48 protein-coding genes (2 of these 48 cut by a window edge) are annotated in these 57,318 nt (G+C 63.9%); 22 read left to right on the top strand and 26 right to left on the bottom strand.

Annotated features, from left to right (window positions below; genetic code table 11):
• Positions 1-1,268 carry the 3' portion of a glycolate oxidase subunit GlcF gene (gene glcF, locus ACT6QG_RS12460; RefSeq protein WP_444977900.1) on the top strand. The gene continues 31 nt to the left of window position 1, outside the view, so only the last 1,268 of its 1,299 coding nucleotides appear in the window; its start codon lies off the left edge, out of view; it ends in the stop codon at positions 1,266-1,268.
• 48 nt (positions 1,269-1,316) lie between these two features.
• Here the strand turns inward: glcF and ACT6QG_RS12455 are convergent, their stop codons facing one another.
• Together ACT6QG_RS12455 and ACT6QG_RS12450 are read right to left on the bottom strand one after the other, a co-directional pair.
• Positions 1,317-2,012, bottom strand: coding sequence for a glutathione S-transferase family protein (locus tag ACT6QG_RS12455; RefSeq protein WP_444977899.1), 696 nt, complete (start codon positions 2,010-2,012; stop codon positions 1,317-1,319).
• 149 nt (positions 2,013-2,161) lie between these two features.
• Positions 2,162-2,971: an IclR family transcriptional regulator gene (locus ACT6QG_RS12450; protein WP_444977898.1), complete on the bottom strand. Its 810-nt coding sequence runs from the start codon at positions 2,969-2,971 to the stop codon at positions 2,162-2,164.
• A 77-nt stretch (positions 2,972-3,048) separates the two neighbouring features.
• Here ACT6QG_RS12450 and ACT6QG_RS12445 point away from each other — a divergent pair, with 77 nt between their 5' ends.
• On the top strand, positions 3,049-5,196 hold the full coding sequence (locus tag ACT6QG_RS12445) for a malate synthase G (RefSeq protein ID WP_444977897.1): 2,148 nt from the start codon (positions 3,049-3,051) through the stop codon (positions 5,194-5,196).
• Between the two features lie 109 nt (positions 5,197-5,305).
• Positions 5,306-5,737, top strand: a complete 432-nt coding sequence (locus tag ACT6QG_RS12440) for a GlcG/HbpS family heme-binding protein (protein WP_444977896.1) — start codon at positions 5,306-5,308, stop codon at positions 5,735-5,737.
• A gap of 81 nt (positions 5,738-5,818) precedes the next feature.
• Here the strand turns inward: ACT6QG_RS12440 and ACT6QG_RS12435 are convergent, their stop codons facing one another.
• The 8 genes from ACT6QG_RS12435 to ACT6QG_RS12400 form a co-directional block, all read right to left on the bottom strand.
• On the bottom strand, positions 5,819-7,903 hold the full coding sequence (locus tag ACT6QG_RS12435; RefSeq protein ID WP_444977895.1) for an FUSC family protein: 2,085 nt from the start codon (positions 7,901-7,903) through the stop codon (positions 5,819-5,821).
• Between the two features lie 304 nt (positions 7,904-8,207).
• Positions 8,208-9,452 carry an MFS transporter gene (locus ACT6QG_RS12430; RefSeq protein WP_444977894.1) on the bottom strand — a complete coding sequence of 415 codons (1,245 nt, stop codon included), beginning with the start codon at positions 9,450-9,452 and terminating at the stop codon, positions 8,208-8,210.
• Between the two features lie 1,087 nt (positions 9,453-10,539).
• Positions 10,540-11,799, bottom strand: coding sequence for a TRAP transporter large permease (locus ACT6QG_RS12425; RefSeq protein WP_444977893.1), 1,260 nt, complete (start codon positions 11,797-11,799; stop codon positions 10,540-10,542).
• Positions 11,796-12,287, bottom strand: a complete 492-nt coding sequence (locus tag ACT6QG_RS12420; protein ID WP_444977892.1) for a TRAP transporter small permease — start codon at positions 12,285-12,287, stop codon at positions 11,796-11,798. The genes ACT6QG_RS12425 and ACT6QG_RS12420 overlap by 4 nt, the downstream gene beginning before the upstream one ends.
• Positions 12,288-12,358: 71 nt before the next feature.
• Entirely contained in the window at positions 12,359-13,333 is a 975-nt protein-coding gene (locus ACT6QG_RS12415) for a TRAP transporter substrate-binding protein (RefSeq protein ID WP_444977891.1), read from the bottom strand.
• Positions 13,334-13,618: 285 nt separating this feature from the next.
• Complete coding sequence (locus tag ACT6QG_RS12410; protein WP_444977890.1) at positions 13,619-14,278, bottom strand: GntR family transcriptional regulator; 660 nt, start codon at positions 14,276-14,278, stop codon at positions 13,619-13,621.
• Positions 14,279-14,307: 29 nt separating this feature from the next.
• The gene (locus ACT6QG_RS12405; RefSeq protein ID WP_444977889.1) at positions 14,308-15,429 is read right to left on the bottom strand and encodes an iron-containing alcohol dehydrogenase; all 1,122 of its coding nucleotides are present in this window, start codon (positions 15,427-15,429) and stop codon (positions 14,308-14,310) included.
• A complete protein-coding gene (locus ACT6QG_RS12400) occupies positions 15,426-16,838 on the bottom strand; it encodes an aldehyde dehydrogenase family protein (protein ID WP_444977888.1) in 1,413 nt (470 codons plus the stop codon). The genes ACT6QG_RS12405 and ACT6QG_RS12400 overlap by 4 nt, the downstream gene beginning before the upstream one ends.
• Before the next feature lie 219 nt (positions 16,839-17,057).
• On the opposite strand from ACT6QG_RS12400, the gene ACT6QG_RS12395 reads away from it, so the two are divergent.
• Positions 17,058-17,972 (top strand): hydroxymethylglutaryl-CoA lyase, encoded by a 915-nt coding sequence (locus tag ACT6QG_RS12395; RefSeq protein ID WP_444977887.1) that lies wholly within the window; start codon positions 17,058-17,060, stop codon positions 17,970-17,972.
• Positions 17,973-18,155: 183 nt separating this feature from the next.
• On the opposite strand, the gene gcvA is transcribed toward ACT6QG_RS12395, so the two are convergent.
• Positions 18,156-19,037 carry a transcriptional regulator GcvA gene (gene gcvA / locus ACT6QG_RS12390; RefSeq protein ID WP_444977886.1) on the bottom strand — a complete coding sequence of 294 codons (882 nt, stop codon included), beginning with the start codon at positions 19,035-19,037 and terminating at the stop codon, positions 18,156-18,158.
• 441 nt (positions 19,038-19,478) lie between these two features.
• On the opposite strand from gcvA, the gene ACT6QG_RS12385 reads away from it, so the two are divergent.
• From ACT6QG_RS12385 to ACT6QG_RS12360, 6 genes are all read left to right on the top strand, one after another.
• The gene (locus ACT6QG_RS12385) at positions 19,479-20,318 is read left to right on the top strand and encodes a transketolase (protein ID WP_444977885.1); all 840 of its coding nucleotides are present in this window, start codon (positions 19,479-19,481) and stop codon (positions 20,316-20,318) included.
• Positions 20,315-21,346, top strand: coding sequence for a transketolase family protein (locus ACT6QG_RS12380; protein ID WP_444977884.1), 1,032 nt, complete (start codon positions 20,315-20,317; stop codon positions 21,344-21,346). Before ACT6QG_RS12385 ends, ACT6QG_RS12380 begins: the two co-directional genes overlap by 4 nt.
• 230 nt (positions 21,347-21,576) lie before the next feature.
• Positions 21,577-22,329, top strand: a complete 753-nt coding sequence (locus tag ACT6QG_RS12375; protein WP_444977883.1) for an SDR family NAD(P)-dependent oxidoreductase — start codon at positions 21,577-21,579, stop codon at positions 22,327-22,329.
• 215 nt (positions 22,330-22,544) lie between these two features.
• Complete coding sequence (locus ACT6QG_RS12370) at positions 22,545-23,894, top strand: ABC transporter substrate-binding protein (protein ID WP_444977882.1); 1,350 nt, start codon at positions 22,545-22,547, stop codon at positions 23,892-23,894.
• On the top strand, positions 23,891-26,722 hold the full coding sequence (locus tag ACT6QG_RS12365) for a hybrid sensor histidine kinase/response regulator (protein WP_444977881.1): 2,832 nt from the start codon (positions 23,891-23,893) through the stop codon (positions 26,720-26,722). Before ACT6QG_RS12370 ends, ACT6QG_RS12365 begins: the two co-directional genes overlap by 4 nt.
• Positions 26,715-27,635, top strand: coding sequence for a diguanylate cyclase (locus ACT6QG_RS12360; protein WP_444977880.1), 921 nt, complete (start codon positions 26,715-26,717; stop codon positions 27,633-27,635). Before ACT6QG_RS12365 ends, ACT6QG_RS12360 begins: the two co-directional genes overlap by 8 nt.
• Before the next feature lie 124 nt (positions 27,636-27,759).
• Here ACT6QG_RS12360 and ACT6QG_RS12355 read toward each other — a convergent pair whose 3' ends face one another.
• Positions 27,760-28,899: a putative bifunctional lysylphosphatidylglycerol flippase/synthetase gene (locus ACT6QG_RS12355; RefSeq protein ID WP_444977879.1), complete on the bottom strand. Its 1,140-nt coding sequence runs from the start codon at positions 28,897-28,899 to the stop codon at positions 27,760-27,762.
• A gap of 558 nt (positions 28,900-29,457) precedes the next feature.
• Between ACT6QG_RS12355 and trmD the strand changes: the two genes are divergently transcribed.
• Positions 29,458-30,168, top strand: coding sequence for a tRNA (guanosine(37)-N1)-methyltransferase TrmD (gene trmD, locus ACT6QG_RS12350; protein ID WP_444977878.1), 711 nt, complete (start codon positions 29,458-29,460; stop codon positions 30,166-30,168).
• A gap of 7 nt (positions 30,169-30,175) precedes the next feature.
• Here the strand turns inward: trmD and ACT6QG_RS12345 are convergent, their stop codons facing one another.
• From ACT6QG_RS12345 to hemC, 6 genes are all read right to left on the bottom strand, one after another.
• The gene (locus ACT6QG_RS12345; protein ID WP_444977877.1) at positions 30,176-30,877 is read right to left on the bottom strand and encodes a class I SAM-dependent methyltransferase; all 702 of its coding nucleotides are present in this window, start codon (positions 30,875-30,877) and stop codon (positions 30,176-30,178) included.
• Positions 30,844-31,257 carry an EVE domain-containing protein gene (locus tag ACT6QG_RS12340; RefSeq protein ID WP_444977876.1) on the bottom strand — a complete coding sequence of 138 codons (414 nt, stop codon included), beginning with the start codon at positions 31,255-31,257 and terminating at the stop codon, positions 30,844-30,846. Before ACT6QG_RS12340 ends, ACT6QG_RS12345 begins: the two co-directional genes overlap by 34 nt.
• A 175-nt stretch (positions 31,258-31,432) precedes the next feature.
• The gene (locus ACT6QG_RS12335; RefSeq protein ID WP_444977875.1) at positions 31,433-33,007 is read right to left on the bottom strand and encodes a heme biosynthesis protein HemY; all 1,575 of its coding nucleotides are present in this window, start codon (positions 33,005-33,007) and stop codon (positions 31,433-31,435) included.
• Complete coding sequence (locus tag ACT6QG_RS12330) at positions 33,004-34,644, bottom strand: COG4223 family protein (protein WP_444977874.1); 1,641 nt, start codon at positions 34,642-34,644, stop codon at positions 33,004-33,006. Before ACT6QG_RS12330 ends, ACT6QG_RS12335 begins: the two co-directional genes overlap by 4 nt.
• Before the next feature lie 87 nt (positions 34,645-34,731).
• Positions 34,732-35,442, bottom strand: coding sequence for a uroporphyrinogen-III synthase (locus ACT6QG_RS12325; protein WP_444977873.1), 711 nt, complete (start codon positions 35,440-35,442; stop codon positions 34,732-34,734).
• A 131-nt stretch (positions 35,443-35,573) separates the two neighbouring features.
• A complete protein-coding gene (gene hemC / locus ACT6QG_RS12320; protein WP_444977872.1) occupies positions 35,574-36,587 on the bottom strand; it encodes a hydroxymethylbilane synthase in 1,014 nt (337 codons plus the stop codon).
• An 87-nt stretch (positions 36,588-36,674) separates the two neighbouring features.
• On the opposite strand from hemC, the gene tsaD reads away from it, so the two are divergent.
• Positions 36,675-37,745 carry a tRNA (adenosine(37)-N6)-threonylcarbamoyltransferase complex transferase subunit TsaD gene (gene tsaD, locus ACT6QG_RS12315; RefSeq protein ID WP_444977871.1) on the top strand — a complete coding sequence of 357 codons (1,071 nt, stop codon included), beginning with the start codon at positions 36,675-36,677 and terminating at the stop codon, positions 37,743-37,745.
• 4 nt (positions 37,746-37,749) lie between these two features.
• Positions 37,750-38,730: an NAD(P)H-dependent glycerol-3-phosphate dehydrogenase gene (locus tag ACT6QG_RS12310; protein WP_444977870.1), complete on the top strand. Its 981-nt coding sequence runs from the start codon at positions 37,750-37,752 to the stop codon at positions 38,728-38,730.
• Positions 38,731-38,890: 160 nt separating this feature from the next.
• Here ACT6QG_RS12310 and ACT6QG_RS12305 read toward each other — a convergent pair whose 3' ends face one another.
• Positions 38,891-39,652 (bottom strand): hypothetical protein, encoded by a 762-nt coding sequence (locus ACT6QG_RS12305; RefSeq protein ID WP_444977869.1) that lies wholly within the window; start codon positions 39,650-39,652, stop codon positions 38,891-38,893.
• Positions 39,653-40,059: 407 nt separating this feature from the next.
• Between ACT6QG_RS12305 and ACT6QG_RS12300 the strand changes: the two genes are divergently transcribed.
• Positions 40,060-41,025 carry a D-2-hydroxyacid dehydrogenase gene (locus ACT6QG_RS12300; RefSeq protein WP_444977868.1) on the top strand — a complete coding sequence of 322 codons (966 nt, stop codon included), beginning with the start codon at positions 40,060-40,062 and terminating at the stop codon, positions 41,023-41,025.
• A gap of 100 nt (positions 41,026-41,125) precedes the next feature.
• Here the strand turns inward: ACT6QG_RS12300 and purN are convergent, their stop codons facing one another.
• The 3 genes from purN to ACT6QG_RS12285 all read right to left on the bottom strand — a co-directional run bounded on the left by purN (position 41,126) and on the right by ACT6QG_RS12285 (position 43,210).
• On the bottom strand, positions 41,126-41,776 hold the full coding sequence (gene purN / locus ACT6QG_RS12295) for a phosphoribosylglycinamide formyltransferase (protein ID WP_444977867.1): 651 nt from the start codon (positions 41,774-41,776) through the stop codon (positions 41,126-41,128).
• Entirely contained in the window at positions 41,773-42,858 is a 1,086-nt protein-coding gene (purM, locus tag ACT6QG_RS12290) for a phosphoribosylformylglycinamidine cyclo-ligase (protein ID WP_444977866.1), read from the bottom strand. The genes purN and purM overlap by 4 nt, the downstream gene beginning before the upstream one ends.
• Positions 42,859-43,000: 142 nt before the next feature.
• Positions 43,001-43,210, bottom strand: coding sequence for a DUF1674 domain-containing protein (locus ACT6QG_RS12285; protein ID WP_444977865.1), 210 nt, complete (start codon positions 43,208-43,210; stop codon positions 43,001-43,003).
• Between the two features lie 142 nt (positions 43,211-43,352).
• Here ACT6QG_RS12285 and secB point away from each other — a divergent pair, with 142 nt between their 5' ends.
• Positions 43,353-43,838 (top strand): protein-export chaperone SecB, encoded by a 486-nt coding sequence (gene secB, locus ACT6QG_RS12280; protein ID WP_444977864.1) that lies wholly within the window; start codon positions 43,353-43,355, stop codon positions 43,836-43,838.
• 151 nt (positions 43,839-43,989) lie between these two features.
• On the opposite strand, the gene argH is transcribed toward secB, so the two are convergent.
• Entirely contained in the window at positions 43,990-45,378 is a 1,389-nt protein-coding gene (gene argH, locus ACT6QG_RS12275) for an argininosuccinate lyase (RefSeq protein ID WP_444977863.1), read from the bottom strand.
• A gap of 85 nt (positions 45,379-45,463) precedes the next feature.
• Here argH and tlpA point away from each other — a divergent pair, with 85 nt between their 5' ends.
• The 7 genes from tlpA to ACT6QG_RS12240 all read left to right on the top strand — a co-directional run bounded on the left by tlpA (position 45,464) and on the right by ACT6QG_RS12240 (position 53,524).
• Positions 45,464-46,201, top strand: coding sequence for a thiol:disulfide interchange protein TlpA (gene tlpA / locus ACT6QG_RS12270; protein WP_444977862.1), 738 nt, complete (start codon positions 45,464-45,466; stop codon positions 46,199-46,201).
• Between the two features lie 235 nt (positions 46,202-46,436).
• Positions 46,437-47,636, top strand: coding sequence for a non-hydrolyzing UDP-N-acetylglucosamine 2-epimerase (wecB, locus tag ACT6QG_RS12265; RefSeq protein WP_444977861.1), 1,200 nt, complete (start codon positions 46,437-46,439; stop codon positions 47,634-47,636).
• Between the two features lie 58 nt (positions 47,637-47,694).
• Positions 47,695-48,090: a hypothetical protein gene (locus ACT6QG_RS12260; RefSeq protein ID WP_444977860.1), complete on the top strand. Its 396-nt coding sequence runs from the start codon at positions 47,695-47,697 to the stop codon at positions 48,088-48,090.
• A 54-nt stretch (positions 48,091-48,144) separates the two neighbouring features.
• Positions 48,145-49,863: a cellulose biosynthesis cyclic di-GMP-binding regulatory protein BcsB gene (locus tag ACT6QG_RS12255; protein WP_444977859.1), complete on the top strand. Its 1,719-nt coding sequence runs from the start codon at positions 48,145-48,147 to the stop codon at positions 49,861-49,863.
• Positions 49,864-49,883: 20 nt separating this feature from the next.
• Positions 49,884-51,998: a glycosyl transferase family protein gene (locus ACT6QG_RS12250; RefSeq protein WP_444977858.1), complete on the top strand. Its 2,115-nt coding sequence runs from the start codon at positions 49,884-49,886 to the stop codon at positions 51,996-51,998.
• A gap of 116 nt (positions 51,999-52,114) precedes the next feature.
• The gene (locus tag ACT6QG_RS12245) at positions 52,115-53,005 is read left to right on the top strand and encodes an alpha-amylase family protein (protein ID WP_444977857.1); all 891 of its coding nucleotides are present in this window, start codon (positions 52,115-52,117) and stop codon (positions 53,003-53,005) included.
• Between the two features lie 93 nt (positions 53,006-53,098).
• The gene (locus ACT6QG_RS12240; protein ID WP_444977856.1) at positions 53,099-53,524 is read left to right on the top strand and encodes a hypothetical protein; all 426 of its coding nucleotides are present in this window, start codon (positions 53,099-53,101) and stop codon (positions 53,522-53,524) included.
• 120 nt (positions 53,525-53,644) lie between these two features.
• Here ACT6QG_RS12240 and ACT6QG_RS12235 read toward each other — a convergent pair whose 3' ends face one another.
• From ACT6QG_RS12235 to ACT6QG_RS12225, 3 genes are all read right to left on the bottom strand, one after another.
• Positions 53,645-54,934: an NAD(P)/FAD-dependent oxidoreductase gene (locus tag ACT6QG_RS12235; RefSeq protein ID WP_444977855.1), complete on the bottom strand. Its 1,290-nt coding sequence runs from the start codon at positions 54,932-54,934 to the stop codon at positions 53,645-53,647.
• Positions 54,935-55,133: 199 nt separating this feature from the next.
• Positions 55,134-56,537 (bottom strand): glutamine synthetase family protein, encoded by a 1,404-nt coding sequence (locus ACT6QG_RS12230; protein WP_444977854.1) that lies wholly within the window; start codon positions 56,535-56,537, stop codon positions 55,134-55,136.
• Positions 56,538-56,764: 227 nt separating this feature from the next.
• Positions 56,765-57,318, bottom strand: the 3' portion of a protein-coding gene (locus ACT6QG_RS12225; protein ID WP_444977853.1) for a DUF3108 domain-containing protein. Its footprint extends 337 nt past the window's final position; the window shows 554 of its 891 coding nt (coding positions 338-891); the start codon falls outside the window, past its right edge; the stop codon is at positions 56,765-56,767.

The raw sequence follows: 57,318 nt of genomic DNA, 5'->3' as shown, positions 1-57,318 counted from the left end.
CAGACCCTGCAACGCTGCGCGCGAACGAGATCCTGCGCTCCTGCGTGCATTGCGGCTTCTGCACCGCCACCTGCCCCACCTACAAGGTGCTGGGTGATGAGCTCGATAGCCCGCGCGGGCGCATCTATCTCATCAAGGACATGCTGGAGAACAACAAGGTGCCGGACCCGGCCACCGTCCGCCATGTCGATCGCTGCCTGGGCTGCCTGAGCTGCATGACGACCTGCCCCTCCGGCGTGCATTACATGCATCTGGTGGACCATGCGCGCGATTATATCGAGAAGCATTACCGGCGGGACTGGCGGGAGCGGACGCTGCGCTGGCTGCTGGCGCGGACCCTGCCATATCCCGGTCGTTTCCGGGCGGCGATGATGGCCGCCCGGCTGGCGCGGCCCTTCCGCAAGCTGATGCCGGATGCCCGCCTGCGCGCGATGCTGGACATGGCCCCCGCAAGCCTGCCCGCGCCCAGCGCGAATGACCGCCCGCAGAGCTTTCCGGCCGAGAGCGGCAAGACCATGCGCGTGGCCCTGCTGACGGGATGCGCCCAGCGCGCGCTCAATACCGACATCAATGATGCAACCATCCGCCTTCTGCGCCGGCATGGCTGCGAGGTGGTGATCCCGAAGAACATGGGCTGTTGCGGCGCGCTGCCCCACCATATGGGCAAGAGTGATGACAGCCACGCTTTGGCCGCCGCCAATATCCGCGCCATTACGGCGGAAATGGACGGGGCCGGGCTGGATGCGCTGGTCATCAACACCTCCGGCTGCGGCACCACGGTGAAGGACTATGGCCACATGTTCGCCAATACCCCGCTGGCCGCGGATGCGGCGCGCGTGGGCGCTCTGGCCAAAGACATCACCGAGGTGATGGAAGAGCTGGGCCTGCAGAACCCGTCCCATGCCGAGCCGCTGCGGGTGGCCTATCATTCGGCCTGTTCGCTGCAGCATGGCCAGCAGATCCGCTCCGCCCCGAAGGACCTGCTGAAGGCGGCCGGCTTTCAGGTGGTGGAGCCGAAGGACAGCCATATCTGCTGCGGCTCCGCCGGCACCTATAACCTGATGCAGCCGGAGATTTCCGGCCAGCTGAAAAGCCGCAAGGTCGCGACCCTTGAGGCCACGCGGCCGCAGGTGATCAGTGCCGGCAATATTGGCTGCATGATGCAGATCGGCTCCGGCACCGGCATTCCGGTGGCGCATACGGCCGAACTGCTGGACTGGGCGACCGGCGGCCCGCGCCCGCGCGCGCTGGAAAAGGCCTGCGCCTGAACAGGCCGGCACGGAAAAATCAGGCGTGGCGGGCATGGTGAACAGCCGTCACGCCTGTTCATCCGCACGGCTCTGGTGAGCCGCCTGCGTCTGGGCGAGGCCTTCCTGCCGGAAGGCCCGCTGCACGGCAGGGCGGCTGTGCACCTTGCCCATGAGGCGGGCCCAGTGCGGATGGTCGCCATCCATCTCAAGGCCGATGCGCTGGCCCCAGAGCCAGAACACCGCCAGATAGGCATCCGTCACCGTATAGTGGCCGGGCACCGCCCAGTCGCGGCCATCGGAGAGGATATGCTCGATATGGGCATTGGCGGCGCGGATATTCTCGCGCCCCCGGTCCTGAACGGCTTCATGCAGCGCCGGGTCGGCGATGAAGCGGTGCGGACGCCAGAGCTGGCCATAGCCGATGCCGTGCAGGTCGATGGAAATCCAGCTCAGCCATTCCATGCAGCGCGCCTCGCCGGCCGGGGTGGCGGGCAGAAGACGGGCATCGGGATGGGTGCGGGCGAGGAAGAGCAGGATCGCGACCGCCTCGGTCAACAGATTCGCGGCACCGCCCGCACCGCCGGGCACGCCACCCAGCGCCGGAACCCGGCCCTTGGGATTGAGCGCGAGATAGTCCTGTCTGGACGTGCCCTCGCTGTTTTTCGCCGAGCGGATCTCCGCCATATAGGGCGCGCCCGTCTCCTCCAGAACAATATGCACTGCAAGCGAGCAGGCACCCGGTGAATAATGGAAGTGATACATGCGGCATCCCTGTTTCAAGGCAGAAGCGCGGGCGGGAGCGGCGGTCTGTCCTTCAGGCAGGGTAAGCGCTCATGCGTCCTGGATATATTCACTGGTGAGTATACATTGCGGCGCCACCTCCGCCGCCCCCATGGGGATGGCCTCAAGCCTCATGTCTCGGGCTCGCTGCCGCCCATCACGCGGGTCAGTTCCTCGGCCTGCTGGCGCACCTTCACGCCAATCTTGTCCATGTCCCCGGCTGGCAGGCGGGCGGCAAGGGCGGAGATGGAGATGGCGCCAACGGGGTCTCCCGAAGGGGACCAGACCACCGCTGCCACGCAGCGCATGCCGAGGGTGAATTCCTCATTGTCGAACGCATAGCCGCGCGCGCGGATACGGGCCATGTCGGCGCGCACCTCATCCATGGTGCGCAGGCTGTGTTCGGTTGCCTGGCGCAGGCCATGGCGGGCCACCAGCGCTTCGATATCCTCATCCGGCCAGGTGGCGACGATGGCCTTGCCCATGCCCGAATTCATCACCGGCGCGCGTCCGCCCGGCGGGGCGATGGCGCGGATGATCTCGCGGCTTTCCACCTGTGCCACGGTGATGACCTCGCCATCTTCCAGCACCCCCAGATTGGCGGTCTCGCGGGAAAGGTCCCGCAGCTTGCGCAGGAAGGGGGTGGCGGCGGCGATGAAGCTTTGCCAGCGGGTGAAGGCAATGCCCACCGCAAAGGCCTTGCGCCCCACATACCAGCGCTGTGTTGCCACATCGAACTGGGTGAAGCCGCGCCGTTCCAGCGTCGTCAGCAGCCGGTGGGTGGTGGAGCGGGCAAGGCCGGCCTCCTGCGCAAGGGCGGTGAGGCGGGCCCCTTCGGGATGGGCGGCCACCTGCTCCAGCAGGCCGAGCGCGCGATCGACCGCCTGAACGGTTCCATTCTGTTCCATTTTCGGAAAGCTGTCCCACATCGTGGAAATCATCAGCCCTCCCTATAGCCCTGTTCAGGGCCGGCGGGCTAGTCTGGCCTCCAATGAAAAAACGCCTCAGGAGAGATGAAATGACCGAATATACCCAGCGCGCCGGGCTTCAGGTCGCGACCGTTCTGGCCGATTTTGTCGAGAACCGCGTGCTGCCGGGCCTGCCGGTCACGGCTGATGCGTTCTGGAGCGGCTATGCCGCCCTGCTGAAGGATCTCGCCCCCGAGAACCGCCGCCTGCTGCAGGTGCGCGACGAGATCCAGCAGAAGATCGATACCTGGCTGGCGGCGCGTCGCGGGCAGGAGTGGGACAATGCCGCCTGGCAGGATTTCCTGCGCGAGATCGGCTACATCCTGCCGGAAGGTGAAGCCTTCAAGGTGGAAACAGGCCCGGCGGATGACGAGATCGCCAGGGTGGCGGGCGCCCAGCTCGTGGTGCCGGTGATGAATGCCCGATTTGCCCTGAACGCCGCCAATGCGCGCTGGGGCTCGCTCTATGATGCGCTCTATGGCACCGATGCGCTGCCCGGCGCGCCGGAAGGCAAGGGCTATGATGCAAAGCGCGGTGCGCAGGCTGTGGCGAAGGCTGCCGAGTTCCTTGATGAAGCCCTGCCGCTGGCCTCCGGCAAGCATGCGGATGTGACCGCATGGCGGGTGGAGAATGGCAAGGCCATCGCCACCATTGCGGGCAGCGATGTCGAGCTGGCGGACCCGTCCGCCTTTGTTGGCCAGAGCGGTGAGGGCGAGAAGCGCTCCCTGCTGTTCCGCCACAATGGCCTGCATGTGGAACTGGTGTTCGATCCGGCTCATCCGGTCGGCGCGGCCAGCCCCTCGGGCCTGCGCGATGTGGTGCTGGAAGCAGCCCTCACCGCGATTCAGGACTGCGAGGACTCCATCGCCGCCGTGGATGCCGAGGACAAGGTGCTGGCCTATGGCAACTGGCTGGGCCTGATGAAGGGTGATCTTGAGGACACCTTCGAGAAGGGCGGCAAGACACAGACGCGCCGCCTGAACGCTGACCGCACCTTCACCGCGCCGGATGGCTCCAGCTTCACTTTGCCGGGCCGCGCCGTTCTGCTCATCCGCAATGTCGGCCATCTCATGACCACGGATGCGGTGCTGCTGGACGGACAGGAGACCCCCGAAGGCATGCTGGATGCCCTCGTCACGGTTGCCGCCGCCATGCACGATCTGCAGAAGACCTCCGGTCCGCGCAACTCGCGCGCCGGTTCGGTCTATATCGTGAAGCCGAAGATGCACGGGCCGGAAGAGGCCGCCTTCGCGGACCGCACCTATGCACGGGTGGAGGACATTCTGGGTCTGGCCCGCGGCACGGTGAAGCTCGGCCTGATGGACGAGGAGCGCCGCACCTCCGCCAATCTGCGCGAATGTATCCGCGCGCTGAAGGGGCGTATCGTCTTCATCAATACCGGCTTCCTCGACCGGACGGGCGATGAGATCCATACCGTGATGCAGGCCGGTCCGGTGCTGCCCAAGGCCGAGATGAAGGACGCGCCCTGGCTTGCCGCCTATGAGGATGGCAATGTGGATGCGGGCCTCGCCACCGGCCTGAATGGCAAGGGGCAGATCGGCAAGGGCATGTGGGCCAAGCCCGACGCCATGGCCGAGATGCTGGTGGTCAAGATCGGCCATCCGAAGGCCGGTGCGAACACCGCCTGGGTGCCCTCTCCCACCGCCGCCACGCTGCATGCCACCCATTATCACCAGGTGAATGTGGCCGAGCGGCAGAAGGAGCTGTCCAGCCGTGCACGCGCCAGCCTCGACAAGCTGATGACCCCGCCGCTGATGGGCAAGCGCAACCTCTCGCCCGAGCAGATCGCCCGCGAGATCGACCTCAACTGCCAGTCCATTCTGGGCTATGTGGTGCGCTGGGTGGATCAGGGTGTCGGCTGCTCCAAGGTGCCGGACATCGATGACGTGCCACTGATGGAAGACCGCGCGACCCTGCGCATCTCGTCCCAGTTCCTCGCCAACTGGCTGATGCATGGCATCATCACCGAGGCGCAGGTGGATGAGAGCCTGCGGCGCATGGCTGTTGCTGTGGACCGGCAGAATGCGGGCGATGCGGCCTACACGCCCATGGCGCCCGGCTTTGACGGCCCGGCCTTCAAGGCGGCGCGCGATCTCATCGTGAAGGGTGCCGAGCAGCCCTCCGGCTATACCGAGCCGCTGCTGCATGCCTGGCGGCGCGTGGCCAAGGCCGGCTGATCGCGAGATCCCGCCTGCGTTTTCCGGTCTGACCGGACATCCGACAACGGTGCATATACCGGCCTCGACAGGCCGGTATATGCACTTGCAGACCCCCGAGGAGACTGAGATGAAAACTGTAACCCGTCTGGATCTGGACGATGCGCGCGTGCTGATCGCCGGTGCGGCTGCCCATGCGGTGGAAATCGGTGTGCCCATGTGCATCGCCATCACCGATGAAAGCGGCCACCTCATCGCTTTCGAGCGCATGGAAGGCGGCAAGGTGACATCCACCACCATCGCCATCGACAAATCCTTCACCGCCTCCGGCGCGAAGAAGGCGACCCATGAATATGGCGCTTCCAGCCAGCCCGGCGCTCCGGCCTATGGCATCAATTCGGCCATTGGCGGGCGGCTGATGGTGGTGGGCGGCGGCCTGCCGGTGGTGTGGAATGGCGCCGTGGTCGGCGGCATCGGCGTGTCATCCGGCACTCCGGCGCAGGATCAGGCCGTGGCGCAGGCCGGCATTGATGCCTGGCTTGCACAGCAGGCCGCAAATTAGGGCCAGGCATTTCCATGAATGAAAAGGGCGCGGAAGCTGAAGGCTTCCGCGCCCTTTTCATATGGGGGCTGGGCGCGGGCCCTATTGGGCCGGAGCCGCCTCCGGCTTTTGCTGAAGCTGGGGCGCCTCCTCGCTGCGCTCATCCATCAGGGTCAGGCCGGAAAGACATTCCAGGGCATGCTCGATGATGCGGAAGGCGGCTGCGGCCTTGCAGGCCTTCCCGTCCGTATCCTCCGCGATGGCCGCTTCCGCCGAGACAATCCCCTGCGATGCAAGGCGGATCATTTCCTGAAGGTCACGGTGCCAGTTGGCCAGACCGAAACGGGCCATCCGCGCGCGCAGGGCCCTGACATCCTCGGCCCATGGCAGGTCCGGCGTCAGCCCGTCATAGAGCAGGATGAAGGCGGAGGCGGCAATGCCCGTGGCGTATCCGGCCTCCGTTTCCCGGAAGGGGTCGGGCTTCTGGCCCTGAAAGGTCGGGGCGATCTCGCTGGTGAGGAAGGTCAGGCGCATCTGCGAGCGCTGGGCCATGGCCGGACTGTTGACGGTGGCCTGCCGCAGGGTGCGGGCGGATGCGCGCTGCAGGCGCACGCGTTGCAGCCAGGGACCGGTCGGCATCACGATCTGAGTGATCACCGCACAGGCCGCGAAGGCCAGCAGCAGCGCCACGATGGAATTGAGCGCACCCGCGAAGTCATAGGTCATGACATTGTCGGGATCGAGCGGGATCAGGAACAGCAGCATCGTCTGGATGCCCACCATCTTGTACAGGCCATCCATGCCGATCAGCATGAAGCAGACCATCAGGAAGGGGGAGATGGCAAGGGCGAACAGCGGAAATGTCGTCAGGTGCGGCACGATCTGGAACGAGATCACCATGGCCGGGACGATGGCGATCACAACCCCCCAGATGATCATCCGGTAACCGGTGGGGGTGACCAGCAGCAGGGGATAGATGCTGGCGATGATGACGGCGCTCGAGCCGGCGGACCATTCCGTCGCCAGCCAGAAGACCGAGGTCACCACCACGGAAAGAACCGCGCGGATCGTCGCCACGCTCGCCATCACCGCATCACCGGCGGCAATATGGAACGGGCCGCTGACCGGTTTCGGCGTGATGGACGGGTTGTGCAGCGCCTGAAATCCCAGCAGGATCTGCTGGCAGAAGGCGGCAAAACTCAGCCAGGGCACGGCGGCATAGATGGGGGGCGGATTGCCTGCCGGGGCTGCCGGGCCTGAAGCCGGCCGGTCCGCGCCGTCATTGTCCGCGCGCGCGCCCTCATCCCTTGTCTGTCCGCTCGTGCCCGGGCCGGGAATGCGGGTGATTTCCTCCGTCAGCCGCTCCGCTGCCGCTTTCCACTGTTGCTGGGCCGCACGCGCGGCCTCCTCGCTGGTCAGGGCATCGGGCAGTTCCGCCGCAAGGCGCGACATCTCCTCATGGTGAAATTCGGGGCGCGAGAGGGCGCGGGTGATGAACAGGTTGCGCATCAGCCCGTGATTCAGGCTGCGTACCGCCAGCACGCGATGGTGCGCATTGGGCTGGCCGGAGATTTCGTGCTCGAACTTGTGCAGATTGACAAACAGGTTCGCCAGCTTGACCCGCGCGGCCGCTCCCTTCTGTCCGGGCGACAGGCAGGCGACCAGCATCTCGCCTGCATCGCGCATGTTTCCGGAGAGATTGAGATAGCCGAAGCGCGGCGTGATGACGACGGAAACGACCCAGGTCGCGGCAATGCCGATAAACACTTCCGAGGTGCGGCTGGCGGCGATGTCTGCCGCGGAGTTCGGGTCCAGCGCGCCGGGCACGCCCACAATGGCGGCGGTATAGCCGGACAGGGCGAAGATATAGGCCTCAAGGTCGCGGAACCACATGAGCATCCACTGGCACAGCCCCAGCCATATGCACAGGCCCAGCAGGAAGAGCACGCGCTGTTCGGCAAACAGGGCCGCCAGGGTCAGGCCCACCGTCGCCCCGACCAGCGTGCCGGCGGCACGGGCAAGGCTCTTGGCGGTGACCTGATCGGTATTGGCATTGGCCAGGCAGGCGACGGTGAGGACAGACCATTCCGGCTCGGGCAGGGAGGACCACAGCGAGATGCCGAGGGAGGCAATGGCGGCCAGCGTGAACTTCAGGCCCAGTAACAGCAGGTCAGAATTGATCCGCATGCCCGGTATGATTCCCATGTTCTTGCTCCAGCCCCGTTCCGGGGCATGGAGACCACAGACCGCACGGGTTCGGCAATCCCCCCGGCCGCATGGCTGTGGCCATGTGCGGGAGATGAGGTGCGCGCGGCCGTGTGATCTTGCGCCTGTCCCGCCCCGATGGCAGGTGATGATCGCCGTGACGACGGCCTGAACAGGGCCGGGCCGGCCCCATCCATATACCCCTTGTGTGTCCGGACGGACATCCTTCTATGGATATGCCCGCGACTGGTGTTCCGGCAGGGACTTTCCGGTCGCGGGCACGGATTTACTGTTTTGCGGCCCGCTCTTCCTCAAGCGGCGGCAGGAACCATGCCAGCAGACCGGCCAGAGGCAGGAAGGAGCAGAGCTGATAGACGGTCTCGATGCCATAGACATCGGCAAGGCTGCCCAGAATGGCCGCGGCGATGCCGCCGAGACCGAAATTCAGTCCGTAGAACAGCCCGCCGATCAGGCCAATGCGGTTCGGCAGAAGGTCCATGGCATAGATGAGGATGGAGGCGAAGGCGCTGGCCATGATGAGATTGATCATCACGGTCAGGATGCCGGTCCAGAACAGGTCCGCATAGGGCAGGATCAGGGTCAGCGGCAGCGGGCCGAGCACCGAGATCCAGATGATGCGGGAGCGCCCGATCCGGTCGCCGAGAATGCCGCCCAGCAGCACCCCCACGGCCGAGGCCATGAGGAAGATGAACAGCATCATCTGCGAGGCGGAGATCGACAGGTCGAACCGCTCCATCAGGTAGAAGATGTAGAAGGAGCGGAAGCTCTCGCCATAGGCGTTCTTGGAGAACATCAGCAAGGTGAGGATGACGAGGCCGCTGACGATGGTCGCCGGCATGTGGCGCGGGCGCTCGGCCGCGGCCTTGGAGGAGGTGGCGCGCAGGGCGGCGAACTGCCGGCGCAGCATGCCCTGCTGGCCGCCGGTCCACACCAGCAACATCATGGCGCAGATGGCGAGGGCCGCGAACCAGGACAGGCTGGACTGGCCCCACGGCACGATGATGAGGGCGGCGAAAATCGGCCCGAGAGCGCCGCCCGCCTGTCCGCCCACCTGAAAGATGCCCTGCGCCAGCCCCTGCTTGCCGCCCGAGGCATAGCGCGCCATGCGAGTGGCTTCCGGATGGAAGATGGAGGAGCCGATGCCGATGAGGGCGACAGAAACCAGAATCAGGGTGTAGCTGTTGGCATAGGCAAGGCTCACAAGGCCCGCCAGCGTGAAGCCCATGCCGATCGCCGGGGAATAGGGGGCAGGATGGCGGTCCGTGACATGGCCGATAACCGGCTGCAGCAGGGAGCCGGCAATCTGGAAGGTCAGCGTGATCATCCCGATCTGCACGAAATCGAGTGCGTAGGCATCCTTGATGATCGGATAGACGGCGGGGATCAGCGACTGCATGAGGTCGTTGAGCAGATGCGTCAGGCCAAGAACCAGAAGCACGGCCATATGGGGGCCGGTTCTGGTGATGGGAGAGGAAAGGCTGATGCTCATGGTGGTGGGTTTCGCGGTCATTCACGCCCTGGAAAAGGCGGTGGTGGGAGGCTGTGTGGAAAGATCAGACCAGAGTGAAGGCCACGGCAGATGAAGGAGGGCAGCAGCACCATGGACCGCGGGGCACGCGCCATGATGTCCCTGTCTGATAGGTGCCGCTCAGAACCTGCCTGGCGGGGATGGGATGATCCGGGCCAGTGAAGTTGCGAAGGGCATCTCTTTAAACATGCGCCAAGGTGCACAATGTCGCAAGACCAAATCCGCCCGGCGCAGGGCAGTCGTTGCACTGCCGCAAGGGAAGTTCAGCCGGCCGGCAGGACGCGCGGCGAGGGGCCTTGAGCGGTGTCGCGGCTGAAGGCCGGTCCGGTGGCCAGATTTCGTTGGGGTAGATTCCGTTGCGGCAGGTTTCCGGTGCCCGCAGCCGGATGATCAGGGTGTGAGGCGCAGCAGAGGCGGCCGGGGCTGGCATTCTCGATCAGCCAGACCGCGCGATCCGGGGCAATGGCGACATCGCGGCCGCCTGCCGACAATCGCGAGCAGAGCGTCGGCCGGCAAGGCATCACGGATGCCGGATCGCTCTGTCATCATCCATCAAAATCCATCAGGCGTGCGAAATTGATGCCTTGTGTTCCGGCTTCAGATTTTGGTGAACATGATGGGGGAGGGAGCGCGACACCCCATGTAATGGCAGACCACAGGGCGTTTCAAGCCGTCTGATGTGCTTGTCTCATGTCACGAGGTGTCGCGGCGCACGAAGCACCTGCAAGAAAACTGGCCCGCCTGCCGGCCTGTTCCGGCCATGCCGGGATATTTTCTGCCGTCTGTCGGCTGGGCTGACTTTGGGGCACCTTTGGTCTGCCTTTCCCGATACATGTTCCCTTGAGGAAATGCTTGAGAGTGCTGCCCACGCCCTGTTTCAGGAGGTTGCTCCTGCTGGCGATTGTCGTATCGGGCCTGCCACTGGCCACTCCGGTTCAATAAACCGGATCACTGTGATGCGCGTGAAGAGGCAGCTTCATGTCAGGGGGCATTTTGCGGTGCTATAATGGAGAATTCGCCGCAGGCCCATTGGCGCGGCGAATTCTGTTTTGCCTTGAAGGTGCGGGCGTCAGTATATCGTAAATGCCGGAAAGTAGGACATCAGCAGCAGAACGATGAAGGCGACCCCGTAAAACGGCCAGAGCTCCTTGACGACGACCCCGATTGGAACGCGCGCTATGGCTGCACCAATGAAAAGTGTCGTCCCGATTGGTGGCGTAAACAGGCCGATTGAGAGGTTGATGCAAATCATCACACCGAGCTGGATCGGATCCATGCCAATGGCTTGGCCGATGGCGACGAAGGTGGGGCCAAGCAGCAGAATGGCGGCAGGCAGATCCAGAAACATGCCGATGATCAGCATGATGATGTTCATCATCAGGATGATGAGGACGGGATCAGCAAGAACGGTCTGTGCCCATTGCGCCACAATGGTCGGAATCCGCTCCGTGATGAGCACATGCCCAACGAGGCTGGATGCGGTGATCACCAGCATGACCACGCCTGTCGTCACCACAGTATTGACCAGGGCGTGATAGGTGCGTTTGAGGGTCAGGTCGCGATACAGGAACAGGCTGACCATGAGCGCATAGAAGACGGCAATGACACTGACTTCCGTTGGTGTTGCAATGCCAACGCGCAGAAGGATGACGATAAAGATGGGCATCGCCAGTGCTGGAAGGGCGGAAATGAATGTCTGCCCGATGGTGCTGAGCTGGTCTTTTGCAGTCAGTCTTGGGAAGTTGCGCAACCTGCCCGAGAAATAACAGACGAGCATCATGCCCACGGCCAGCATCAGGCCCGGCAAAACCCCGGCTGAAAAGAGCGATGCAATCGAGGCGCTGGAAACTGTCGAATACAGAATGAGTGGGATGGATGGGGGGATCAGTCCGGCGATGGTCGATGATGAGGCGGTCACGGCCGCTGCAAAGCCTGGCGGATATCCCTCTTTCTTCTGCCAGGGAATAAGCATGGAGCCAAGTGCTGATGCTTCCGCAACAGCCGAGCCGGAGACCCCGCCAAAGATTGTGGAGCCCACAACCGTCACCTGCCCCATGCCGCCATGATAGCGGCCAACGAGAGCGGCGGCGAATTGCACCAGCTTCTTGCCCAGTGTGCCGGACATCATGAGTGAGCCGGAGAGAATGAAGAACGGAATGGCGAGCAGGGGGAAGCTTTGCGTCGGCTGGAAAAGCTTGACGACCGCCACAACGGTCGGTGTGCCGCCGGACCAGAGGATGGCTCCTCCGGCGGCAATGATGAGGGCATATCCGACAGGTACGGAGAGTACGAGCAGGATCGCGAAAAGACCTGTCATTATTGCGGTCATGTCAGATGCTCCTGCTCAGTCTGGTGGAGCGCACGCGGGTCATCACACAAGGTCACGCGGACGAGGTTGATCAGACACGAGAGAGCGATGCCGCCAAAGCCAAAGAGAAGGGCGCTATAGGCCCACGCCTGTCCAAGATTTGTGATGGGAAAGGTCTGCGACTTTGTAATCTCGATGACCTGAATGACAAGATAGGCAAGATAGGCAAAGGATACGGCAACAAGAATATTGATGCCCGCCATCAGGAAGCGCAGCTGCATGTCATTCAGGAAGGAGCGAAACGCTTCTGATGCGATATGCGCTCCGCGCTGTGCGCCAACAACGATGCCCCCCATCACAAGCCAGGGGAAAAGCAGGTTCGGAATTTCATTCGGCCAGCCAAGTCCCGCCGATGTGAAGTATCGCATGACCACTTCAGCCATGAGGGCCAGGAAAATCGCCACAATGGAGGCGATTGAGATCAAGAGCGCGCCCTTGTCGACCAGCATTCCTGCTGCATCGGCGACACGCAAGGCAGCAGGAGCTGCCTTGCGGACGGCCAGGGCATTGGAATGGCTCGTCATTGCGTGGCCGCGGCCTTGGAGGCTGCAACAATTTCCTCCACCAGTTCAGGGTACCTGACCTGCCACTTCTTGTAGACCGGCTGGGTGGCGGCAATGAAGGGGGCGGGGTCAACCTCATTGATCTTGACGCCGCTTGCCTCCAGATCTGCGCGCAGCTTTTCGCTCTGCTCGCGTACCATCTGGCGGTTCAGCTCGCCGGCTTCACGGGCGGCATCCCGGATGATCTTCTGATCCTCCGGGGAGAGGGCATCGAAGATCACCTTTGAGGCCAGGAATGGCGTGGACTCATATTTGTGATTGGTCATCGAAATATAGGGCTGAACTTCATAAAGCTTCGATGAGTGAATATTGATGAGCGGGTTCTCCTGCCCATCCACAACGCCTTGCTGAAGGGCGATATAGAGTTCAGAGAAGGGCATGGGGGTGGGAGATGCGCCGAGCGCCTCAAAGATATCGATTGTCATTGCATCTGGCGGAGTGCGGATCTTCATGCCCGCAAGGTCGGCCGGAACCTTGATTGGCCTTTTCGAGTTCGATGTTTCCCGAATGCCATTGTTCCACCAGGCCAGAATGAGAATCCCCTGCTTCTCAGCGGCGGCGGCAATCTTGTCGCCAACCGGGCCATCCATAACCGTTTCGGCCTGCTTCAGGTCCTGGAAGAGGAAGGGCAGGCCCAGAAGATTGATCTCCGGGACAACAGATGAGGTCGCCCCCTGTGCGTTGGCGGAGAAGGCGATCGTGCCAAGGCGGATATTGGTGACACTTTCGGCATCGTCACCAAACTGGGAGCTTGTTCCAACATCGACCTTGATGCGTCCATTCGTTCTTTCCGCAACAAGCTCCGCGAATTTCAGGGATGCGGTATCCTTCGGGTTTCCGGCTGCCGCGCTGTGTGAAATCTGGAAGTTCTGTGCAGCCACGGGGAGCGACCAAAGCAGGGCTGCTGCAATGGCAATATTTCGAAGCATCATATATTCCTCCCAATATTCGGATTGTTTTGTATTTGGGGCCTTCGCCCATATCTCCGGTTTCCGGAAATATTGTTCTGACTCTCAGGTCTCGGATCCGGTTTGAATCCTTTCCGCCTGATGTGTTCAGATGAACATGCTTTTCTTGTGAAGGATTTTTATGGGTAATATACCCGGAGTTACTTCACAAAAATTCTTTTATATCGGAGGTAATGTTGGCGCATTTTGCCGCCGATATTTTTGAAAACGTAATATTTACAGTGGGATTTTATCCTGCCTCCGATTGAATCAGCTCCCCGGGAGAAGCTTTTTCAGAATTTGCCGCACGAGTTCCCGGTGGTCCTGGCACACCTTTCGTGCCCGCTCGCTGTCTCCATCCATAAGGGCTGCAACAATCAGGCGATGCTCCCGCACTGAGTTTGACCGGTCCACATACATGGGGCTGACGAACGACAGCACGGACTTCATCTGGTTGCGCGCCGAATTGAAACTGTTCGCAATCAGGCTGTTTTCGCACATGTCGAAAATGGTCTGGTGGAACTGTCCATCCAGGGCAGCCCATTCGCGGACCTGTTCCAGGGACAGGCGCGCTTCCATCTGGTCGATAAGGGGGGAGAGCAGGCTATCGATTTCTGTTCTGTCGATAATGCCCGCACTGACCCGCTCGGCAACGAGATAACCCGCCATGCCCTCCAGTGCCTCGACAAGTTCATATCCACGGATCAGGTCCTGGATCGTGAAATGCCGGACAAAGGTGCCAGAGCGCGGAATGACCTCTACAAGGCCATCCGCCTCAAGTCTCTTGATCGCGTCGCGCACCGGCGTAACGCTCATTTCAAGCTCATTTGCAATCCGATGGATGTCCAGTGGTGTGGACGGCCTGAGGCCACCGCTGATCACGCGTTCCAGCAGAGTCTCATATGCCTTGTCCGAATAGTTCTTCGCCATCAGATATCCCTCGGGGTCGCGCGCCGGTATTACATGAGGCGGTTATATATCCCCGCAATGTCGAGGTTCGATAGCGGAACGTAATTGTTCACCAGCAGGCGCTGCTGGGTCTCGATCACCTTGTCCGCATAGTCATGTACATCGCCGGGTTTCATGCCGTATTCGGTCAGTCTTTTGGCGGGCACGACCTCGGCCAGCAGGCGTTCCAGCATTCCGAAGGGGCTCTCCCCCTGCGCGGGCTTGCCAAGAACGTCCTCGATCAGCGCGGCGATGTCCGCGATCTTTCCGCCGGCCTGCTTCTCGAAATAGACCTCGAAAACCGCAGGCAGGAAGAGGCGCGTTGCCTCTCCATGCGGCACATGATGGGCGCTGCCAAAATGCATGGCGATGGCATGTACGCCACCCGCCAGAACATTGGCCAGAGCCATTCCGGCCATGTTGCTTGCCGTCAGGTAGGATTTCGCATCCTGCTGGATGACGCCCCGGCCATGCTCGATAATCCGCTTGTATCCTTGCAGGATCAGGCGGGCTGCGTTGATGCACAAAATGTCGGTATAGGGATTGGCGCGCGGTGCAAGATAGATTTCCAACGCGTGGACAAGGGCATCCGCCGAGGAGGTGGCGAATACGGGGTAGGGGATAGTTGCAAGAAGTTCATCGATCAGGATTGCAGTGTCTGCAAAGCCGGCCTCGAACCCTTTGCCGATTTTGCTGCCGATGCCGGGGAAGTCCAGAACGGCAACACAGGTGACCTCGCAGCCCGTGCCGCATGTTGTGGGAATGAGCAGCAGGCCGGCTTTTCGTTCCGGTTGAACACCGGGGGCGAAAAGCTCCGCCACATTCTGCTGTGAGTCCAGCACAAGCACTTTCGCGCAATCGAGAATGGAGCCGCCGCCGATTGCGATCAGACGATTGAACCCAAGCCCGCGGATGGCCGCAAGCATTTCATCCACGGCGATATCTGTTGGCTCACCGCCGCAGAAGTCATCATAGAAAAGTGTCTGGGCCGTCGTTTCCTGCATGAAGGAATCGTACAGAAAACGCTGTGTGAAGATGAGGTCCTGCGGCCCGACTTCATGGGCCTGGATGAAGTCGGAGAATTTGTCATAGCCATGGATCTGGGGGCGGACGGAGAATTTAAAGGTATTCATGCCACGCCCTCGATCTGGACAGCCGAGATTTTTTCAAAGAGTGGGCCGTAAATCGTTGCTTCATCCGGTGCGGAGCGGTCGAGCGGGGTGGCGATGCGCGTTGTATTGTAATAATGCTTCTGGGTGACGTTTTCGGAGACCGAGTTTCCGCCCCAGCTGCCGCATCCGAGCGAGAAGGTCTTGGCCAGACCATTGGTCCAGCTCCCTGAATTGGCCACGCCATGGGACTGGCGGACGATGACGCGCGATGTGTTGGTTTCAAGCGCGAGCCGCAAAATGCGTTCATCGCTGGTGGAGTGAATGCCGCAGGAATGCCCCGAACCCGAATAGTCCGTGATCGCATTCACCAGGGCGATGGCCTCATTGAAGTCGGCATATTTGTAGGCCGTGAGAACCAGGCTGAGCTTTTCACCCGAAAACGGATGTTGTGGACCCGTGCCGGTTTCCTCAACGACAATAAATTTGCGATCTGCAGGAATGCTCAGGCCGGCCAGCGCCGCGATTTCAGAAACAGGGCGGGCCACGACCTTTCGGGAGATATGTCCGTCTTCCCAGATGACGGCCTGAAGTTTCGCCTTTTCTGCGTCATTCGCGATATAGGCGCCTGCAGCTTTCAGTTCATCCATGAAGGCCTCATAGATTGAGGCCTGAACAATGATCGAATTCTCCGCAGAGCAGCCGGATGCATTGTCGCCGGTCTTGCCGATGCAGATCTTGTCAGCGGTCTCCGCCAGGTTCACGGTCTCGTCGATGATCACGGCGGCATTGCCAACGCCGACCCCATAAGCGGGCTTTCCGGAGGAGTAGGCAGCTTTCACCATGTCGCCAGAGCCTGTGGCCATGGCCACATCACACTGCGCCATCAGTTCTGCGGCCAGGGTTCTGGAGGGAGTGGCGATGCATTGCACAATATCTTCCGGCGCATCCAGTGCGCGCAGAACCTTGCGGATGATATCGACGACGAACAGGGTGGTCTTCCTGCTGGCCGGATGCGGTGCGCAGATCACGGCATTTCGTGCCCGGATGCCCAAGGTCGCCTTGAAAATCGGGGTTGCCTCGCAATTCGTGCTCGGGATCAGGGCCGCGATCACGCCATATGGCTTGGCGATGGTGACAATGCCGTTTTCAGCGTCAGTTTCGATTACACCGACAGTCTTTTCTTTCCGGATGTCGTGAAAAATGGCCGGCATTTTGTGGGTCAGCTTGGCGCGCTTGCTTTCCGCCAGACCCATATTGGTTTCTTCATATGCCATATTGGCAATCTGTGTTGCCAGTTCCGGACGCGACAGCGTGTAGACAATGGCGCCAGCCAGAATATCGACCTGCTCTTGCGTGTAGGTATTGAGAACGGCCTGGGCAATACGTGCTTTTGCGACGAGCCCGGCAATATGGGTGCTCTCTGCGGACACTGGCGTTTTCTCCATGGCATGACCGTTGGGGTCATTTTGTTGCGAAACTGAAATATCAGTTATCGTGTCTCAAAAAATATGAATGGAGTTCCGGTGTCCGTCAAGGCTGATTTTTCTGTTGATATATCAGATAACATTTTTATTGATGTATGAATCTGCCCGCGCTGAAGGCGCACATGCGCTCTGTGCGGTTGCAATAATAAAGGGAGGAGAATGCAGATGTCCGCGGAGACTGGTTCTGTTGAAATTAATGAGGTTGTTCTGAGGGATGGTTTTCAGAATGAACCATGCTTCGTGCCTACTGCAGAAAAGATCAGATTGGCGAACAGGATATCTAAAACCGGAGTGAGGCGGATAGAGGTTTCGGCTTTTGTCTCGCCCAAGGCGATACCAAACCTTAGGGATGCCGAAGAGGTTTTTCGCGGTCTGGTGCGTGAGCCGGGTGTTATCTATACGGCTCTCATTCCAAACGAGAGGGGCGTTCAGCGCGCGATAGAGTGCGGGGTTGATGAGGTCAATCTCGTGATGTCGATCGGGGAGAAGCACAATCTGCGGAATTTGCGCATGACCTGTGCGCAATCGCTGGAGCAGTTCAAGGGTATCATGAAGGCGCTGTCCGGCACCGGAATTGCGGTCAATGGCACTATCGCCACAACATTTGGCTGCCCCTTCGAAGGGGCTCAGCCTGTCGAGCGCATATTATGGTGCATTGATACATACCGGGCACTTGGCATAACTGCGGTTACGATTGCGGACACAATTGGTGTTGCCAATCCGCGTCAGGTGTCACGTCTGACATCCCTCATTCGCAAGCACCATGAAGACCTGCCGCTGACGCTGCATCTTCACAATACGCGCGATATGGCGCTGGCCAATGCCATGGCGGCAGTTGATGAGGGCGTCCGCAGCTTCGATGCCTCCATCGGCGGTATCGGTGGCTGTCCCTATGCGCCGGGTGCCACAGGCAATATCTGCACCGAGGATCTGGTGCACATGTTGCATCAGTGCGGCATCTCAACCGGCGTCAATCTCGATGCGCTTCTCGATTTGTCCGCAGAGTTGCCCGGTCTGCTGGGCCATGAACTGCCGGGATATGTTGTGAAGGCGGGTACGAGCGAACGCCTTTACGCCTGATATGGCGGTTTAAGTCATGCCCTTTAGCCTATGGCGTTCTGGGTGGCAGAAGTGCCATAGGCTCTATCGATGCCAGGATCTGCCCGAGACCAGAATGGGCATCGGATCGCCATGCAATATGACGGATTTTGCGTCATATTTATATTGGTTCCTATATAGATAAGAGTCGTTCGTTTGATGAAATCAGCTTTGTGAAAACTCTCTGAAGAGCCATGTCTGGAACAGGTTTATCTTCGGAAGTTGCCTGCGTGACTTCATGAACATCAGGCAGTGCCCGCTGATGGTCGGCCCTTCAAGCCCGAAGGGGGCGACGAGTTGGCCGGAAGCCAGTTCCCGCTGCACCAGCATGTGGCTTTCCAGACAAACGCCCGCACTGTCCACGGCCGCACTGATGGACATGAAAGAGCGATCGAAGCGTGGGCCGCGTGTCAGGTCAATGCTGGGTGCGCCGGCCCATTTCAGCCATTCGCGCCAGGTGATGAGGTTCACTTCGGAATGGATGAGTGTGTGGTGGCGCAGGTCTGCCGGGGTTCGGATGGGGTAATCGCCATGGATGAGTTCCGGCGAGCAGAGCGGCAGCACTATTTCTTCAGGAAAGGGAACCACTTCCACACCGGCTGTGGGGAATACCGTCCCATAGCGAATAGCCAGGTCTGCCTCGCCGCTGGCCAGATCCACCACTGAGGTTGAGGCGTTCACACGTACATCCACATCCGGATTCTGGGCGCTGAAGCGCGCGAGACGGGGCATGAGCCATTGCGCCGCAAAGCTCGGCACCACATGGATGGTGAGAATATCGCTTTTTGTTGAACGGGAGATGCTGCGGGTGGCCGTTTCCAGCGCACCGAAAGCCTCGGCGACATGTTTTGCGTAGCGCTGGCCGGCATCGGTCAGCAGGATGGAGCGGTGCACCCGGTGAAACAGCGTTACCCCCAGCTCGCGCTCCAGCGCGCGCACCTGGTGGCTGACAGCCGACGGCGTGACCAGAAGCTCTTCTGCCGCTGTCACAAATGAGCCGAGTCGGGAGGCGGCTTCGAAAGCCTGAAGCGCTTTCAGAGAGGGCAAGTTTCGCACCGCACCATTCCCGCAAATTCAATTCATCTATTGGCTATGTTTATTCGTTTGTCCCCAGCCCTTCAACTTCCTAGCATCAGCTTCACAAAAGGCTGCCCCCAAGAAGGCTGTCCCCAAGGGAGAAGCGGCTGGCACAGGGAGATTCACATGCCCATGGAATGCGGACGCATCCTCGCGGATGCCGGGCTGGCGCGCGTGCGTCATGTCCACAACAGATCTGTTTGATCCTATTTCGCTGCGCCGGAATCGGCTGCACATGTCACGGCCCAATCCGGTCATGAGCCTGGAGTTGCGTGCAGCTCTGGTTCTGTCCGGCATCTTCCGGCACGTGGCGCGCGCATAACACCTTCACCACAGTGAGATACCGCCGGGTAGCCTGCCCTCGGCACATGCCGGATGCTGCCTGACGGAAGGGAGGAGCTTATCTCTCACATGAGCCAGACTGGTCATAATGAACAGCTCGCCGAACGGGCCTACAATATTCGTCGCAATGCGCTGCGGATGGGTGAGGTTCAGGGGCAGGGCTATATCGCGCAGGCGCTCGGTATTTCCGATGTGCTGGCCGTGTCCTATTTCCACGCGATGACCTATCGCCCTGATGATCCGGAATGGGAGGGGCGCGACCGCTTTCTGCTCTCGATCGGACATTATGCCATCGCGCTGTATGCCGCGCTGATCGAGGCGGGTGTTATCCCGCGGGACGAGCTGGAAACATACGGCACCGATGACAGCCGCCTGCCCATGTCCGGCATGGCTGCCTACACGCCCGGCATGGAAATCACAGGCGGTTCTCTGGGCCACGGGCTCGGTATCGCGGTGGGCATGGCTCTGGGCCTGCGCCACAAGGGTAACCCGGCCTTTGTCTATACTCTTTTTTCCGATGGCGAGCTGGATGAAGGCTCGACCTGGGAGGCGGCCATGTCTGCCGGCAGCCACAGGCTGGGCAATCTCATCGGCATTGTCGATGTGAACCAGATGCAGGCCGATGGCCCCTCCATGAGCGTGCTGAACTTCGAGCCGCTGGCGCCCAAGTTCGAGGCATTCAACTGGTTCACCCAGCGCGTGGATGGCAATGACATTGGCGCGCTTGTGAAGGCATTCGATGTCGCCCGCAACCATCCGGGCCCGGAGCCGCGGGTGATCATCTGCGATACCAGGATGGCCAGGGGCGTTCCCTTCCTGGAAGAGCGCGAGCGCAACCACTTCCTGCGTGTGGAGCCCGAGGAGTGGACCCGGGCGCTTGAAATTCTGGATGCCGGGAGGAAGGCATGAAGCGGAACAAGTACCAGCGGCCCGCTTTTCTGGATAACCCGGAGCAGGGTGGCGCGCGGCTGACCACCTCGGCGATGATCGCCTCCATCGCCGGCCCGGACCAGCGCACCATCGCGGCCCCCTTCGGCCATGCGCTGGTGGAGCTGGCGAAGGACCGCCCCGAGATTGTCGGGCTTTCCGCCGATCTGTCGAAATATACCGATCTGCACATTTTCGCCAAAGCCTATCCCGAGCGCTTTTTCCAGATGGGTATGGCCGAGCAGCTCCTGATGCTGGCTGCTGCCGGCATGGCCCGCGAGGGCTTTACCCCCTTCGCCACCACCTATGCCGTGTTCGCCTCCCGTCGTGCCTATGACTTCATCTGCATGGCGATTGCGGAAGAGAACCTGAATGTGAAGATCGTCTGCGCCCTTCCGGGCCTGACGACGGGTTATGGTCCCTCCCATCAGGCGACCGAAGATATCGCCATCTTCCGCGGCATGCCGAACATGACCATCGTTGATCCGTGCGATGCCTGCGAGATCGAGCAGGCTGTGCCGGCGATCACCGATCACAAGGGGCCGGTCTATATGCGCCTGCTGCGCGGCAATGTGCCGACGGTGCTGGACGAATACAATTACAAGTTCGAGCTGGGTAAGGCCAGGATGCTGCGAGATGGCGCGGATGTTCTGGTCATCTCCTCCGGTCTCATGACCATGCGGGCGCTGGAACTGGCGGACCAGATGCGGGCCGACAAGGTTGATGTGGCTGTGCTCCATGTGCCCACCATCAAGCCGCTGGATGAGGCGACCATTCTGAAGGAGGCCGCGCGCACCGGACGTCCGGTGATTGTTGCTGAAAACCACACCCGGATCGGTGGTCTGGGTGAGGCTGTCGCGGGTGCATTGCTGCGCAATGGCGTTTTTCCGCGCTTCCGGCAAATTGCCCTGCCGGATGAGTTCCTTGATGCGGGCGCATTGCCCACGCTCCATGACCGTTACGGCATCTCCACCATGGCAATGGCGCAGACGCTCAAGTCCTGGCTGTGAGTTCTGTGTCCGCCCGGCCGGTTCGGGCGGACACGTCCAGCGCAGGTCGTTGCTCGGGAAAATATTCAGGAACAGCCGGGGGAAATGTGCCCCGGAAGAAGGCGTGCGTGTGTTGCCCGCACTCTTGCGTGAAGTCAGGCTTCATCCATGAGCCGGCCTGAAGCCTGTCCGTTTGGCGTCGCGAATGCAGTATTCGTTTTGTAAAAAGCTCTGACAGGGGAGGCCGGTCCATGGGACTGCTGGAAGGAAAATTTGCCGTCATCACCGGTGCGGCCTCTCCGCGCGGCCTCGGCAAATCCATGGCGCAGATGTTTGCAGCGCAGGGCGCAACAGTTGCCATTCTGGATCTTGATCCGGCAGCGGCGCGCGCGGCTGCGGCCGATATCGGCCCCGGCCATATTGGACTGGCCTGTAATGTGGTGGACAAGGAAGCGTGCGACAAGGCTGTCGCGACCCTTGTCGAAAGCTGGGGACGTGTGGACATTCTGGTCAACAATGCCGGCATCACCCAGCCGCTGAAGATCATGGACATCGCCCCTGCAAATTATGATGCGGTTCTCGATGTCAACCTGCGTGGCACGCTCTATATGAGCCAGGCGCTCATTCCGCACATGCGCGCGAACAAATCTGGCTCGATTGTCAATATTTCCTCGGTTTCCGCACAGCGCGGCGGCGGCATCTTCGGCGGTCCGCACTATTCCGCCGCGAAGGCGGGTGTGCTCGGCCTCACAAAGGCCATGGCACGAGAGCTGGCGCCCGATAATGTCCGCGTGAATGCTGTTTGCCCCGGCTTTATCGCCACCGACATCACCGCCGGAAAACTCACCCCCGAAATGCATGCCAGCGTGCTCGCCGGGATTCCCATGGGCCGTGCGGGTGAGGCCAGCGATGTGGCCGGGTGCGCGCTGTTTCTGGCTTCCTCGCTCTCGGCATATGTCACGGGCTCGGAAGTCGATGTGAATGGCGGCTCGCTCATTCACTGAGCGACTTCCGAGCCCGTGAGGCGCTGGACTGGCCCCATGCGCCGTTCGAGATCCCGGAAGATATCCGGGCGGCATGGCAGGCGGCAGCACGCGTAAGCCCGTGCCGCAGCGGCGCGGATTGTCGGGGTACAGGGGCGGGCCGCCATGCTATGCTGCTGCACCGGCAGGCCCTGGAATGCCGGAAAGGCCGCCTTGCCCGGGAATCCAGAAGACACATGTTCCAGTGGTCCGTTCATGTCCTGAAGAGCACGGCGTTCCCGCTTCGTGGCGGATCTGCCCGTATCGGCGATCCGGCCCGCGTTTTTGCCCCTGCTCTCATGTCTGTCCTTGCCCTTTTTCATGCCCTGCCGGCACAGGCGCAGGAGCCCCCCCGCCCTGTGGCCGATGTGATGCACTGGTGGGTTTCGGACGGGGAGCGGGCCGGTATCGATGTGGTCCGCCGCTATATGGAGGCACAGGGGCTGGAATTGCGCGAGCAGGGGGTGGCCGGCAGCGGCACCAGCCGGTTTGGAGATGTGCTGCGTGAGCGGGTGGAGGCCGGGCGCACCCCCATGGCCTCGCAGGTGATCGGCTATGACATCCACCAGTGGGCCCGCGAGGGAAAGCTGGCCAGCCTGGATGATGTCGCCGCCGCCGGAGAGTGGCGGGAGGTTGTGCCCTATGGCATCCAGAACCTGTCGAAATTCGAGGGGCACTGGGTTGCCGCTCCCATCAATGCCCATTCCACCAACTGGATGTGGCTGAACCATGCGGCCTTCGCCCGCCTTGACCTGCCGCCGCCCGATACTTGGGATGATCTGGTGCGGATGCTGGACAAGGCCCGCGCGCAGGGGCTCATTCCCCTGGCTGTCGGCCATGAGGCGTGGGAGCACACCCTTCTGTTTGAATCCGTCGCGGCCGGGGCAGGCGGGGCGGAGTTCTATCGCCGCGCCTTTCTGGAGCTGGACCCGAAGGCTCTCGATGGTCCGGTTCTGGAAACCGTGTTTGAGCGCATGAGCATCTTGCGCGGCTATCTCGATGCCGATTTCACGACACGTTCATGGGATGATGCCACCAAGCTGGTGCGCAGCGGACAGGCGCTGATGCAGGTGCAGGGCAGCTGGGTGAATGGCGAGTTCCACAGTTATGGCATGGTGCCGGGCAAGGATTATGAGTGTTTCCGCTTTCCCGATACCCAGGGCATCTATCTGTTCAATGCCGACCAGTACATGTTCTTCAGGGATGGGGCGGGCAGCCCGCAGACCCGCAAGCTGTTCGCGGAAACGCTGATGCGGATCGATCTCCAGCGTGATCTGGCCATTGCCACCGGCGCGGCCCCGGCGCGGGTGGATGTGCCGCGCGATGCGTTCAATGCCTGCGGAAAACAGGCCATCAGCGATTTGCGCGGAGCCAATATGCGACGCACCCTCATGGGTTCCATCGCCATGGGCAATGCCAATATCGCCGGGGTCAAGACCGGGATCTACACCATCGTGAGCGACCATTTTCTCGGGCGTATCAGTGACGGGGAGGCGGCGCGCCGCATGCGCCAGCTCATCGCCACCGCAGCAGTGCCTGCCCCATGAAGGCATTGCTCAGGCTCTATGGCCACTTCAAGCTGACCAGCAAGATCGTCACTCTGGTGGTGCTTCTGGGGGCGCTCGCGGTGGGCATCACCCTCTATTCCACCATCAGCCTCCATGCGGTGGACCGTGACTACCGCTCCCTGATCGACAGGGATGCGCAGGCCTCCGTGCTGGTGGGCGCGGCCATGCTGGATCTCAGCGATGCCAGCCGTCTGGTGTTTGCCGTGCTGACGGAGCAGGAGGAGGCACGCATGCGCGCGGCCCAGCATGTGCTGGACCGTCAGCAGGACAGCTTCCGCAACAAGATCACCCAGATCCGCCCCTTGCTCGATCATGCCGATGCGCAGCTCGACAAGATCTTGCAGCAGCAGAAGCGATTGTTCGAGCTGGCGGCCACGATCGTGGATTCCGCCGCGCGCTGGCGGGGCGACCGGGCGCTGAACATCATCTATACGGAGTTCGACCCCACCCTGAATGGCCTGCGCGCGGAGATGGATCTGCTGCGCGCGGACATCACCTTCCATTTCGAGGCGGCCTCCACCCGGCTCAACGCCACCACCCGCGCCACCCTGCGCAATACGGCTCTGGCTTTCGGGCTGGCGCTGGCCACCATCATCTCCCTTTCGGCCTGGCTGTCCGTCACCCAGATCTCCCGGCCCATCAATGCCCTGACGCGCGCCATGAGCCGCCTGAGCACGCGCGACTACAACTATCCCATCGCCTATACCGAGCGGCGTGACGAGGTGGGTCGCATGGCGCAGGCGCTGGAGGTGTTCCGCGACAACATGCAGCGCGCCGACCGGCTGGAACTGGAGGCCGCCGCCAGCGCGGAGGCCCGCCGCCTCTCCCAGCAGCTCGTGGACCTGACGGACGCCATGCCCGGGGCGGTGTTCCAGCTTCTGGTCCGCAAGGGGGGCGAGGCGCAGTTCATCTTTCTCAGCGGCAAGGCGGAGCGCTTCATCGGGGAGGTGAGCGTGGGGCCGACCGATTCCGGCCTGCGTCTCGACAATGTACGCACCCACCGCACGGCGGAGGGGGATGCGGCGCTGGCGGCGGCCATTGCCCACAGCATCGCCACGCTGGAGCCGCTGGATATCGACATGCAGGTGTCCACCCGCGAGCGCGTCTTCTGGCTCAAGACGCTGGCGACCGCGCGCCGGCAGGAGGATGGCGCGACCCTGTTCAATGGTGTCTGGCTGGATATCAGTGACATCAAGGCCCAGTCCCGCGCGCTGGAGGCGGCCAAGGAGCAGGCGGAGCTGGCGGCCAAGGCCAAATCCGCCTTTCTGGCGACCATGAGCCATGAGATCCGCACCCCGATGAATGCGGTGATCGGCCTCACCCAGCTCGCCCTGCGCCATCCCCTTGCCCCGGACCAGCAGGACCGGGTGGAAAAGATTCTGCGCGCCAGCCGTCATCTGCTGGGAATCATCAATGATATTCTCGACTTCTCCAAGATCGACAGCGGCAGCCTGAGCCCGGAGGCCATTGTCTTCTCGCCGCAGCAGATTCTCGATGATGTCTGGGAGATGCTGGAGGGCAAGGCCGCCGACAAGGGGCTCACCCTCAACATGGCGCCGGCGGACCGGTTGCCCCTGCTGGTGGGGGACCCGCTGCGGATCAGCCAGATCCTGCTCAACTATATCAACAATGCCATCAAGTTCAGCGAGGCCGGCAGTGTCACCGTGCGGCTGGAGCTGGAGGAGCTGGATGGCGTGCTGCATCTGCACGGGGCGGTGCGCGATGAGGGGATCGGGCTGGAGGAGGGCCAGATCCAGCGTCTGTTCCAGCCGTTCCAGCAGGCGGATTCCTCCATTACCCGCCGTTTCGGGGGCACCGGACTGGGGCTGGCGATCTCGCGCAATCTGGCCGAGCTGCTGGGCGGCTCGGTGGGAGTGTCCAGCGCGCCGGGCAGGGGCAGCACCTTCTGGTTCCGCGTGCGGGTGGAGCCGGCGCGCATGGATGCGACACTGCCCGCCCCGCCGCCGGTCGAGGCATCGCCGGAAGCCTTGCGCGGCCTGCGCCTGCTGCTGGTGGACGACAATGAGCTGAACCGGCTGGTGGCCAGTGAGCTGCTCAAGGATGCAGGCATGGAGGTGGACCAGGCCCATGATGGCCGCCATGCCATCTCCATTCTGGAAGAGGCACCGGACGGCACCTATGACGGCGTGCTGATGGACATGATGATGCCGGAGCTGGACGGGCTGAGCGCCACGCGCCTGCTGCGGCAGAACCCGCGTTTCCTCGAATTGCCGATCATCGCCATGACCGCCAATGCCAGCCGTGAGGATGTGGAGCTGTGCCTTGCCGCGGGCATGGATGCGCATCTGGCGAAACCGATCGACGAGCACCGGCTCTGGCAGGCTCTGGCCCGCTTCTGCCGGTCCGGCGGGGGTGAGGCTGAAGGACGCGCGCAGGCCCCCGCCCCGGATGATGCCCGCAGTGCCCCGGCGCTGGATCTTCAGCCGCTGGCGCATTTCCAGGGGCGCCTTGAGCCGGAGCGATTCGCGGCCATGATCCTGATGGTGCGTCAGGATTGCCTTGTGCGGGCGGAAAAGATCCGGGCGCAGGCCAGCCGGTCTGACCCCGACATGCTCATCAAGCTGGCCCATGATCTGGTTGCAACCGCCGGGCAGAGCGGCTTCCGCCAGCTTGAGGGGCTGGGCCATGCCCTGCGCCGGGCGATACGGGAAAGGGACGGGGAGGCGATCGACCGGCTGATCGAGAATATTGACGCCGCGACACTTCAGGCCATAAAGGCGCTGGAATTGAGCTTCGCCGACGCCGGGGAGGCGGGCGCACCTCATGGAGCCGATGGGCGTGACTGAAAACAGGGATGTGCCGCAAGCCCGGCAGAAAGTGCTGATTGTCGACGATCAGCCCCTCAATCTGGTCTTTGCCGCCACGGAACTGGAAAGTGTCTGCCAGCCCCTGCGCGCCCGCAGCGGCGAGGAGGCGCTGGAGCTGGCGCGCCGGGAGAAGCCGGACCTGATCTTGCTGGATGTGCGCATGTCCGGCATGGATGGTTTCGATGTGTGCCGCCGCCTGAAGACAGCGCCCGAAACGGCGGATACGCCGGTGATTTTCCTGACCGTTCTCGATGAGGAGACGGACGAGGAATATGGCCTCAATCTGGGGGCGATCGACTATATCAACAAGCCGTTCAACCCGGCCCTGTTGCGCGCGCGCGTGCGCAATCACCTGCTGATGCAGCATCAGCGCCGGCAGCTTGAGCGGGTCGCCCAGATCGACGGCACCACCGGCATCGCCAATCGCCGGGGGTTCGACCGCAATCTGGATGTGCAGTGGCAGCGCCACCAGACCAGCCGCCGGCCGCTGGCCCTGTTGCTGATCGATATCGATTTCTTCAAGGAACTGAATGACCGCTGCGGCCATCAGTATGGGGATGACACGCTGAAGGCCGTGGCGGAGGCCATTGCCGGGCAAATGCGCAGTGAAGACAGCCTCGCCACCCGATATGGGGGCGACGAGTTCGCCTGCATTCTGCCCATGACCGATGCCCATGAGGCCCAGCAGATTGCCGAACAGATCCGCGAGGCTGTTCTGGAGCGCCGCCTGTCGCATCCCGGTTCACCCGTATCACCCTGGGTGACGGTCAGTATCGGGGTCAGCAGCTTCATTCCCGATCCGGGCGAAAGCAGCGTGACCCTGGTGACGCTGACGGACCAGAGCCTGTATCAGGCCAAGGCCAATGGGCGGAACAAGGTCTCCGTCTTCTGACGGGAGCGCGCCTCGGGCGTGCACCCGCATCTTCCCGGAACAGTGGATTTGCGGCCGGCACCCTGTGATGCCCGGCCTGTGATGCCGGGCCCCTGCCTGTGGCAGGGCTGTTCGCCCCGGTCTGTCAGGGCGCGCCGGCAGCCTTGGTGGGGCGGGCGGAGAGGGGAGTCCGGTTGGCGGCGGCGGCCGGGCGGCCAGCCGCATCCATCTCCACGGGCGAGGCGGTGCTGCCGGTCGCTGCCGGTTCATCCTGCATGGCCGGCGCATCCTCTCCCGCCACCGCCTTGCGGCGGCCAAAGGTGCCAAGGCGCAGTTCGCGAATGCCCAGAATGGACAGGGAGATCGCGAAGGGAACGATATAGTAGAACAGCCGGAAGATGAGCAGCGCGCCCACCATCTCGCCCATGTCGAACTGGGAGAGGGCCACCAGCATGGCGGCATCGAACACGCCCAGCCCGCCCGGCGCATGGCTGGCAAAGCCCAGCAAGGTGGCCGTGACGAAGATGACCGCCAGCGAGATCGGGTCAATATAGGGCTGTGCCGGCATGAGCATGTACATGGCGCCGGCGCACAAAGTGAGATCCAGAATGCCGATGCCGATCTGGATCAGGGTGGAGCGGCCATGGGGCAGGCGCACATACCAGCTCGACTTGCCGATCTCGCGCGGGGCGATGGAGACCCAGATCACATAGCCCACAAGGCCGATCAGCGCGGCAATGCCGATGATGCGGTTGATATAGGGCGGCAGATGGTCCACGGCCGAGGCCGCTTCCGGGTGAATGGTGATGCCGAGCCCCAGAACGGCGATATTGCCCAGCCAGAAGGTCAGGCCGGCAATGAAGCAGACCTTGGCGACATCAATCGCCCCGAGCCCCCAGGCCGAATAGATGCGATAGCGCACCGAACCGCCGGTAAAGACGGTGAAGCCCACATTGTGCCCCACCGAATAGGAGCAGAACCCGGCCATGGCGGCGATGCGATAGGGCACGTCCTTCTTGTCGATGGCGCGCAGGGCGAACCAGTCATACAGGGTCAGGGTGGCATAGGCGCAGGCCACCATGAAAAAGGCGATGGCCACATGCACCGGGTCCTTCGCCGCGAGCGCCTTGGTCACATCCGTCCAGGAGAGATCCTGAAGCATGTGATAGAGCACCCAGCCCGCAAAGCCGATGATGATGAGGGTGAGAACGAAACCGAGGCCATGAAGGCCAACCCGATCGCGCAGGAACGCCCAGACCTTTGAGACACCCGACCGAAAAGCCATACCGTTTCGTTTCCCCCGATCGAGACATGTCCCGTCTCACGGCAGCACGCGGTTCACCGGATGTGAACGCACGCCGCAATACTGCCCGGGACCGTGCCGACGCGAACTTGCGCGATTACTCATAAACGCAGGGTGAGGTCATCTCCACCTGCTTTCGTCGCCTCTGTTACATAAATGTTCGTATCCACCGCAGATCATGGTTTCCCGGCACCGGCATGGGGCCATGCCGGATGATTGCCGGGAACGCTGATGGCCCCACAGCGCCACCATCCCGGTCCGCAGGCGCGGGGCAGGATGAACTGGCCGGACCCTCATCGTCCCGCATGATCGATTCATGAGCGACTCCTTGCGTCTCTCATGACAGCGGGGCACGACAAAAAGATGGCATGACGTTAGGGCAAACACAAAGGATTGAAAACCCTCGACCGGGAGCTTTTCATCCGGCCGGTGAAGGGGCGCGGCCCCTCATGCCCCGGCCTGCGGGGAACATGCGGAAAAGGCAGGCGGAAGGCGCAGACAGGGTTTGACCTTGCGCCCGTCCTCCCGCATCACCGGGGCATGACTGAATCCCTGCCGCAGAGCGCCCCGTTTCGCGCCACCGTTCTCACCCTGTACCCGGAGATGTTCCCCGGCCCGCTTGGCCATGCCCTTGCCGGCAAGGCGCTGGAGCGGGGCCTGTGGGAGATGGAGGCGGTGCAGATTCGCGATTCCGCGACGGACAGGCACCGTTCCGTCGATGACACGCCGGCCGGTGGCGGGCCGGGCATGGTGATGCGGGCGGATGTTCTGGCCCGGGCCATGGATGCGGTTTCCCCGGCTGACGATCCCCGCCCGCGCCTTCTGATGACCCCGCGCGGGCGCCCGCTCACCCAGGCGCGGGTGCGCGAACTGGCGCAGGGGCCGGGCGCGGTGATTTTGTGCGGACGATTCGAGGGAGTGGATGAGCGCATCATCGCGGCGCGCGGGCTGGAAGAGATCTGCGTGGGGGATGTGGTGCTCTCGGGCGGGGAGAGCGCCGCCCTGCTGCTGCTGGATGCCTGTGTGCGCCTCATTCCCGGGGTGATGGGCAAGAGCGAGAGCGGAACGGAGGAGAGCTTCTCCTCCAACCTGCTGGAATATCCGCAATATACCCGCCCACAGCTTTTCGAGGGCGCGCCCATTCCTCCCGTGCTGACAAGCGGGGACCATGCCCGCATTGCCCGCTGGCGTCAGGAACAGGCCGAGGCAATCACCAGAGAGCGCCGCCCGGATCTGCTGAAGGAGGAGTAGCCTGCGCTCAGGCCCGGCTCTGGCGTGCGCGCGGGCGCCAGACGCAGGTGCGCTTGATCTCCATGTCCTCCAGCTCCCGCGTGACGGGGACATGATATTCACTGAGCTGTTCCAGCTCGTCTTTCGGCAGATAGGAGCGGCCGGGGTCGCCGATCAGCACTGCCGCGCCCCGCCGGCTCAGGGCGAGAAGCCAGAGAAAGACCCGTTCAGCCAAGTCCTTCTCATAGCAGATATCACCGGCCAGAATGATGTCCCAGCCCTCATCCTGGCCGATCAGGTCGTTGCCGCGCACGCGGAGGGATACATCATTGGCCGCGCCATTCAGCGCGATGGCATGCCCGGCGAAAGGGTCGATATCGGCGCAGTCCACCTGCGCGGCCCCCGCCTTCATGGCGGCAATGCCCACAAGGCCGGAGCCGGAGGCAAAATCCAGCACCCGTTTGCCGCGGACCATGGCGGCATGATCCAGCACATGGCGCGCCAGTGCCTGCCCGCCGGCCCAGGCAAAGGCCCAGAAGGGAGGCGGCAGGCCCATCTGGCCCAGCTCCTCCTCGGTGCGATGCCAGATCGGCACCGCCTCATCGGCCACATGCAGGCTGATTTCCGGCACCAGCGGCACCGGGCGCAGGCGCGTTTCCGCGCGGATGAAGGCGACCGGGTCGCGGATGGGCGTGATCAAACCCCGCCCATCCCGCACACGATATTCCATTCCTCATCGGTCACCGGCTGCACGGAAAGGCGGGAATATTTCACCAGCGCCATCTCCTGAAGGCGCGGATCGGCCTTGATGGTGGCCAGGGAAACCGGGGTTCTGAACGGCTTCACCGCCTTCACATCCACCATCACAAACTTGCCGGTGGGGTCGGAGGGGTCTGGCACCGCCTCCTTGATGACCTCGACAATGCCGACAATCTCCCGCCCCTGGTTGGAGTGGTAGAAGAAGCCGGTGTCTCCCAGCTTCATGGCCAGCATGTTGTTCTTGGCGGCATGGTTGCGCACGCCATCCCAGTGGGTGCCCTTTTCTGCCGCCTTCACCTGATCCTCCCAGGACCAGGTGTCGGGTTCCGATTTGTAGAGCCAGTGGGCCATGGCACTCTCGTTTCAGGCGGTTGGGCTGTTCCCGCGGGCAGGGGCCCGCACGGGAAAGGCATCATTATGCTGCCGGGTTTGCCGCGGGGCGCGGCAATTGGCAAGGCGCGGATGAAGTCTCCCCGCTTTGCGGCTGGCAGCGCCATGCCGCAAAGCGGGGGATTGAGAGGTCACATCACAGTCCGAAGATGCGACGCTTGTCATCCGGCCCGGCCGGGTCCTGCGGTTCCGGCCCCGGATCATCCGGCAAGGGCGGCATGGCGACGATCGCCTCCGCCGGAGCCGGCCTTGGCGAAGCCGGGCCGGCTGGCGGGGCATCCTCCGCCTCCGCCGCGCCCGCCGGCGCATCATCCGCGGCTGTCGGGGACGGGGAGACGGCATGCACGGCGGCGGCGGCCACCGCTTCCGGCGGCACGGCTGCAATCGCCGCCTTCACCCGCTCGGCCTCCTGCTCCAGAATGGGGGTTGCGGCGACGCCGGGCGGCACGGCCCACACAAAGGCGTCCAGCTTGCCGGTGACCGGGGAAAGCGCCGACCAGCGGTCCGAGACCACGCCATCGGCGATCCAGGCCGGGTCCCGCGGCGCATTGACCGCGCGGGTGGTCCATTCACGGGCCTTGCCGATATCGCCATGCTCGGCGGCTTCCAGCTCGGCCATCAGCAGGCACACACGCTGGGTCGGGGCATCCAGAAGGGGTTCCAGCACGGCGCGCGCCTGAATGAAGTCCTGCGCATCAAGGGCCGCATGGGCCAGCGCAATGGCGCTTTCACGGTGGTTGGGCGCCTTCAGGAACAGGTCCCGCACCCGTTGCAGGCGCTGCTGGGCGGAATCGCCGGGGCGCAGATGGGCTTCCACATCCGCCAGCTCGGGATGTGGGTTGGCGATGAAGGCGGCTTCCACGATCTTGGCGGCCTTGCGCAACTGCCCGGCAGCGCCCAGCAGGCGGCCGGCAACGGCGGCGGCGGGCACCAGAGTGGGCGCGAGGCGCACGGCCTCCAGCGCCCGTTCGCGGGCAATATCGGGCTGCTCATGCTCCAGCGCCAGCGCTTCCGCGGTGAGCAGAACGGCGCGACGGCGGCGATACTGGGCCTTGTCGATCCCCTTCTTGGCCATCTGCCGTTCCAGCATGGCCCGAGCGCCGGCATAGTCATGGGCGATGCAGCGCGCCTCGATGACCGCATCACTGGCCCAGGCCAATGTGGGGGCGGCTTCGGCAGCCTGTTCGGCGAAGGCGGCGGCGGCATCCAGATTGCCGGCCTTGCGCGCCTCGATATGCAGGCCGCGCAGGCCGAGCAGCCGTGTTTCGGGCTTTTCCGCCATGGCCTGGAAGGTGAGAACGGCCAGTTCATGCTCACCCTCGAACTGGGCTTCCTGTGCGGTGAGCAGATGGGTCAGCGGCTCATCCGGCAGCAGCCGCACCGCTTCCGCGCGGGCTTTCCGGGCGGTGACGCCATCGCCCGTACCGATCGCCAGCAGCCCGCGCGTGACCGCCGCCCAGCCCTTCTCGCGCTTGCGGCGGCGGGTGAGGTGGGACACATAGCCGGGAATGTCGATGAGCAGCATCAGCAGCCGCCACACCAGCAGCAGCACACCGGCAACCAGCGCAATGATGACCAGTGCCACCGGCACCGTGGTTTCGATGCGCCAGCCCTGCCACACCATGGATATTTCGCCCGGCCTGTCTGCAAGCCAGGAGGCGCCGAAAGCGATGGCGGCGAGAATGATGAGGAAGAGGACCAGTCTGATCACGGCGTCTTCCCTGAAATGGCGGCGAGGGATTGCTGATAGAGCGTTTCGGCGAGCTGCACCGCCTGGCGCCGCGCCTCGATCTCGGCGGTGATGGGCAGCAGCCTGTCCGCCACCTGGGGCGGCAGCTGGCGCACTTCACCAAGGGCATGGACCAGATTGCCGCCGCGCACCTGCGCCACGGCCCGGGTCAGCACGCCGCGCGCTCCGGTGGGGTCGGGGCTGTCAGCCGGGCGGATGCTCACGAGGGATTCCGCGCTGGAGAGCAGCCGCGCGACCAGCGTATCCCCGGCAGGGGCGACAGGCGGCGGCGCCAGATCGGCAATGGCGGCACTGCCCTCCTTTTCCAGCCGGTCAGCCAGAACATTGCGCGGCGCATATCCCTTCGCCGCCATGGCCGCCAGAGGCTCCAGCACCTGCGCCTGCGGCCCCAGAAGGGTGCGGGCGGCAGAAAGCTCGATGCTGAAGGGGCGACCCTCCTCCACGGCATTCTTCAGGTCTGCCAGCACGACCATGCTGGCGGATGCGCGACTGAAGGCATCCAGCGCGCCCATGCGCGTATCAAGGCTTGTGCTGCGATTGTCGAGGGCGGCGATGCGCGGGGCGAGAGCGCCGGCCTCCCGGCGCACTTCAGCAAGGCTGGTGTCCAGCAGGCCCACGCGCGGGGCAAGGGCTTCCGCCTGCCGGGCTGCGGCTGCGGCGGCATCGGTGGCCTGTGTGAGGGAATCGAAGCGCTGGGCGAAGCCGCTCACCTGCTCGCGCGCCTCTCCCGCCGTCCTGATCGCATCCGCCACCTGTCCGGCAATTGCGCCGGCTGTCGTCGTGGCTTCCGTGGCCTGGCGCAGCGCGTCTTCCACCTGTGTGGATGTCGTCTCAAGCTGGGCCTTGAGGGCAGACTGCTCCTGGCCCAGACGGGTGATGTCCTCCCGGGTCTGGCTCAGGGCGGCCAGTGTCTGTTCCGAGGTTTCCTGAAGCCCGGCGAGGGCCTGCCCCGTTTCGGGAGACGTGGAAGCCTCCTGCGGCGCGCCTGTGCTGTCGGGCTGCCGGGCAAGATCGGTGACGCTGCGGGCGAGATCGGCAATGCGCGAATCCGCCGCATCCAGCTTCTGGCCCAGATCGGTGACAGACTGGGCGGTGGCGACAGGGCGGCTTTCCAGCGCGGCCAGCCGCTCATTGAGGGGCGTGGTATCGACGGGCGGCGGGAACAGGGCCCCGCTATGGGCGGCATAATAGACAACGCCGCCACCCGCGGCGCCACCCGCCAGGGCACCGACAATGAGCGCGGCGGCCAGCCCGCCAAGGCCAAGCCCCGTTTTCCCGGGGGTGACCGGCGGTGGTGGCGGTGGTGTTTCGGGCTGATTGCCGGCATCGGCATGTGTGGCAGGGGCGGCGGCTTCCGGGGCCTGCGTCTCATCCGCCACCGGTGTTTCCGGCGGGGTCGCCTGCTCTGGCCTGTCCGCGGGCGCGGGCTGGCCTGTCAGCCGGCCCGCTTTTGATGTGCTTCCAGAGGTTGCATCGGCGGGGGCTGGCGAACTGGTGCTTTCATCCACGCGCACCTCTTCGGCCTTCAGGTCGAGGGTAGGGGGCTGGCGTCCCTTGCGGGACGAAAAGCCTGTCGCGTTCGTGTCTTCGCTCGCCATGGGCCTCCTCACAGGGTCAGCGCCGCCTTGATCCTCCGGGATAGACCGGCGGGCGGTTCTCTGCAACCATTGCACATGATGCGCACTTTACAGAAGTGCGAAAAGAGCCTCCTCATTCGGGGCGTCGGCGAGTTCCACCGCCAGGCCCCGCTCCACCAGCGGTCCGGCCACCTGCGCGGCAAGGCACAGATGCCGGGGGCCGCAGAGGGCATTCTCCAGCCCCGCCTTCGCCACGCAGGCCAGAAAGGCCAGAACCGTGCGGCGGGAAAAATGCAGGATGCAGGCCACACGTCCTTCGGCCAGCGCCGCACGGGTCTGCGTCGAAAGGGCATCCACCCCCTCGGCGGCATAGACAACGGCAATATCCACCACCATGCCGGCGGGGGCGAGCGCTGCGGGAAGATCCGCCGCGCGATGCTCTCCCGCCGGATAGAGAATGCGGGTGCCGGCCGGCAGCTCCGCCTTCATCCGCGCGGTCAGGTCTCGGGCATCGCCATCACAGTCGATCACATGGTCAAAGCCCGTCTGCCGGGCCTCCTCCGCCGTGCGGGGGCCGACGGTATAGACAGGCAGCGTGCGCAGGCGCGGCCACATGGCGCTGATGTTCTGCTGCGCCATGAAGCCCTGCACCCCGTTTATGGAGGTGAAGGTGAGGGCCTGAAAGGGGCCTTCCGGCAGCCTTGTGGCGCGGGGGCGGATTTCGAGCATCGGATCAAACAGCACATCGTGCCCCAGCGCCGCAAGACGCGCCAGGGTGCGCGCTGCGGCCGGTTCCGGCCGGGTGACGAGGGTGAGCATGATGGATGGCCCTCCGGGCATGTGGCGGGGCAAACAGGGAAAGCCTGTGCGGAAGAACCGGCCGTTCGCGCCGCACAGGGGCAGGGTGCAAGGAACGGATACCGCCCGCGGGCAGGCGGTATCCCTGCCCGTTATCCGTTGGCGCGCAGGGCGCGGGCGGGGCTGGTTTCGCGCAGCTTGGCGCCACAGGCCGCGCCAAGCTCGGCCGCCTGTTTCAGCTCCTGCCCGGGGGCAAGGGTCGCGCGCTCGTCAAGGGATGCGGCATCGGTCCCGTCCGGGGTCAGCACCACGCCCTGAAGGCGCAGGCTCTGGCCTTCCACACGGGCCAGCCCGGCAATGGGGGTGCGGCAGGAACCATCCAGTGCGGCGAGGAAGGCGCGCTCCGCTGTCACCGCAATGCCGGTTTCCGGGCAGGTGATGGCGGCCAGCGCCGCATTGGTGGCTTCATCCGCGATCCGGCATTCAATGGCGACCGCACCCTGACCCACGGCCGGCAGAACCTCATCCACCTCCAGCACGGCGCTGGCCACCTGCGGCATGCCCAGGCGCGTGAGGCCGGCAAAGGCCAGCAGTGTGGCATCGAACACGCCGTCCTCCACCTTGGAGAGCCGGGTGTGGACATTGCCGCGCAGGAGCGAGACCTGAAGGTCCGGCCGCAGGCGGCGCAGCTGCGCTTCCCGGCGCAGGGAGGCCGTGCCCACCTTCGCGCCCTGCGGCAGGTCGGCAAGGCTTGTGCCATTCTTCATGATGAGGGCGTCGCGCACATCCGCGCGCGGCAGATAGCCGGCCAGATGCAGCCCTTCCGGCAGCACGGTGGCCACATCCTTGGCCGAATGCACGGCCAGATCGATGCGCCCTTCCAGCAGCGCATCCTCGATTTCCTTGGTGAACAGGCCCTTTCCGCCGGCCAGCGCAAGGGCGCGATCGACAATCATGTCTCCCGAGGTGCGGATGACCTCGATCTCGATGCTCTCAGGGTTCCGCCCCTGCGCCTGCGCCAGTGCATCGCGCACCGCATGGGCCTGCCAGAGGGCCAGCGGGCTGCCGCGCGTGCCGATGCGCAGGCGCGCAGATGTGGCCTTTGAATCAGCGTGGGAGGAATTGTGGGGTGCGTTGGACGCTTGGTTGTTCGTTTCCGGGCTCATGGGCGCTAAGAATGAAGGTGGGAATCAAAATAAGATAGAGCGGCGTTGCGGCGCAGTCTGCGTCTCAGGCCGAAAAGGCAGGGCGGTTTGGCCGAACTTCTCGTTCTCGGCATCGAGAGCACATGTGATGAAACCTCTGCTGCGGTGGTGTCGCGCAATGCTTCGGGCGTGGGCAGGATCCTCTCGAACGTGGTGCGCTCGCAGGTTGAAATTCATTCGCCCTATGGCGGCGTGGTACCCGAAATCGCGGCCCGTGCCCATGTGGAAATCCTCGATCATGTGATCAGCGAGGCCATGCGGCAGGCGAATGTCTCGTTTTCGGAGCTTTCCGCCGTGGCGGCGGCGGCCGGTCCGGGGCTGATCGGCGGGGTCATTGTGGGCCTCACCACCGCCAAGTCCATCGCCCTTGCCGCGCGCAAGCCGCTGGTGGCGGTGAACCATCTGGAGGCGCACGCGCTCACCGCCCGCCTGACGGACGGAATCTCCTTCCCCTATCTGCTGCTGCTGGTTTCCGGTGGGCATACCCAGTTGCTCGCGGTCGAGGATGTGGGCCGCTATACCCGCCTTGGCACCACGCTGGATGATGCGGTGGGGGAAGCCTTCGACAAGGTGGCCAAGATGCTCAGCCTGCCTTATCCCGGCGGGCCGCAGGTGGAATTGCAGGCGCGTCAGGGCAATGCCCGGCGCTTCAGCTTTCCCCGTCCGCTGGCCGGGCGGCGGGAGCCGGACTTCTCCCTCTCCGGCCTGAAAACCGCCGTGCGGCTGGAGGCCCAGCGCAATGCCCCGCTGAGCGAGCAGGATGTGGCCGATCTGTGCGCCAGTTTCCAGGCCGCGGTGGTGGATGTCATCGCCGACCGGGTGAAGGTTGGCGCCCGCGCCTTCCGCGACCGGCTGGGCCGGGGGGCGACAGCGCTGGTGGTGGCCGGAGGCGTGGCCGCCAATACCGAGATTCGCGAGGCGCTGGTGCGGGTGGCGTCCGATCTTGGCACCCGTATCGCCTTGCCTGCCCCGGAGCTGTGCACCGATAACGGGGCGATGATCGCATGGGCGGGGATCGAACGGTTTGCCCGCGGTTTCATGGATGACCTGACCGTGAGCCCGCGCGCGCGCTGGCCGCTGGACCCGGCCGCCGCCGCTTCCGCAACAGCACGGGCCTGAACCGATGGCGGGTTTTGCACGAATTGGCGTTGTGGGCGCAGGGGCCTGGGGCACGGCGCTTGCCAATGCGGCCGCACGCGGGGGCAGCACTGTCATTCTCCACGGGCGTGATGCGGCGCAGATGGCCGATATGGCCGCGCGGCGCGAGAATGCCGCCGCCCTGCCGGGCATTGCGCTGGCGCAGGCGGTGGAGCCGGTGACGGATCTGGCGCGCATCGGCATTTGTGATGCCGTGCTGCTGGTGGTGCCGGCACAGGCGTGCCGGGGTGTGCTGGAACAGCTTTCGCCACATCTTGCCGCCGGAACGCCGGTGATCTCCTGCGCCAAGGGCATTGAGCGCGGCACCCATGCCTTCATGACAGAGGTGATCGGGCAGAGCGCGCCGCAGGCCGTACCGGCTGTTCTTTCCGGCCCGAGCTTTGCCTCCGATGTCGCCGCCGGCCTGCCGACAGCCGTGACGCTGGCCGCGAAGGATGAGGGGCTGGCGCAGGCGCTGGCGCAAACGCTCGGCTCATCCAGCCTGCGCCTTTATTATTCCACCGATGTGCGCGGTGTGGAGATTGGCGGGGCCACCAAGAATGTGCTGGCCATTGCCGCCGGCATCGTGGCCGGACGCAGGCTGGGGGCAAGCGCCCGGGCCGCGCTTGTCTCGCGCGGCTTTGCCGAACTGATGCGTTTTGCCCTTGCATGGGGTGCGCGGCCTGAAACGGTGACGGGGCTTTCCGGCCTAGGCGATCTCATCCTCACCACCTCCGGCCCGCAATCGCGAAACTTCGCCTTTGGCGCGGCGCTGGGGTCGGGAGACGAGGTGGGCGACAAGCTGGCCGAAGGCGCCTTCACCGCCTCCGTGCTGATGGAGATGGCGCGCGAGAAGGGGATCGACATGCCGGTGAGCGCGGCCGTGGCCGAGGTGCTTTCAGGCCGCATGTCGATTGATGCCGCCATCGAGGCGCTGATGGCCCGCCCGCAGAAGGCGGAAGGCTAGGGAACACCTGTGCCACATACGGGCGCGCCGATCAGCGCATTGCGCGCCCGCCACATCTGTCAGGCGGATTTTCGGCAGGCTGCGGAGGGTGTGCTGCCGAGGGTTTGTGGCGGATGCCCCGTTCCGCCGCCTGAACCGGCCAAGCCCGCAGAATAAGCCCTCAGAACTGGAAATTGACCCCTCCGAAGAGGTTCCATTCCTGTTGCCCGATGCCACGGGTTGCAACCGCATATTGCGGCTCAAGAAAAACATTGATGATGGCTGCTTGTGTTTTGATCACCTTGCCGAGCCCGAAACCGACCGGCATGGTGTATCCATTATTCTCGAAATTGTAGATCCAGATGCCGCTGGAGCGCAGATACCAGCCCTTTCCAAGCTGATAAATCACAAAAGGCTGGAATGCGCCCATATTGACATCCGCAGCCCCGCTCTTTCCGGCAAAGCTTGCCTGCCATGTCAGCAGATAGCCCCACTGAATCCTTGAGCTTGATGCATTGAACAGCACATTGGCAAAGCCGGCAGACCATTTCTGCCTGCCGCTCAAGTCATGACTGGCTGTTGGCGCGGTGATCTGCGGGCCAAGCCCGAAGCTGATGCCGGGATGTCCCGTGTCAAACAGATAGGCCGCGAATGCATTGAAGTCTCCCAGCCCGATGGTGTAGCCACTCGCGAACGGGTTTGCGGCATCGCCCGGCACGGTGCTCACCGGCATGGTCGCGCGCATCACCCAGCGCCCGCCAAAGGCGGAGAAGGGCTGGGCATATCTCACCATGAACTGGTTGGTCGCAACGTCCAGCCCACTCAGGCTTCCGGTATAGAGATTCTGGAAGTTGAGGGCGGTGATATTGGCCAGAGGGTTATTGGCCTGCGCCTGAATATCCTCTTCTGCCCGTGCAACGGATGCTGCCAGAAGAACGGTCATGCCTATGGCCCAAACCTGAAATCGCATCCGCGGGCGCCCGGTATCCTGAAGGTCTGATCCTCATAAATGTAGCAAGGGGATGCTCTATTTGTCTTGTCATTTTGCGTCCAGTTGCATGGGGAAACTCGGATAAGGCCGCATCTGTTGTGTATGCGGCGGCCTTCCATGGCGGCCGCCGCTCCGGCGCGAAAGCACTCCGCCTCTAGCCGAACCCCCTGCCATAAAGGCTGGCCATCAGGCTATATGGTATCTGATGGCCAGAGCGGCCCGCTTGGGCGGGTGCCACTCCGGCCTTCGGTTTTCCGGGCTCTGGCGCTTCCATGCCGGTGCCATGGTGGCGTTTGCATGGCCTTGGGATAAGGTCATCCGCCAGAATTCACCCCGCTACCTGCCGGAGATTTGTCGAGATGTCGTCTGTCCCGCATATTGTCTTTCTCGATCGCGAAACCTTCAGCGCCGATCTTGATCTGCCCCCGCCGGCAACCGCGCATGAATGGACCCAGTACAAGGCCACAGATGCGGATCAGGTTGTCGCGCGGCTCAAGGGCGCGCGCATTGCTGTCATCAACAAGGTGGAGCTTCGGCGGGCCACGCTGGAACAGCTTCCAGACCTGAAATTCATCACCATCGCGGCGACAGGCTACAACAATGTGGATCTGGATGCCTGCAAGGCGCTGGGCATTACGGTTTCGAATGTGCGCGGATATGCGGAGCATACCGTGCCCGAGCATGCCATGGCCCTGATGCTGGCCCTGCGCCGCTCCATCCTGCCTTATCGCCAGGATGTGGTGGATGGCGCATGGCAGGCGGCCAGCCAGTTCTGCTTCCTCACCCATCCGGTGGCGGATCTGCATGGCGCGCGGGTTGGAATCATCGGTGCCGGCAATCTTGGCCAGTCTGTCGCCAGGCTGTGCCAGGCCTTCGGCATGGAGGTGATGTTTGCCGGCCGCAAGGGCCAGAGCGTGGTGGAGGCGCCCTACACCCCGTTTGATGAGGTGATCGAGAAGGCGGACATCATCACCCTGCATCTGCCGCTCACCGCCGAAACGCGCGACCTGCTGGGCCTGCCGGAATTCCGCCGCATGAAGCGCAAGCCCATCATCATCAATACGGCGCGCGGCGGTATCGTGAACGAGGCGGATATTGTGACGGCGCTTGATGAGGGGCTCATCAGCGGGCTGGGTTTCGATGTGCTCAGCACCGAGCCGCCGGCGGCCGATAATCCGCTTCTGGCGGTGGCGGGCCGTGCCAATGTCATCATCACCCCGCATGTGGCCTGGGCCAGCCGCGAGGCGCAGTCCGCACTGTGGGCGCAGGTGCGGGAAAGCATAGATGCATTTCTGGCCGGCAAGCCGGTGCGCGTGCTGGTGTAGGCCGCGCCTCAGGCGCGCGAATCCACCGCCAGAACAGCAACACGCCCCGGCCGGAAGCGCGGGGCGTGTCTTTCAGGGCGTGTGATCCGGTATCCTGAAATCACACTGTCGGTGCAATCAGCGGGGCAGGGCCGGGGCGGGTATCGGCAATGCGCACGCGCTCATCCACAACGCTCAGCCGCCCGGCGGCGAGCAGCTCCAGCCCCCTGGGATAGATGATGTGCTCCTGCGTCAGCACGCGGGCGGCCAGAGTGTCCGGCGTATCATCGGCTTCTATCGGCACCACGGCCTGCAGGATGATGGGGCCTGCATCCATTTCCGCGCGGACGAAATGCACGGTGCAGCCATGCACGCGCACCCCCATCTCCAGCGCCCGCTCATGGGTGTGGAGCCCCTTGAAGCTGGGCAGGATGGAGGGATGCACATTGATCATCCGGTCCTTCCACTGCTCCACCAGCCATGGGGTGAGCAGGCGCATGAAACCGGCCAGACAGACGATCTCGATGCCTTCCTCGCGCAGAACCCCGTCCAGCGCCTCATCGAAGGCCTGCCGGTCGGCATAGCCCCTGTGGCTCAGCACGCGGGTGGGCACGCCATGGCTGGCGGCAAACTCAATGCCTGCCGCATCCGCCTTGTTGGAGAGCACGAGATCGATCCTGGCGGGAAAATCCTCCCGCTGTGCCGCCTTCACCAGCGCGGCCATGTTCGATCCACGCCCGGAGATGAGAACGGCGGTGCGCTTGCGACTCATGCGGAGAACCCGAAATCGGCCACACCCTCATAGGCCACCTCTGGGGCGGCATCGCTGGCCCCGTCTGCCGTGGCGATGGTGCCGAGCCGGCTCACGGTTTCGCCGGCCTCCACCAGCGCTGCGCTCACACGGTCAGCCTCATGGGCCGGCACCACAACCACCATGCCGATCCCGCAATTGAAGGCGCGCAGCATTTCGGCCGCATCCACATTGCCGGTGGTGGCCAGCCAGCGGAAGACCGGCGGCACGTCCAGCGCGGCAAGATCGATGCGCGCCACGGTGCCCTTGGGCAGAACGCGCGGCAGATTCTCGGTGAGGCCGCCGCCGGTGATATGCGCCAGCGCCTTGATGGCGCGGGTGGAGCGAATCACCGAAAGCAGGCTTTTCACATAAAGACGGGTCGGGGTGAGCAGGGCGGCGCCCAGCTTCTCGCCCCTGGCGAAGGGGGCCTCGGCCTCCCAGCCCAGGCCGGAGCGCTCGACAATGCGGCGCACCAGCGAATAGCCATTGGAATGCACGCCGGCGGAGGCCAGCCCCAGCAACACATCGCCCGCACCGATATCGGCACGCGGCAGGAGCTCATCGCGCTCGACCGCACCGACACAGAAGCCGGCGAGATCATAGTCGCCGTCCTTGTACATGCCGGGCATTTCAGCGGTTTCCCCGCCGATCAGCGCGCAGCCGGATTCCTTGCAGGCGCGGGCAATGCCGGCCACGATATGCGCGCCCACATCCGGCGCCAGATGGCCGGTGGCGAAATAATCGAGGAAAAACAGCGGTTCGGCGCCCTGCACCACCATGTCGTTCACGCACATGGCGACAAGGTCGATGCCGATCGTGTCATGCACATTGGTGTCGATGGCGATCTTGAGCTTGGTGCCCACGCCATCGGTGGCGGCGATCAGCAGCGGGTCCCTGAACCCGGCCGCCTTCAGATCGAACACGCCGCCAAAGCCGCCAATATCGGCATCCGCGCCGGGGCGCGCCGTGGCCTTCACCAGCGGCTTGATAAGATCAACAAGGCGATTGCCGGCGTCGATATCGACCCCTGCATCGCGATAGGAAAGTCCGTCCTGAGCCATCGGGTCCTCACGCTTTCGCGGGGCTTAACTGTGAATGGCGGGCATGGCAAGGGAGATGGCGTGCAAAGCATGGGCATGAGCGCGCTCCATATGCCTTTTTTCGGAAGCTGGATGGCCCGCCGGAAGATGAGCCGGCAATCCTTCAGAAATCCGAGGCGATTCCTCCCACTTCCCAATCGCCATAGCGCACCGGCTCGGGCCCCTCGCGACCATTGATTTCGCGGGGCATTTCCCGCACGGCGGCATCCGTGGCCGCGCGCCGCTCCGCCGCTTCCGCAAGCGCGCGACGGGCCGCCTCGCTCAGGGGCTTGCGGGTTTCTTCCGGGGACGGCGTAACTGGATTATCAGCCATGGGAGGGTCCTTGTCTGGTTGTGCGCGGATAAGTTGCGTGGATCGGGTGTATCGATTCCTTGCCTTGCAGCATTAAAGCATGGTAGCGCAAGCCGCGCCTTCGGGCTCATCCTATCAAAGCCTGCAACATATGGAGATGCGCATGGCGACGCAGAATGGCGCCCCTACCCAGAACCCGGCGCCGTCCCTGAACGTGCTCGCGCAGTACATCAAGGATTTCTCCTTCGAGAATCCCAATGCACCGCGTTCCCTTGGCGCACCCCAGAGCCAGCCCGACGTGAATATCGAGATCCACGTCAATGCGCGCCCCGGTCCCGAGGGAGAGTTTGAAGTGGAGCTGAAGGTTGAGGGCGGCGCGAAGGTGGGGCCTGAAACCCTGTTCGCGTTCGAGCTGACCTATGCCGGCATCTTCCGCGTCCAGAACGTGCCGGAGCAGGCGCTCCAGCCGGTCGTGCTGATCGAGTGCCCGCGCCTGCTGTTCCCCTTCGCCCGCCAGATCATCGCCGATGCGGTCCGCAATGGCGGCTTCCCGCCGCTGATGATCGATCCGGTCGATTTTGCCGCTCTTTACCAGCAGCGCATCGCCCAGGCCCAGGCCGAGGCCCAGACTGCCGCTGGCCAGGCCTGAGAGCTTCCGGCCTGACGGCTTCGTCAAGACTGAAAACGCCGCGACCGGATGATCCCGTCGCGGCGTTTTTTATGGCACCGGCTTCAGGCCATGGCGCCTCATGGTCCCCTGTGAAAACCCGCCGCAGCCGGAAGGGCGCGGCGGGCAGGGCTCACTTTTCGGCGGCCAGCGTCTTCAGCCAGCGCTCGGCCTGTTCGCGCACCCGCACGGGCGCGGTGCCGCCATAGCTCAGGCGGCTGTTGACCGAGCATTCCACCGAAAGCACGTTCAGCACGTCATCGGTGATGCGGCCGTCCACGCCCTGCATGTCGGCAAGGGTCAGCTCCTCCAGCGCGATGCCGCGGTCGGATGCCAGCCCGACAATGCGGCCGGTGATGTGATGCGCCTCGCGGAAGGGGATGTTGAGCGCGCGCACCAGCCAGTCGGCCAGATCGGTGGCCGTGGAATAGCCCTGTCCGGCGGCGGCCTTCATGCGTGCGGCATCGGGCTCCAGATCACGCACCATGCCGGCGGTGGCGGCCACCACGAGCGAGAGGGCGGTGAGGGCGTCGAATGCGCCTTCCTTGTCTTCCTGCATGTCCTTGGCATAGGCCAGCGGCAGGCCCTTCATCACCACCAGAATGCCGGTCAGCGCGCCGATGATGCGCCCCGTCTTGGCGCGCACCAGCTCGGCGGCGTCCGGGTTGCGCTTCTGCGGCATGATGGAGGAGCCGGTGGTGAACTTGTCGGAGAGCTTCACCAGCGCGAAGGAGGGCGAGGTCCAGATCACCACTTCCTCGGCGAAGCGCGACAGATGCACCGCGCAGATGGATGCGGCGGAGAGCACTTCCATCACGAAGTCGCGGTCAGACACCGCATCCAGCGAATTGGCGGTCGGCCGGGCAAAGCCCAGCGCCGCGGCGGTGGCCTCGCGGTCAATGGGGAAGGAGGTGCCGGCGAGGGCGGCGGAGCCGAGCGGGCACTCGTTCAGGCGTGCACGGGCATCCTGAAGACGGCCGCGGTCACGGCGGGTCATCTCGACATAGGCCAGCAGATGGTGGCCGAAGGTCACCGGCTGGGCGGTCTGGAGATGGGTGAAGCCGGGCATCACCGTATCGGCGTGCTTCAGTGCCTTTTCGGCCAGCGCGAGCTGGAGATCGGCAAGCTGGGCATCCAGCGCATCCACGGTATCACGCACATAGAGGCGGAAATCGGTGGCCACCTGATCATTGCGCGAACGGGCCGTGTGCAGGCGGCCGGCAGAGGCGCCGATCAGCTCGGCAAGGCGCGATTCCACATTCATGTGAATGTCTTCCAGCTCGCGCCGGAAGGTGAAGTCGCCCGCCTCGATCTCGGCCAGGATGGTATCAAGGCCGCGCGTGATGGCGGCGGCATCATCCTGCGTTACAATGCCCTGCTTCGCCAGCATGGCGGCGTGCGCCTTGGAACCGGCAATATCCTGGGCATAAAGACGCTGGTCAAACCCGATGGAGGCGTTGATCTCCTCCATGATGGCGTCCGGGGCAGAAGTGAACCGCCCGCCCCACATCTTGTTACTCATGACGGACCCTCCGCTGATGACGTCTTCCGACCCCGACAACATCCCGGCCGGGAGCCCATCCCGGGGGCGCAGCGGAAATCGCGGCATGCGCCGGATGTTGCCTGTTCTTCTGGCGCTTGTGGCCATCGCAGCAACCGGTGCGCCCGCCCTATACGGGATGAAGGCCGGTTCCGGCAATGCGGGGGGGCAGCAAAACTCGGAAGTGGTGGATGGTGCGCCTGTCCCCGGCCATGACATGGCGCTGGCCGGTGCGGATGCGGGCGGGCGCTGTGCGGCCAGTGTGGCGCAGGCGCGCGCGCTGGCCCCGCTGGTGAGGGGGAAGATGCAGAACTTCGCGCTGGTGAGCGTCCCGCGCCCCCTGCCGCCGCTGGTTTTCTCCGGGCCCGACGGGCGCCGGCTGGGGCTGGAGGACTTCCGCGGAAAGGTGCTGCTCATCAATCTGTGGGCCACATGGTGCGCGCCCTGTCGCCACGAGATGCCGGCGCTCGACCGTTTGCAGCAGCAGCTGGGAGGGCCGGATTTCGAGGTGGTCGCAATCAATATCGATGCCAGGGACACATCCCGCCCCCGCACCTTCATGAAGGATGTGGGCGTCCGCCATCTCGCCCTTTATGTCGATTCTGACACCCGCAGCTTTCAGGCCCTGCGCGGCGTGGGGCGCGGCTTTGGCCTGCCGTCCACCCTGCTGGTGAATTCAGAGGGCTGTGAACTGGGCTTTCTGGCAGGCCCCGCAGAGTGGGACGGGCCGGAGGCGGTGGCCCTGATCCGCGCCGCAATGGCACAGGGCGGTACCGGGGTCAGGCGTCAGTTGAACGGTTTGTAAACCATAAAAAAACATGATAATGCCAAAGTGAATGATCATCCTTGCATCAGGCGGACCACTCCGTTTCCATGCCTGACAGGGGATTCCGGGTAGGGTGCCGGTAACTGTTCGTTACCGGTCAGGTTCCGCGTTATTCACTTCCCCGTTATTCGTATTTGTCGTTCTGCGACAGGCGCATCCGTTTTGGCGGATCAGGCGTTCCTGTCGTGCTGCGAATCATGAGGGGACGTGGGTCTTGAAAATCCTGACCATTTTCGGCACCCGGCCGGAAGCGATCAAGATGGCGCCGCTCGTACAGGCACTGGCGCGCGAGCCCTCGGTCACATCACATGTGTGTGTGACGGGGCAGCATCGGGAGATGCTGGATCAGGTTCTGGATATCTTTCATATCCGGCCAGATTATGACCTTGCATTGATGGCGCGCAACCAGGGCCTCAACGCCCTTGCCGCCGGTGCCCTTGCGGCCCTTGATCCGGTGCTGGAAGAGGTGCGGCCGGACAGGGTTCTGGTGCATGGTGATACCACCACGGCGATGGCCGGGGCGCTGGCCGCTTTTCACCGGCGCATTCCCGTGGGGCATGTGGAGGCGGGCCTGCGCACCTATAATCTTGCCCAGCCTTTCCCCGAGGAGATGAACCGCCGCGTGGTGGATGTGGTGAGCGACCTGCTGTTCGCCCCCACCGCCCGCTCGCGCGCCAATCTGGAAAGCGAGCATCTGGAGGGGCGCATCATCGTCACCGGCAATACGGTGATTGATGCGCTGGCGGCGACCCAGGCGCGCATTGCCGCTGATGACGCCCTGCGCGCGGAGCTGGACCGCCCCTTCGCCGGTCTCGATCCGAAGCGCCGCCTCATCCTTGTCACCGGTCACCGCCGGGAGAATTTCGGCGAGGGTTTCCTCAATATCTGCAAGGCGCTTGCGCAGATCGCGCGCCGCGATGACGTGGAGATCGTCTATCCGGTCCATCTCAATCCGAATGTGCAGGAGCCGGTGCGGGCGGCGCTTTCCGGGCTTGGCAATGTGCATCTGGTTGCACCGCTCGATTATCTGCCTTTCCAGCGCCTGTTGCAGCGCGCCCATATCGTGCTCACCGATTCTGGCGGCGTGCAGGAAGAGGCGCCCGCGCTCGGCAAGCCGGTGCTGGTGATGCGCGATGTGACCGAGCGGCCGGAGGCCGTGGAGGCCGGCACCGTGCGTCTGGTGGGCACCAGCAGCACGGCCATCGTTTCCGCCGTGACCGCGCTGCTGGACGATGCCGCCACCTATGCCCGCTTTGCCAACCGCACCAATCCCTATGGCGACGGGCACGCCTGCCGCCGCATCGTCGATACCATCTGCGGGCGCGCGGTTGATGCCTTCGCGCCTGATTTCAATGCCCATCCCGCCGCAGCGCCGCTTCAGGGTGGCGCGCCGGTCTCAACCTGCCTCCTGTGAGAAACTGTCCATGATTCCACGTCCCACAATTCGTTCGGCACGGGCGCTTCCTGCAGGGATGCTCGCTCTTGTGCTGATGAGTGGCACCGCTCTGGCGCAGGGGGCGGATGCCCTTGCCTCGGCTCTTCAGGAACGGATCAAGGATCAGCGGGTCGTCCGCCAGATCTCCTTGTCCGATATCGGCATCGAGGCCCCGCTGGTGTTCCAGGGGCTGGACATGCGCCGCGATGTCTATCTGCCGGTGCCGGCCGGCGTGCCGATCCAGGATGCCGGCATCCGGCTGGATGGCGAATATATCCGTGCCGATGGCGGGCGCACCACGGCGGTGTTCTCCGTGGATGGCGACCCGATGGTCGCCCGCAATTTCGAGGGCGAGCGGGGCGGCATCAACATTTCCCTGCCGATCAGCGGCAAGCCGCGCCCCGGTGGCTTTGTGCGCTTCGGCGTGGCCTAGGCCTCGGTCATCTCGCAGGAACTGTGCGGCGATGAGCGGGCGATCGGCAATGTGATGAAGCTGGATCCCTCTAGCCACTTCACCTACAGCTATAATGGCGCCCATGTGCGCAGCATCGCCACTGCCTGGAGCACCCTTCCCGGCCATGGCAGCGTGCTGGTGCCGGCGGGCACCCTTTCCAAGGCCGGGTTTGACACCGCATGGCGTCTGGGGCTGGCGCTGGAGCTGGCCGGCAAGCGCGTGGTTGTGAAGACCCTGCCGGAAGTGGGCGACAGCGTGGACCTGAGCGGTCTGGATGTGCCCTTCGGCCTGCGGGACATCGCGCCCTTCTCCGCCCTGGCGAGCGGCAACAAGGCCTATCGCATTCAGGATGCGGCCGAGATCGGCGCCCTGCTGCTGCTGCCCGGCTCTCCCTTCGGCGCCGATATGGTGGTGACCGATCCGGCGCTGATGGAACAGATGGGCTCTGCCCTCGACGCGCTGACGCAGAAGCTGGGCCCGGAGTCCGGCGAACTGGTGAAGGAATGGCGGCAGAAGGCTGCGAGCCTTGGTTCCGCGACCGTTTCCGAGGATGAGCTGAGTCTCCAGACCATTGCCGGCCGCCCGGTCATCGCCGTGGGTCCGAATGCGGGCAACAAGGCCGCCGCGCTGTTCGACAGCTTCTGGCGGGGCGCACTGGATGGCGGCAATCTTGTCGTGCGGGCCATCGACACCACCCCGCCCCCGCGCACCCGCGTGGCCCTGACCGATTTTGGCGCTGTCAGCGGCAATCTGGATGTGGTGGCCCGGGGAGACTGGGCGCTGAACTTCGATCTGGCCTCCGCCACCACCGGCGGCAAGGTGCCCAGCCGTCTCAATATCGATGTGGCGGCCGCGCCCGGCGCGTCCAACAGCGACCCGGTCGTTTCGGTGTTCCTGAACGACGTGCTGCTGGCGGCCCGCAAGATGACCGCCAATGGCCAGCCGGAGCAGCTCTCCGCCACCATTCCGCCCTACGCCCTTGGTGCGCAGAATACCCTGCGGGTCAGCTTCCAGCGCCAGCCGGTGAGCGACCAGTGCCGGGAAACCCCGCAGGCCTTCCCGGCCTCCGTTCTGCCGACCTCCTATATGGATCTGGGTGGAAGCGTCACCGGTTCGGACTTCCTGAGCGTGGTGTCCGCCATGTCGGGCAATCCGCATGTGGTGGTGCCGCAGGCTTATCTGGCTGATCCGCGCGCCAGCCTGGTGCGCGTGGTGCGCGCCGCCGCCGCCTCCGGCGTTCCGGCCAGTGCCGCCACGCTGGACGTGATGCCCGAAGGCACGCCCTTTGCCGCTTCCGGCGCCTTCCTCGCGCTTGATGTGCCGGTGACGGATATCAAGCTGAAAGCCCATGTCGAGGGGGATCGCCTGATTGTCGGCGGGGATGACAAGACCCGTCTGGTGGACATGTCCGGCCTGAACAATCTGGCGCTGGTGCAGGCGGTGACCTCCGGCTCCACCCGCGGCATTGTCTGGCAGAGCATTGGCAAGCCGGCGCTGGTGCCGCAGAAGCCGGTGCGCCTCTCGCGCGGTGATGTGGCGCTGGTGGGCCCGGATGGCACGCTGGTGGAACTGTTCGCCGATGGTTCGGGCGTGAATGAAGCCCGCGCTGCCGATGCCGACAGCAGCGCCAGCACCATGCAGCGCCTGTGGCAGGATGCCTCCGGTTGGGGCATGCCGCTGGGTATCGCTGTCGCAGTCCTGTTCTTCCTGCTCATCCTGCGCGCCGCCGCTGTGCGTCGTCGAGGAAACTGAGGCTGACGGGGACCGCCATCATGTCGCTTTACTGGCCTTTCCTCATTGCCGAGGCTGTTCGCATTGTCGAATATGCCGCGGCTGTGGTGGCGGTTCTCATTCTCCTGTCGTCCCTGGACGACCTGTTTGTCGATGCCTGGTACTGGGTCCGGCGGGTGTACCGCCGGATCGTCATCGAGCCGTTCATCAAGCCGCTCTCCGCTGAGGCGCTCTATGAAAAGAGCGAGCAGCCCCTCGCCATCATGATTCCCGCCTGGCAGGAGTCGGATGTGATCGCGGCGATGATCGAGAACATGGTGAATGTTCTCGATTACCGCAGCTATGTGATCTTTGTCGGCACCTATCCCAATGATCCCGACACGATCAGGGAGGTGGAGAACATGCGCCGGCGCTACAAGCAGCTGGTGCGTGTGGAGCTGGCCAATCCCGGCCCCACCAACAAGGCGGACTGCCTCAACACGGTCATTGAAACCATCTTCCGGTATGAAGAGGACAATGACATGGAGTTTGCCGGCTTCATTCTGCATGACAGCGAGGATGTGCTGCATCCGCTGGAGCTGCGCTTCTTCAATTATCTGCTGCCGCGAAAGGATCTCATCCAGCTGCCCGTGGTCTCGCTGGAGCGCCACTGGTCGGAGATGGTGGCCGGCGTCTATATGGACGAGTTCGCCGAATGGCACGCCAAGGATCTGGTGGTGCGCGAGAGCGTGATGGGCTCCGTGCCCTCGGCCGGGGTCGGCACCTGCTTCTCGCGCCGGGCTTTCCAGTTTCTGAAGGTGGAGGGTTCCGGCGAGGTCTTCAACACCGCCAGCCTCACCGAGGATTATGACATCAGCGCGCGGATCGGCGAGGCGGGCATGCCGTCCATCATCGCACGCTATCCCGTGGATTTCCGGGTGCGCCGAAAGACGCTGTTCGGCTTCGGGCCGGTCAAGGACATTCCGCTCGAAATGCCGCTCTGCGTGCGCGAGTTCTTCCCCGACACCTTCCGCACCTCCTATCGCCAGAAGGCCCGCTGGGCGCTGGGCATCTCGTTCCAGGGCTGGGAGCAGATGGGCTGGCGCGGCGGACTGGCCGCCCGGTATTTCCAGATGCGGGACCGCAAGGGCATGTTCACGGCCATCATCGCCGTTGCGGCCTATATTCTGGCGGCGCTCTTCCTGCTGTCCTATCTGTCCTATGCCTTCGGTTTCATCACCGTGCGCTACCCCTCCATCTTCGCGACAGAGGGCTGGCTGCTGGCGGTGCTGGGCCTGAATGCGCTGGCCTTTGCCCTGCGGCTGGTGCAGCGGGGCTATTTTGTCACCCGCATCTATGGCTGGGAACAGGGATTGATGTCCGTTCCGCGCGTGGTGGTGGGCAATTTCGTCAATTTCGCCGCCATCATGCGCGCCTGGAAGCTCTATATGGGGCACGTGTTTCTGGGGCATCGCATTGTCTGGGACAAGACCGCGCACGACTTCCCGGAAAGCGAGCCCAGGCATGAGCGTGGCCAGCGTCTGGGAGAACTGCTGGTGCAGTGGCAGGCTGTGCTGCCGGAGCATCTGGACGAGGCGCTTTCCGTGCAAAGCACCCAGCAGCAGCCTCTTGGCCGGATTCTGGTTTCCCGCGGGCTTCTGGACGAGGAAACGCTGGCGGAGGCCATCGCCTATCAGTCTGGCCTGCCGCGCAGTCACCTGACCGAGCAGATGGTGCAGGCGTTCGGTTCCCTGCTGCCGCATGCGCTTCAGGTGCGCTATCGCACGCTGGTCATCGGCCGCGACGAGACGGGAACGCTGCTTCTGGCGGTCGCCGCCCCGCTCGCCCCCAAGGCGATCGAGGAGATTCGCCATGCCTGCGGCACCACACCGGTGCAGCGGATCGTGCGGGAGAGCGAGATCAATACAGGGCTGCGCCTGCTGTGCGGCGCGGACAAGGCCTTTGCCGCCCGGCCGGCCGCGCCTCTCCTCGGCGATCTGCTGCTGGAGCGCGGCCTGATGAAGCGCGAGGCGTTCGAGGCCGCGATGGAGGATTATCGCCCGGCCGAGGACGGACGGATCGGCGAATATCTGGTGCGCCTCGGCATCGTGACGCCGGAAGCGCTTGCCGATACGGTGCGCGAACAGCGCCGGCGTGTAGAGCTGCTTTCCGCCTGAGGGCATGATAGAAACCGGTGTGAAACCGGTTTCGCCACTGAGGATTCATGTGAGGGTCCATGGCGTCAAACCCATGCACCCGCGTGATCGGTTCATGCGTCTCAGGGGGATGTTTCATGCATGTGAGCCGGCGCGATATTCTTCTGGGGGCTGCGGCATCCGGGGCGGGTGTGATGCTTTCAGGCGTGCCGGGGGCAAACTTGGCCCATGCGCGCACGCGCAAGCCGGCGCTCATCAATGGCATCATCTGGCAGATCCATGGTGGCATGCTCGACATTCATGGCGAATGGGAGATGCTGGGCGCCAACACGCTGATGCTCCAGTGGATCGTGGCGGATGGAAAAGCCTTCGTGCCGGGCCTCGGCCTGCCGGTGGTGGAGGATGCGCCGAACTGGCGGCGCATTCGCCGTGAGCCATGGACAAGGCGGATGATTGTCGGCCTCGCCACCCAGATGGACGAGCCGGAAGCCCGGCGCAATGTGGCCGCGCTGGTGGAGCTTTCCGCCCGGATCGCCCGCCAGAAGCTGCCCTTCCGTGCCGCCGCCTGGTATTTTCCGGTGGAGGCCGACCCCACATGGGCGGATGTGGGCAAGATGGGGGCGCTGCTGTCCGCCCTTCCGCGCCCGCTCTGGGTCAGCGCCTATGACAATTCCAATATCGGCGCCGAAGCCTTCGCCAACTGGGTCGAGGGCTGGCTGCCGAAGGATGTGGGGCTGATGTTCCAGGATGGGGTGGGCCTGCACATGCGCACCCCGGAAAGCGCCCGCCATTATGGGCAGGTGCTGGGCAAGCGGCTGGGGCCTGAGCGCTTCACCATGATCGCCGAGGCCTTCCGCCCGGCGGGTGACGGGCAGATGCGTCCGGCAACGCTGAATGAGCTGGGGCCGCAGCTTCTGGCCTATCAGGGCTTTGAGATCCTGGTGTTTGATGGGCCGCATTATCTCAACCGCAAATTGATCTATGGGCTGGCGCGGGAGTATCTGCCCCGCCTGTCCTCGGCGGGCTGAGCGGGCATGAAAGCTCTTGCTCGTATTTCGGCGGCGGTTTCTATAAAAGGGAAATCATTGACTTGCGGTCGCGCGGTTGAAGGAGACATGCTGATGAAAAGCTCTCTCACATATGGGATTGCAGGTTCACTCCCGCGGTTGTGGCAGGGTTCGGTAAAGGTTGCGGCTGGCGCGCTTTGCGCTGGCCTGTTCATGCTCGCTCCCGCCGCGCAGGCGCAGGAGCAGGGCGGCCCGGTGCAGATGCAGAAATGGGATACCTGCCTTGAGGCGGTGGTGCAGCTCCAGCAGGAGATGAGCCAGACCCTGCCGGCTCCCGCCCAGCCCCCGAGCGCTGACCAGTCCATCGCGGCGCAGGATTCCGCCCAGCCGACCGAGGGGTCTCTGGCCGCCGCGGGGCTCGACCAGCCTTCCTCCGGAGCGTGGGGCGCGCTGAACGAGGCGATGAATCTTCAGGCCGCCGGCAATGAGGCCGGCTGCTTCAAGGCCGTGCAGAAGGCCCGGGAACTGGCCGGGCTCTGAGGCCGGGCGCAGTTTCCGCCAGATCGGGAAACGTCGGATCAGAAAAAAGGCGGCGCGGGGCGGGCCGCCTTTTTTATATGCCGCGCGGTGGCTGTCACCGGGAAGAAGCCTTCGGGCGGGTCAGATCATGTCCCGCAGGGCATACCATGTGAGCCCGGCGACCATCAGCGGATAGCGCATCATCGGGCCGCCGGGAAACGGGGGAACGGGCAGCTTTTCCAGCAGCTCCAGCCGTTCGGGGCGTTTCAGAACCGCCTCCGCCAGAATCTTGCCGAAGAGGGGGGCCAGCGCCACACCCTGTCCGCTATAGCCGGCCGAAACCAGAACCCGCCCGGAGCGACGGCGCACATAGGGCAGGCGGCTGAGCGTGATGCCCAGCACCCCGCCCCAGCCATATGCGATGCGCACATCGGCAAGCTGGGGAAAGATGCGCAGCATATAGGGCCGCACGAAGCCGGGCACATCATCCAGCAGGCCGCGCCGGTAGCTCTCCCCCCCGCCAAACAGCAGGCGTCCATCGGGAGAAAGGCGGAAATAGTTCACCACGAAGCGGCTGTCCGCCACCGCCGCATTATTGGCGATGATCTCATGCGCCCGCGCGCCCAGCGGCTCGGTGGCGGCGATATAATTGCAGATGGGCATGACATGGGCATCCACCTGCCGGTCCAGCCCGTCCATCAGGCCATTCCCGCATTCCAGCAGATAATCGGCCTTCACCTGCGCGCCATCGGCGGTGGTGATGGTGAGATCGCCGGCCTCATCCACCCGGCTCACGCGGCTCCATTCGTGAATCCGCGCTCCGGCCCTGTGCGCGGCCTGCGCCAGCCCGCGGGCGAAATTCAGCGGATGGAGATGGCCGGCCCCCTTGTCGAGCACGCCGCCATGATAAGCGGGTGAGCCGACAAGCGCGCGAATCTGGTCCCTGTCCAGAGGCTCAAGCGCCATATAGCCATAGGTGTCGCGCAGATGGGCGGCATAGGCATGGCTCTCGGGCACGTATCGGGCCTTGTGGTCGGCGAGAATCAGGCCATCCGTGAGATCGCAGGAAATGGCGTGGCGGGAGACCAGATCGCGCACCAGCGCCTTGGCCTCTTCCGCAAGGGTCCAGAGTTTGCGCGCGTCATCCATCCCGAGGGCCTGTTCCAGATAGTTCTGGTCCCGCCTCTGGCCGGTATGGAGCTGTCCGCCATTGCGGCCGGAGGCGCCGGAGCCGACCTGTCCGGCTTCCAGAACCACCACATCCAGCCCCGCTTCAGCCAGATGCAGGGCTGCCGAGAGGCCGGTGAAGCCGCCGCCCAATATGCAGACATCAGCGCGCGTTGCGCCTTCGAGGCGCGCAAAGTCCGGGCAGGGATTGGCGCTGGCCAGATACCAGGAGGCCGGGTGCGCGGTGGTGGCAGAAGATGCCATGGGGCGGTTCCGTTCGGTTGCGCGCCGCCGCCGGCATGCTCCGGCAGCATGGAAATGGTGCGGGGTGACCGGTGGAGGAATGCGGAAGGCGGGCGGGTCGAGGACATATCCCGCCTCCGGTTGTCACGGAAGAAGATCCGGCAGGACATGGCCTGCCGGATCGGGCCGTGCGGACCCGCGCCTTCCGGGAAGGGCCGCTTCAGACATTCAGCAGCAGGAATTCGCGCTCCCATGGCGAAATGACGCGCATGAAGGTTTCAAATTCCGCCTGCTTCACCGCGGCATAGGTGGCCACGAAGCGTGGCCCGAGCACATCGGCCAGCGCCTCGGCCTCCTGAAAGGCGGCCACCGCCTCCAGCAGGCCACGGGGCAGCTCGAACTCCATCTCCTTGGCATCCGTTTCCAGCGGATCGGTACAGCGCAGATTCTCCACCATGCCGAGATAGCCGCAGGCAAGGGAGGCCGCGATGACCAGATAGGGATTGGCATCGGAAGAGGGCACCCGGTTTTCCACCCGCCGGGCATCGGCGGTGGAGGGGGGAATGCGCAGGCCGGCGGTGCGGTTGTCATAGCCCCACTGCACATTGATGGGGGCCATCGAATCGCGCGTCAGCCGCCGGTAGGAATTCACATAGGGCGCGAGAATGCACATCACCGCCGGCAGATATTTCTGGTGCCCGGCGATGAAGGAGAAGAATTCCGGCGTGGGCGCGCCCTCATGGTCGGAAAAGATGTTGCGCCCGCTTTCCAGCGACACCACCGACTGGTGGATATGCATGGCGCTGCCCGGCTCATCGGCGATGGGCTTGGCCATGAAGGTGGCATAGGCCTTGTGGGCCAGCGCCGCCTCGCGGATGGTGCGCTTGAAGAGATAGACCTGATCGGCAAGGCCGAGCGGATCCCCGTGGCGCAGGTTGATTTCCATCTGCGCCGCGCCATCCTCATGGATCAGCGTGTCGATTTCCAGGCCCTGCGCCTCGGAATAATCATACATGTCCTCGAACAGCGGATCGAACTCGTTCACCGCCTGGATGGAATAGGCCTGTCGCCCGATCTCGGGCCGCCCGGAACGCCCGACAGGAGGGCGCAGCGGATAATCCGGGTCGGGGTTGGGCTCGACCAGATAGAACTCGATTTCCGGCGCCACCACCGGCTGCCAGCCCCGGGCGGTGTACAGGCTGATGACATGCTTGAGCACATTGCGCGGGGCAATTTCCACCGGCCGTCCGTCACGGTGATAGGCATCATGGATGAGCTGGGCGGTGGGGTCCTGCGCCCAGGGCACGGCGCACAGGGTGGACAGGTCCGGCTCCAGCACCAGATCGCCATCGGCAACCACCGAATCCACCAGACCCTCAAACTCGGCATATTCACCGGAGATGGTCTGGAGGAAGACCGAGAGCGGCAGGTTCATCACAGGGGAGGAGAGGAATTTCGAGGCGGGCATGATCTTGCCGCGCGGCACACCGGCAAGGTCGGGCACGGTGCATTCGATTTCGGTGATCTTGCGGGCGGCCATCCAGGCCCTGGCCTCTTCCAGGGAGCTCACGCCACGGGGTGAACCCATCGTGGCGTTCTTTTCGGCCTTTCTGCGCTTTGACATGGTGTCCTCTGGCGCGAACAGCTCGCGCGGCATCAGGGAACACTGCCCCATATGCAGAAGTCAACGCATCAGATGCGCCCGCATCAGCTGTTCTGGCCGTGCCGGGGCGCGTAGCCGGCTCACTTCGGCAAAAGTGGGGAACAGGGGCTGAACGAATCGCGTCCGAATCGGTTTTTGCGGATGTTCCCCGCCTGTTCCATTCCGGTGATGCGCCGGCTTTTCGGTCCTCAGGGCTCCCCGCGCGACCCGCTGCCGGCGGAAGAGGCGGTGAAAGTGGTGGCCTCAAGCTGCGCCGGGCCGATCATGGTGGCGACATTGGCGCGGAAAGGGGCCAGCAGGCGGGTACCGGAGATGGGGGCCAGCCAGATGAACATGTCCTTGTTGTTCTGCATGAACTTGACGGATTCCCGGTTGGTCCGGTGGCCGGCCACGGGGGTGTAGCGCACCTGACAGACCAGTGCCGGCCCGTCATAGCCCTTGGTCTGCACATTCTCGCGCCGGCTGTAGGTGAGCTGGAGATCATAACGCTGGCGCCCGTCAAAGACCGACAGGGAGCGGTTGCAGACGGAGGGGGCCAGCAGGTCTCCATTGCCGGGCACATAGACGAAGGCCCCGCTGAGCGGATCAACGATGCTGGCGAGAAGATCGCCGGTGACGGGCACACGGTCCGGCAGCGGACGCAGGGGCGGGTGGACGTCGGTGCTCTTCACCGCGCCGGAGGCCATGGAGATGCGCGAGCGCTCCTTCTTCCCCTCGGATTCGGCATGCATGGCATAAACCT

Source organism: Haloleucobacter ellipsoideus (assembly GCF_052491725.1).
Note: the sequence above shows the minus strand (reverse complement) of the source record. Positions and strands in the feature narration are given on the sequence as shown.

Bases quoted from the DNA above. Each gene is read 5' to 3' on its own strand.
- ACT6QG_RS12455 (WP_444977899.1), bottom strand. From the start codon at position 2,012: ATGTATCACTTCCATTATTCACCGGGTGCCTGCTCGCTTGCAGTGCAT.
- ACT6QG_RS12450 (WP_444977898.1), bottom strand. From the start codon at position 2,971: ATGATTTCCACGATGTGGGACAGCTTTCCGAAAATGGAACAGAATGGA.
- ACT6QG_RS12445 (WP_444977897.1), top strand. From the start codon at position 3,049: ATGACCGAATATACCCAGCGCGCCGGGCTTCAGGTCGCGACCGTTCTG.
- ACT6QG_RS12440 (WP_444977896.1), top strand. From the start codon at position 5,306: ATGAAAACTGTAACCCGTCTGGATCTGGACGATGCGCGCGTGCTGATC.
- ACT6QG_RS12435 (WP_444977895.1), bottom strand. From the start codon at position 7,903: ATGCGGATCAATTCTGACCTGCTGTTACTGGGCCTGAAGTTCACGCTG.
- ACT6QG_RS12430 (WP_444977894.1), bottom strand. From the start codon at position 9,452: ATGACCGCGAAACCCACCACCATGAGCATCAGCCTTTCCTCTCCCATC.
- ACT6QG_RS12425 (WP_444977893.1), bottom strand. From the start codon at position 11,799: ATGACCGCAATAATGACAGGTCTTTTCGCGATCCTGCTCGTACTCTCC.
- ACT6QG_RS12420 (WP_444977892.1), bottom strand. From the start codon at position 12,287: ATGCTGGTCGACAAGGGCGCGCTCTTGATCTCAATCGCCTCCATTGTG.
- ACT6QG_RS12415 (WP_444977891.1), bottom strand. From the start codon at position 13,333: ATGATGCTTCGAAATATTGCCATTGCAGCAGCCCTGCTTTGGTCGCTC.
- ACT6QG_RS12410 (WP_444977890.1), bottom strand. From the start codon at position 14,278: ATGGCGAAGAACTATTCGGACAAGGCATATGAGACTCTGCTGGAACGC.
- ACT6QG_RS12405 (WP_444977889.1), bottom strand. From the start codon at position 15,429: ATGAATACCTTTAAATTCTCCGTCCGCCCCCAGATCCATGGCTATGAC.
- ACT6QG_RS12395 (WP_444977887.1), top strand. From the start codon at position 17,058: ATGTCCGCGGAGACTGGTTCTGTTGAAATTAATGAGGTTGTTCTGAGG.
- ACT6QG_RS12385 (WP_444977885.1), top strand. From the start codon at position 19,479: ATGAGCCAGACTGGTCATAATGAACAGCTCGCCGAACGGGCCTACAAT.
- ACT6QG_RS12380 (WP_444977884.1), top strand. From the start codon at position 20,315: ATGAAGCGGAACAAGTACCAGCGGCCCGCTTTTCTGGATAACCCGGAG.
- ACT6QG_RS12375 (WP_444977883.1), top strand. From the start codon at position 21,577: ATGGGACTGCTGGAAGGAAAATTTGCCGTCATCACCGGTGCGGCCTCT.
- ACT6QG_RS12370 (WP_444977882.1), top strand. From the start codon at position 22,545: ATGTTCCAGTGGTCCGTTCATGTCCTGAAGAGCACGGCGTTCCCGCTT.
- ACT6QG_RS12365 (WP_444977881.1), top strand. From the start codon at position 23,891: ATGAAGGCATTGCTCAGGCTCTATGGCCACTTCAAGCTGACCAGCAAG.
- ACT6QG_RS12355 (WP_444977879.1), bottom strand. From the start codon at position 28,899: ATGGCTTTTCGGTCGGGTGTCTCAAAGGTCTGGGCGTTCCTGCGCGAT.
- trmD (WP_444977878.1), top strand. From the start codon at position 29,458: ATGACTGAATCCCTGCCGCAGAGCGCCCCGTTTCGCGCCACCGTTCTC.
- ACT6QG_RS12345 (WP_444977877.1), bottom strand. From the start codon at position 30,877: ATGGAATATCGTGTGCGGGATGGGCGGGGTTTGATCACGCCCATCCGC.
- ACT6QG_RS12340 (WP_444977876.1), bottom strand. From the start codon at position 31,257: ATGGCCCACTGGCTCTACAAATCGGAACCCGACACCTGGTCCTGGGAG.
- ACT6QG_RS12330 (WP_444977874.1), bottom strand. From the start codon at position 34,644: ATGGCGAGCGAAGACACGAACGCGACAGGCTTTTCGTCCCGCAAGGGA.
- ACT6QG_RS12325 (WP_444977873.1), bottom strand. From the start codon at position 35,442: ATGCTCACCCTCGTCACCCGGCCGGAACCGGCCGCAGCGCGCACCCTG.
- hemC (WP_444977872.1), bottom strand. From the start codon at position 36,587: ATGAGCCCGGAAACGAACAACCAAGCGTCCAACGCACCCCACAATTCC.
- ACT6QG_RS12310 (WP_444977870.1), top strand. From the start codon at position 37,750: ATGGCGGGTTTTGCACGAATTGGCGTTGTGGGCGCAGGGGCCTGGGGC.
- ACT6QG_RS12305 (WP_444977869.1), bottom strand. From the start codon at position 39,652: ATGACCGTTCTTCTGGCAGCATCCGTTGCACGGGCAGAAGAGGATATT.
- ACT6QG_RS12300 (WP_444977868.1), top strand. From the start codon at position 40,060: ATGTCGTCTGTCCCGCATATTGTCTTTCTCGATCGCGAAACCTTCAGC.
- purN (WP_444977867.1), bottom strand. From the start codon at position 41,776: ATGAGTCGCAAGCGCACCGCCGTTCTCATCTCCGGGCGTGGATCGAAC.
- purM (WP_444977866.1), bottom strand. From the start codon at position 42,858: ATGGCTCAGGACGGACTTTCCTATCGCGATGCAGGGGTCGATATCGAC.
- ACT6QG_RS12285 (WP_444977865.1), bottom strand. From the start codon at position 43,210: ATGGCTGATAATCCAGTTACGCCGTCCCCGGAAGAAACCCGCAAGCCC.
- secB (WP_444977864.1), top strand. From the start codon at position 43,353: ATGGCGACGCAGAATGGCGCCCCTACCCAGAACCCGGCGCCGTCCCTG.
- argH (WP_444977863.1), bottom strand. From the start codon at position 45,378: ATGAGTAACAAGATGTGGGGCGGGCGGTTCACTTCTGCCCCGGACGCC.
- tlpA (WP_444977862.1), top strand. From the start codon at position 45,464: ATGCGCCGGATGTTGCCTGTTCTTCTGGCGCTTGTGGCCATCGCAGCA.
- ACT6QG_RS12260 (WP_444977860.1), top strand. From the start codon at position 47,695: ATGCTCGCTCTTGTGCTGATGAGTGGCACCGCTCTGGCGCAGGGGGCG.
- ACT6QG_RS12255 (WP_444977859.1), top strand. From the start codon at position 48,145: ATGAAGCTGGATCCCTCTAGCCACTTCACCTACAGCTATAATGGCGCC.
- ACT6QG_RS12250 (WP_444977858.1), top strand. From the start codon at position 49,884: ATGTCGCTTTACTGGCCTTTCCTCATTGCCGAGGCTGTTCGCATTGTC.
- ACT6QG_RS12245 (WP_444977857.1), top strand. From the start codon at position 52,115: ATGCATGTGAGCCGGCGCGATATTCTTCTGGGGGCTGCGGCATCCGGG.
- ACT6QG_RS12240 (WP_444977856.1), top strand. From the start codon at position 53,099: ATGAAAAGCTCTCTCACATATGGGATTGCAGGTTCACTCCCGCGGTTG.
- ACT6QG_RS12235 (WP_444977855.1), bottom strand. From the start codon at position 54,934: ATGGCATCTTCTGCCACCACCGCGCACCCGGCCTCCTGGTATCTGGCC.
- ACT6QG_RS12230 (WP_444977854.1), bottom strand. From the start codon at position 56,537: ATGTCAAAGCGCAGAAAGGCCGAAAAGAACGCCACGATGGGTTCACCC.